This is a genomic window from Streptomyces sp. NPDC031474 (assembly GCF_055581185.1).
The window spans coordinates 1-56,402 of the sequence record NZ_JBVIJX010000031.1; the positions used below are offsets into that span (position 1 = coordinate 1).

General features: G+C 72.2%; 49 protein-coding genes, 1 rRNA gene and 2 pseudogenes (1 of these 52 running past the window's edge). 38 read left to right on the top strand and 14 right to left on the bottom strand.

Annotated features, from left to right (window positions below):
- Positions 1 to 174: 174 nt before the first annotated feature.
- From rrf to ACZ5SK_RS43160, 3 genes and pseudogenes are all read left to right on the top strand, one after another.
- Positions 175 to 291: ribosomal RNA gene (gene rrf / locus ACZ5SK_RS43150) — 5S ribosomal RNA — on the top strand.
- 97 nt (positions 292 to 388) lie between these two features.
- A pseudogene (locus ACZ5SK_RS43155) lies at positions 389 to 1,585 on the top strand (hypothetical protein); the annotation flags it as partial.
- A gap of 21 nt (positions 1,586 to 1,606) precedes the next feature.
- Positions 1,607 to 2,404 carry a hypothetical protein gene (locus ACZ5SK_RS43160; RefSeq protein ID WP_334583848.1) on the top strand — a complete coding sequence of 266 codons (798 nt, stop codon included), beginning with the start codon at positions 1,607 to 1,609 and terminating at the stop codon, positions 2,402 to 2,404.
- A gap of 115 nt (positions 2,405 to 2,519) precedes the next feature.
- Here ACZ5SK_RS43160 and ACZ5SK_RS43165 read toward each other — a convergent pair whose 3' ends face one another.
- Positions 2,520 to 3,803 carry a DUF1015 domain-containing protein gene (locus tag ACZ5SK_RS43165; RefSeq protein WP_334583545.1) on the bottom strand — a complete coding sequence of 428 codons (1,284 nt, stop codon included), beginning with the start codon at positions 3,801 to 3,803 and terminating at the stop codon, positions 2,520 to 2,522.
- A 73-nt stretch (positions 3,804 to 3,876) separates the two neighbouring features.
- Between ACZ5SK_RS43165 and ACZ5SK_RS43170 the strand changes: the two genes are divergently transcribed.
- The 4 genes from ACZ5SK_RS43170 to ACZ5SK_RS43185 all read left to right on the top strand — a co-directional run bounded on the left by ACZ5SK_RS43170 (position 3,877) and on the right by ACZ5SK_RS43185 (position 7,991).
- Positions 3,877 to 4,905, top strand: a complete 1,029-nt coding sequence (locus ACZ5SK_RS43170) for an HAD hydrolase-like protein (protein ID WP_361709315.1) — start codon at positions 3,877 to 3,879, stop codon at positions 4,903 to 4,905.
- A 124-nt stretch (positions 4,906 to 5,029) separates the two neighbouring features.
- Positions 5,030 to 6,073, top strand: a complete 1,044-nt coding sequence (locus tag ACZ5SK_RS43175; protein ID WP_334583543.1) for a FecCD family ABC transporter permease — start codon at positions 5,030 to 5,032, stop codon at positions 6,071 to 6,073.
- Positions 6,070 to 7,128, top strand: coding sequence for a FecCD family ABC transporter permease (locus tag ACZ5SK_RS43180; protein WP_334583542.1), 1,059 nt, complete (start codon positions 6,070 to 6,072; stop codon positions 7,126 to 7,128). Before ACZ5SK_RS43175 ends, ACZ5SK_RS43180 begins: the two co-directional genes overlap by 4 nt.
- Positions 7,125 to 7,991: an ABC transporter ATP-binding protein gene (locus tag ACZ5SK_RS43185; RefSeq protein WP_334583541.1), complete on the top strand. Its 867-nt coding sequence runs from the start codon at positions 7,125 to 7,127 to the stop codon at positions 7,989 to 7,991. The genes ACZ5SK_RS43180 and ACZ5SK_RS43185 overlap by 4 nt, the downstream gene beginning before the upstream one ends.
- Here ACZ5SK_RS43185 and ACZ5SK_RS43190 read toward each other — a convergent pair.
- Positions 7,975 to 8,322, bottom strand: a complete 348-nt coding sequence (locus ACZ5SK_RS43190; protein ID WP_334583540.1) for an SCP2 sterol-binding domain-containing protein — start codon at positions 8,320 to 8,322, stop codon at positions 7,975 to 7,977. The genes ACZ5SK_RS43185 and ACZ5SK_RS43190 overlap by 17 nt on opposite strands.
- Before the next feature lie 42 nt (positions 8,323 to 8,364).
- Between ACZ5SK_RS43190 and ACZ5SK_RS43195 the strand changes: the two genes are divergently transcribed.
- From ACZ5SK_RS43195 to recN, 4 genes are all read left to right on the top strand, one after another.
- Positions 8,365 to 8,721 (top strand): hypothetical protein, encoded by a 357-nt coding sequence (locus ACZ5SK_RS43195; protein ID WP_334583539.1) that lies wholly within the window; start codon positions 8,365 to 8,367, stop codon positions 8,719 to 8,721.
- A 7-nt stretch (positions 8,722 to 8,728) separates the two neighbouring features.
- On the top strand, positions 8,729 to 9,544 hold the full coding sequence (locus tag ACZ5SK_RS43200) for a TlyA family RNA methyltransferase (RefSeq protein ID WP_334583538.1): 816 nt from the start codon (positions 8,729 to 8,731) through the stop codon (positions 9,542 to 9,544).
- Positions 9,541 to 10,446, top strand: coding sequence for an NAD kinase (locus ACZ5SK_RS43205; RefSeq protein ID WP_334583537.1), 906 nt, complete (start codon positions 9,541 to 9,543; stop codon positions 10,444 to 10,446). Before ACZ5SK_RS43200 ends, ACZ5SK_RS43205 begins: the two co-directional genes overlap by 4 nt.
- A 104-nt stretch (positions 10,447 to 10,550) precedes the next feature.
- Positions 10,551 to 12,269, top strand: coding sequence for a DNA repair protein RecN (recN, locus tag ACZ5SK_RS43210; protein ID WP_334583847.1), 1,719 nt, complete (start codon positions 10,551 to 10,553; stop codon positions 12,267 to 12,269).
- A 39-nt stretch (positions 12,270 to 12,308) separates the two neighbouring features.
- Here the strand turns inward: recN and ACZ5SK_RS43215 are convergent, their stop codons facing one another.
- Positions 12,309 to 13,205, bottom strand: coding sequence for an RNA polymerase sigma-70 factor (locus tag ACZ5SK_RS43215; RefSeq protein WP_334583536.1), 897 nt, complete (start codon positions 13,203 to 13,205; stop codon positions 12,309 to 12,311).
- Positions 13,206 to 13,235: 30 nt separating this feature from the next.
- Positions 13,236 to 14,456 (bottom strand): NAD(P)/FAD-dependent oxidoreductase, encoded by a 1,221-nt coding sequence (locus tag ACZ5SK_RS43220; protein WP_334583535.1) that lies wholly within the window; start codon positions 14,454 to 14,456, stop codon positions 13,236 to 13,238.
- Positions 14,457 to 14,576: 120 nt separating this feature from the next.
- On the opposite strand from ACZ5SK_RS43220, the gene ACZ5SK_RS43225 reads away from it, so the two are divergent.
- Both ACZ5SK_RS43225 and ACZ5SK_RS43230 read left to right on the top strand, forming a co-directional pair.
- Positions 14,577 to 15,338, top strand: coding sequence for a hypothetical protein (locus ACZ5SK_RS43225; RefSeq protein WP_334583534.1), 762 nt, complete (start codon positions 14,577 to 14,579; stop codon positions 15,336 to 15,338).
- 208 nt (positions 15,339 to 15,546) lie between these two features.
- Positions 15,547 to 16,674, top strand: a complete 1,128-nt coding sequence (locus ACZ5SK_RS43230; protein ID WP_334583533.1) for a glycosyltransferase family 4 protein — start codon at positions 15,547 to 15,549, stop codon at positions 16,672 to 16,674.
- A 92-nt stretch (positions 16,675 to 16,766) separates the two neighbouring features.
- Here the strand turns inward: ACZ5SK_RS43230 and ACZ5SK_RS43235 are convergent, their stop codons facing one another.
- Positions 16,767 to 18,410: a PucR family transcriptional regulator gene (locus ACZ5SK_RS43235; RefSeq protein WP_334583532.1), complete on the bottom strand. Its 1,644-nt coding sequence runs from the start codon at positions 18,408 to 18,410 to the stop codon at positions 16,767 to 16,769.
- An 81-nt stretch (positions 18,411 to 18,491) separates the two neighbouring features.
- On the opposite strand from ACZ5SK_RS43235, the gene ACZ5SK_RS43240 reads away from it, so the two are divergent.
- Positions 18,492 to 19,451, top strand: coding sequence for an LLM class F420-dependent oxidoreductase (locus ACZ5SK_RS43240; protein WP_334583531.1), 960 nt, complete (start codon positions 18,492 to 18,494; stop codon positions 19,449 to 19,451).
- Here the strand turns inward: ACZ5SK_RS43240 and ACZ5SK_RS43245 are convergent.
- Both ACZ5SK_RS43245 and ACZ5SK_RS43250 read right to left on the bottom strand, forming a co-directional pair.
- A complete protein-coding gene (locus tag ACZ5SK_RS43245; protein ID WP_361709296.1) occupies positions 19,438 to 20,820 on the bottom strand; it encodes an FAD-binding oxidoreductase in 1,383 nt (460 codons plus the stop codon). The two genes, ACZ5SK_RS43240 and ACZ5SK_RS43245, sit on opposite strands and share 14 nt — an antisense overlap.
- A 65-nt stretch (positions 20,821 to 20,885) precedes the next feature.
- Complete coding sequence (locus ACZ5SK_RS43250; protein WP_334583846.1) at positions 20,886 to 22,688, bottom strand: glycoside hydrolase family 15 protein; 1,803 nt, start codon at positions 22,686 to 22,688, stop codon at positions 20,886 to 20,888.
- Positions 22,689 to 23,158: 470 nt separating this feature from the next.
- On the opposite strand from ACZ5SK_RS43250, the gene ACZ5SK_RS43255 reads away from it, so the two are divergent.
- The 11 genes from ACZ5SK_RS43255 (at position 23,159) to ACZ5SK_RS43305 (ending at position 35,973) form a co-directional block, all read left to right on the top strand.
- On the top strand, positions 23,159 to 24,841 hold the full coding sequence (locus ACZ5SK_RS43255; RefSeq protein WP_334583845.1) for a CTP synthase: 1,683 nt from the start codon (positions 23,159 to 23,161) through the stop codon (positions 24,839 to 24,841).
- A 91-nt stretch (positions 24,842 to 24,932) separates the two neighbouring features.
- Positions 24,933 to 25,559 carry an NUDIX hydrolase gene (locus tag ACZ5SK_RS43260; RefSeq protein WP_334583529.1) on the top strand — a complete coding sequence of 209 codons (627 nt, stop codon included), beginning with the start codon at positions 24,933 to 24,935 and terminating at the stop codon, positions 25,557 to 25,559.
- Positions 25,560 to 25,745: 186 nt separating this feature from the next.
- Complete coding sequence (locus ACZ5SK_RS43265) at positions 25,746 to 27,869, top strand: tetratricopeptide repeat protein (RefSeq protein ID WP_334583528.1); 2,124 nt, start codon at positions 25,746 to 25,748, stop codon at positions 27,867 to 27,869.
- Between the two features lie 145 nt (positions 27,870 to 28,014).
- Complete coding sequence (gene ald / locus ACZ5SK_RS43270) at positions 28,015 to 29,130, top strand: alanine dehydrogenase (protein WP_334583844.1); 1,116 nt, start codon at positions 28,015 to 28,017, stop codon at positions 29,128 to 29,130.
- Positions 29,131 to 29,543: 413 nt separating this feature from the next.
- On the top strand, positions 29,544 to 30,683 hold the full coding sequence (locus ACZ5SK_RS43275) for a ParA family protein (protein WP_334583527.1): 1,140 nt from the start codon (positions 29,544 to 29,546) through the stop codon (positions 30,681 to 30,683).
- Positions 30,684 to 30,724: 41 nt separating this feature from the next.
- Positions 30,725 to 31,258 (top strand): hypothetical protein, encoded by a 534-nt coding sequence (locus tag ACZ5SK_RS43280; protein WP_334583526.1) that lies wholly within the window; start codon positions 30,725 to 30,727, stop codon positions 31,256 to 31,258.
- An 18-nt stretch (positions 31,259 to 31,276) separates the two neighbouring features.
- Entirely contained in the window at positions 31,277 to 32,344 is a 1,068-nt protein-coding gene (locus ACZ5SK_RS43285; protein ID WP_334583525.1) for a segregation and condensation protein A, read from the top strand.
- A 53-nt stretch (positions 32,345 to 32,397) separates the two neighbouring features.
- A complete protein-coding gene (scpB, locus tag ACZ5SK_RS43290) occupies positions 32,398 to 32,967 on the top strand; it encodes an SMC-Scp complex subunit ScpB (RefSeq protein WP_231976495.1) in 570 nt (189 codons plus the stop codon).
- Positions 32,967 to 34,154, top strand: a complete 1,188-nt coding sequence (locus ACZ5SK_RS43295; RefSeq protein ID WP_334583524.1) for a pseudouridine synthase — start codon at positions 32,967 to 32,969, stop codon at positions 34,152 to 34,154. The genes scpB and ACZ5SK_RS43295 overlap by 1 nt, the downstream gene beginning before the upstream one ends.
- An 83-nt stretch (positions 34,155 to 34,237) precedes the next feature.
- A complete protein-coding gene (locus ACZ5SK_RS43300) occupies positions 34,238 to 34,957 on the top strand; it encodes an NUDIX hydrolase (RefSeq protein ID WP_079665169.1) in 720 nt (239 codons plus the stop codon).
- Complete coding sequence (locus ACZ5SK_RS43305) at positions 34,954 to 35,973, top strand: ADP-ribosylglycohydrolase family protein (RefSeq protein ID WP_334583522.1); 1,020 nt, start codon at positions 34,954 to 34,956, stop codon at positions 35,971 to 35,973. Before ACZ5SK_RS43300 ends, ACZ5SK_RS43305 begins: the two co-directional genes overlap by 4 nt.
- Here ACZ5SK_RS43305 and ACZ5SK_RS43310 read toward each other — a convergent pair whose 3' ends face one another.
- Both ACZ5SK_RS43310 and ACZ5SK_RS43315 read right to left on the bottom strand, forming a co-directional pair.
- Positions 35,974 to 36,390 (bottom strand): Rieske (2Fe-2S) protein, encoded by a 417-nt coding sequence (locus ACZ5SK_RS43310; protein ID WP_334583521.1) that lies wholly within the window; start codon positions 36,388 to 36,390, stop codon positions 35,974 to 35,976.
- Positions 36,387 to 36,524, bottom strand: a pseudogene (locus ACZ5SK_RS43315) (DUF6529 family protein); the annotation flags it as partial. The gene ACZ5SK_RS43310 and the pseudogene ACZ5SK_RS43315, both read right to left, overlap by 4 nt.
- A 110-nt stretch (positions 36,525 to 36,634) precedes the next feature.
- Between ACZ5SK_RS43315 and aroH the strand changes: the two are divergent.
- The 5 genes from aroH to der all read left to right on the top strand — a co-directional run bounded on the left by aroH (position 36,635) and on the right by der (position 41,141).
- A complete protein-coding gene (gene aroH, locus ACZ5SK_RS43320) occupies positions 36,635 to 36,997 on the top strand; it encodes a chorismate mutase (RefSeq protein ID WP_079663241.1) in 363 nt (120 codons plus the stop codon).
- The gene (locus ACZ5SK_RS43325) at positions 36,994 to 38,079 is read left to right on the top strand and encodes a prephenate dehydrogenase (RefSeq protein WP_334583520.1); all 1,086 of its coding nucleotides are present in this window, start codon (positions 36,994 to 36,996) and stop codon (positions 38,077 to 38,079) included. The genes aroH and ACZ5SK_RS43325 overlap by 4 nt, the downstream gene beginning before the upstream one ends.
- Positions 38,080 to 38,238: 159 nt before the next feature.
- Positions 38,239 to 38,925 (top strand): (d)CMP kinase, encoded by a 687-nt coding sequence (cmk, locus tag ACZ5SK_RS43330; protein WP_334583519.1) that lies wholly within the window; start codon positions 38,239 to 38,241, stop codon positions 38,923 to 38,925.
- Positions 38,926 to 38,981: 56 nt separating this feature from the next.
- Positions 38,982 to 39,569, top strand: a complete 588-nt coding sequence (locus tag ACZ5SK_RS43335) for a lysophospholipid acyltransferase family protein (RefSeq protein ID WP_443041413.1) — start codon at positions 38,982 to 38,984, stop codon at positions 39,567 to 39,569.
- A gap of 87 nt (positions 39,570 to 39,656) precedes the next feature.
- Positions 39,657 to 41,141 carry a ribosome biogenesis GTPase Der gene (der, locus tag ACZ5SK_RS43340; RefSeq protein ID WP_334583517.1) on the top strand — a complete coding sequence of 495 codons (1,485 nt, stop codon included), beginning with the start codon at positions 39,657 to 39,659 and terminating at the stop codon, positions 41,139 to 41,141.
- Positions 41,142 to 41,255: 114 nt separating this feature from the next.
- Here the strand turns inward: der and ACZ5SK_RS43345 are convergent, their stop codons facing one another.
- Together ACZ5SK_RS43345 and ACZ5SK_RS43350 are read right to left on the bottom strand one after the other, a co-directional pair.
- Complete coding sequence (locus ACZ5SK_RS43345) at positions 41,256 to 41,663, bottom strand: hypothetical protein (protein ID WP_334583516.1); 408 nt, start codon at positions 41,661 to 41,663, stop codon at positions 41,256 to 41,258.
- Positions 41,664 to 41,809: 146 nt separating this feature from the next.
- Positions 41,810 to 42,592, bottom strand: a complete 783-nt coding sequence (locus ACZ5SK_RS43350; protein ID WP_334583515.1) for a hypothetical protein — start codon at positions 42,590 to 42,592, stop codon at positions 41,810 to 41,812.
- 541 nt (positions 42,593 to 43,133) lie between these two features.
- Here ACZ5SK_RS43350 and ACZ5SK_RS43355 point away from each other — a divergent pair.
- Both ACZ5SK_RS43355 and ACZ5SK_RS43360 read left to right on the top strand, forming a co-directional pair.
- Positions 43,134 to 43,844, top strand: a complete 711-nt coding sequence (locus tag ACZ5SK_RS43355) for a LysM peptidoglycan-binding domain-containing protein (protein ID WP_334583514.1) — start codon at positions 43,134 to 43,136, stop codon at positions 43,842 to 43,844.
- 435 nt (positions 43,845 to 44,279) lie between these two features.
- On the top strand, positions 44,280 to 44,495 hold the full coding sequence (locus ACZ5SK_RS43360) for an I78 family peptidase inhibitor (protein ID WP_099937628.1): 216 nt from the start codon (positions 44,280 to 44,282) through the stop codon (positions 44,493 to 44,495).
- A 142-nt stretch (positions 44,496 to 44,637) separates the two neighbouring features.
- Here ACZ5SK_RS43360 and ACZ5SK_RS43365 read toward each other — a convergent pair whose 3' ends face one another.
- Together ACZ5SK_RS43365 and ACZ5SK_RS43370 are read right to left on the bottom strand one after the other, a co-directional pair.
- Positions 44,638 to 45,702 (bottom strand): phosphatase PAP2 family protein, encoded by a 1,065-nt coding sequence (locus ACZ5SK_RS43365; protein ID WP_468577705.1) that lies wholly within the window; start codon positions 45,700 to 45,702, stop codon positions 44,638 to 44,640.
- A 234-nt stretch (positions 45,703 to 45,936) separates the two neighbouring features.
- Positions 45,937 to 47,103: a mannosyltransferase family protein gene (locus ACZ5SK_RS43370; protein WP_334583512.1), complete on the bottom strand. Its 1,167-nt coding sequence runs from the start codon at positions 47,101 to 47,103 to the stop codon at positions 45,937 to 45,939.
- A 361-nt stretch (positions 47,104 to 47,464) separates the two neighbouring features.
- Between ACZ5SK_RS43370 and ACZ5SK_RS43375 the strand changes: the two genes are divergently transcribed.
- The gene (locus ACZ5SK_RS43375; protein ID WP_457495724.1) at positions 47,465 to 49,060 is read left to right on the top strand and encodes an MFS transporter; all 1,596 of its coding nucleotides are present in this window, start codon (positions 47,465 to 47,467) and stop codon (positions 49,058 to 49,060) included.
- A 165-nt stretch (positions 49,061 to 49,225) separates the two neighbouring features.
- Positions 49,226 to 50,416, top strand: coding sequence for an acyl-CoA dehydrogenase family protein (locus ACZ5SK_RS43380; protein WP_457495725.1), 1,191 nt, complete (start codon positions 49,226 to 49,228; stop codon positions 50,414 to 50,416).
- Between the two features lie 43 nt (positions 50,417 to 50,459).
- Here ACZ5SK_RS43380 and ACZ5SK_RS43385 read toward each other — a convergent pair whose 3' ends face one another.
- Positions 50,460 to 50,897 (bottom strand): cell division protein SepF, encoded by a 438-nt coding sequence (locus ACZ5SK_RS43385; RefSeq protein WP_319335491.1) that lies wholly within the window; start codon positions 50,895 to 50,897, stop codon positions 50,460 to 50,462.
- A gap of 323 nt (positions 50,898 to 51,220) precedes the next feature.
- Between ACZ5SK_RS43385 and ACZ5SK_RS43390 the strand changes: the two genes are divergently transcribed.
- The 4 genes from ACZ5SK_RS43390 to ACZ5SK_RS43405 form a co-directional block, all read left to right on the top strand.
- A complete protein-coding gene (locus ACZ5SK_RS43390) occupies positions 51,221 to 52,429 on the top strand; it encodes a DUF5685 family protein (RefSeq protein ID WP_334583843.1) in 1,209 nt (402 codons plus the stop codon).
- A gap of 123 nt (positions 52,430 to 52,552) precedes the next feature.
- On the top strand, positions 52,553 to 53,152 hold the full coding sequence (locus ACZ5SK_RS43395) for a GTP-binding protein (protein WP_334583509.1): 600 nt from the start codon (positions 52,553 to 52,555) through the stop codon (positions 53,150 to 53,152).
- Positions 53,153 to 53,627: 475 nt separating this feature from the next.
- A complete protein-coding gene (locus ACZ5SK_RS43400; RefSeq protein WP_334583508.1) occupies positions 53,628 to 55,388 on the top strand; it encodes an FAD/NAD(P)-binding protein in 1,761 nt (586 codons plus the stop codon).
- A 71-nt stretch (positions 55,389 to 55,459) separates the two neighbouring features.
- On the top strand, positions 55,460 to 56,402 hold the 5' portion of the coding sequence (locus ACZ5SK_RS43405; RefSeq protein ID WP_361709269.1) for an LLM class flavin-dependent oxidoreductase. It continues 86 nt past the right edge of the window; 943 of the gene's 1,029 nt are visible here — the first part of the coding sequence; the start codon lies at positions 55,460 to 55,462; its stop codon lies off the right edge, out of view.

Consider the following 56,402-nt stretch of genomic DNA (forward strand, 5'->3'; position numbering starts at 1 on the left):
GTTGATAGGCCGGATGTGGAAGCCCAGTAATGGGTGAAGCTGACTGGTACTAATAGGCCGAGGGCTTGTCCTCAGTTGCTCGCGTCCACTGTGTTAGTTCTGAGGCAACGACTGTTGCCGGCTAGAGCTGAAAACAAGTAAAAAGTGTGCTTGTTCGCTCGAAACCATTAGGGTTTCGGTGGCCATAGCGTGAGGGAAACGCCCGGTTACATTTCGAACCCGGAAGCTAAGCCTTACAGCGCCGATGGTACTGCAGGGGGGACCCTGTGGGAGAGTAGGACGCCGCCGAACAATCTTTGGAAGGACCCTTGGTCCCAGCGTTCAGCTGGGACCAAGGGTCCTTTTTGTTTTTCTGGAGCGCGCCGGGTACCCGGGTGCGCGAGAATATATGCGGTACCGAAGACAGGAGTCACCGATGTCCACCAACTCTCCCGACGACCGACCGGAGCGCGACCAGCGGCGACGGGACAGTGGGGACCGCGGCGAACGCAGCGGCAACCGCGGGGACCGTGGCGGCGACCGGCCCGCCTTCCGCCGCGACAACGACCGTGCTGGTTACGTCCGTCGAGACGACCGCCGTGATGACCGCGGTCGTGACGACCGGAGCCGCGGTGAGCGTGGTGACAATCGTGGTGGCTTCCGTCGGGATGACCGTGGCGGTGACCGGCCGGCCTTCCGACGCGATGAGCGCCGTGATGACCGGCGTGATGACAACCGTGGTGGGTTCCGTCGCGATGACAGTCGTGGTGGCGGCTTCGGTGATCGGGACCGTGGTGGCTACGGGCGTCGTGATGACCGGCGTGATGACCGGCGTGAGGGTGATCGTGGGTCTCGTCCGGCGTTCCAGCGCGACGACCGTGACCGTGGGCCCCGTCGCGACGACCGTGGGGACCGGCCGGCCTTCCGGCGCGACGACCGCGGCGAGCGTCCCCCCTTCCGCCGGGACGACGACCGTGGTGGATCCCCCCGGCGTGACGACAACCGTGGCGGCGGTGGCTACGCCCGTCGCGACGACCGCCGGGACGATCGTGACCGTGGTGACCGTGGTGGCTTCCGTCGGGATGACCGTGGCGGTGACCGGCCGGCCTTCCGACGCGATGAGCGCCGTGATGACCGCCGTGATGAGCGCCGTGATGACAACCGTGGTGGGTTCCGTCGCGATAACAGTCGTGGTGGCGGCTTCGGTGACCGTGACCGTGATCGGGACCGTGGTGGCTACGGGCGTCGTGACGATCGTCGTGATGACCGGCGTGAGGGTGATCGTGGGTCTCGTCCGGCGTTCCAGCGCGACGACCGTGACCGTGGGCCCCGTCGCGACGACCGTGGGGACCGGCCCGCCTTCCGGCGCGACGACCGCGGCGAGCGTCCCCCCTTCCGCCGGGACGATCGGCATGACGAGCGCAGGGATGACCGCCGGAGCGACGACCGTGGTGGTTTCCGTGGGCGGGACGACCGGGGTGCCCGTGGCCCCCGTCGGGACGATCGCGGTGGGCGGCCCGGTGGTTTCCGCGGCCGTGACGGGCGCGACGACCGTCGGGACGACAGGCGTGGCGGCGGCAGCCGATTCCGCGACGAGCGGGACCGGGACCGTGAGCCGATCAAGCGGCTGCCGATCCCGGAGGACGTCACCGGCGACGAGATCGACAAGGACGTACGGCAGGAGTTGCACAGCCTGCCCAAGACGCTTGCCGACGACGTGGCCAAGAACCTGGTGATGGTCGCCCGGCTGATCGACGAGGACCCCGAGAGGGCGTACGCCTACTCCAAGGTGGCCCTGCGGCTGGCCTCGCGCGTCGCCGCCGTGCGGGAGGCGGGCGGATTCGCCGCGTACGCCAACCAGAAGTACAGCGAGGCGCTCGCCGAGTTCCGGGCCGCGCGGCGTATGACCGGCAGCGTCGAGCTGTGGCCCGTCATGGCCGACTGCGAGCGTGGGCTCGGGCGGCCGGAGAAGGCGCTGGACATGGCCGGCGCTCCCGAGGTGAACAAGCTCGACAAGGCCGGTCAGGTGGAGATGCGGCTCGTCGCGGCCGGCGCCCGGCGGGACATGGGGCAGCTGGACGCGGCGATCGTGACCTTGCAGAGCCCCGAGCTGGCCTCCAACTCCGTCCAGCCGTGGACCGCGCGACTGCGGTACGCGTATGCCGACGCACTGCTTGCCGCCGGGCGAGAGGGTGAGGCCCGGGAGTGGTTCGCGAAGGCCGTGGAGGCCGACCGGGACGGCAGCACGGACGCCTCCGACCGGCTCGCCGAGCTGGACGGTGTCGACTTCGTCGACGCCCTCGACGAGAGCGAGACCGAGGGCGAGGGCGACGGCGAGAACGAGAGCGACAGCGAGCCCAAGAGTGAGGCTGAGGGAGTCGTCGTGGAGAAGGCCGAGGACGAGGCCGACCGCGACGAGGACTGAGGCACTGAAGGCAGTGAAGTGAAGGGGCGGGATCCGGTGCACGGCACCGGATCCCGCCCCTTCGTGCGTTCAGGGCCTGCCGCCTGCCGCCTGCCGCCCGCCGCCTGCCGCGTGCTCAGAGGTCCAGTGCTCGCAGGACCAGGCCCGAGGCCGGCTTCGGGCCGAACGACGTCGACTTGCGGGGCATCGTGATGCCCTGGCGGGCGAGGTCGCGGACGACCTCCTCGCGGACGGGGTGGAGCAGGACCGCGGTACCGCCGTCGCGTTCCGCCTTCCTCACCGTCGCGGCGGTGTCGTGGATGTAGGCGATGCGGGTCGGGTCGTCCTCGGGGATGTGCCATATGTGGTCGAGGAGCGTGGCGTGCAGGACCGTCGCGTCCAGGGTGCGCCAGGCCGTCGGACGGTCGGCGGGGATCGTGCGGTCGAGGAGCGCCGGGTCCGGCCGGTCGAGGAGGTGGAAGGCGCCGTCGCCCGCCAGGAGGAAAGCGTTGCCGGAACCGGCCGCGTCCGCCAGGGCGTCCAGGGCCTCCGAGAGGGGGACCGGCAGGCGACGGACGCGGAACCGGCCGTCGAGCGCGGTCACGGCCTGCGCGACCGGCAGACCGTGCAGGAGGCGGTGGATGGCGCGGACGCGCAGGGGATAGCGGGCGGTGTCGACCAGGAGGACCAGGCCGTGGTCCCAGGGGCTGGGGGAGGGGTGCTCGGCGCGGAGCCGGAGGTAGGTGGCCCAGCGGTGGTGGCCATCGGCGATGAGAGCCTGGTGGCGGGCGAGGTCCGCCTGGACGAGGGCCGTCTCGGCGGGGTCGGTGAGCGCCCAGAGGCGATGGCTGTAGCCGTCCTCCGTCGTGGTGGACAGAAGCGGGGGGCGCTCCGCCGCGCGGTCCACGATCTCGGCCGCCGTGCCGTCGCCGCGGTAGGTGAGCAGCAGGGGTTCGAGGTTCGCGTGCGTGGCGCGCATCAGGGCCGCGCGGTCGGCGACGATGTGCGGCATGACGTCCTCGTGCGGGAGGACGACCCCCTCCGACGGCTCCGAGACGCGCAGGGCCCCGATGAGGCCGCGCTGCAGCATGCCGTCCGCGTGCCGTTGCTCGTAGACGTACAGGGCGGGCTCGGGGTCGGCCGTCAGGATGCCCTCGGACAGCCAGCGGCGCAGGGCGTCGGCGGCCAGTTCGGTGCGCGCCGTGGGGGTGGTGGCCTGAGGGAGAATCAGCCGGACGATGTTGTACGGGTCCGCGTCCTGGAGGTGGTGCAGGCCGTCTGGGCGGACGACGACGTCGTACGGCGGGGAGGTGACGGCGGCGAGGCTGCCGACCCGGTCGGGGTCGTAGCGCAGGCCTCGGAACGGGGTGAGTTCCAGGCCTCGGGGCGCCGTTGCCTCAGGGTGACCTGCTGAGTTCATCCCGGCATCGTACGTGTGTCAGTGGCATGCGGGATGATCGGGGGAAAGCGGACCGAACGAGGAGCGATGTGGAATGAGCCGGAGCGTCAGGACGAGGCCCGAGGGCAGTGGGCAGGCCCTGAGCGAGGCGTACGACACGGCGCTGCTCGACCTCGACGGGGTGGTGTACGCGGGTGGGAACGCGATCGCGTACGCCGTCGAGTCGCTGGCCGTCGCACGGGCGGGCGGGATGCATCTCGCGTACGTCACCAACAACGCGCTGCGGACGCCGGACACGGTCGCCGGGCATCTCACCGAGCTGGGGATACCGACGGGCGCCGAGGACGTCATCACCTCGGCGCAGGCGGTCGCACGGCTGATCAGCGAGCAGGTGCCGGCGCGGTCGCGGGTGCTGGTGATCGGCGGGGAGGGGCTGCGGGTCGCGCTGCGCGAGCGCGGGCTGGTCCCGGTGGAGTCGGCGGACGACGATCCGGCGGCCGTCGTGCAGGGGTTCGGCGGGCCGGACCTGCCGTGGGGGCGGTTCGCGGAAGCGTCCTACGCCGTCGCGCGCGGGGTGCCCTGGTTCGCGTCCAACACCGACCTGACGATTCCGAGTGGGCGGGGGATCGCGCCGGGCAACGGGGCGGCGGTGGAGGTCGTGCGGATCGCGACCGGCGCCGAGCCGCAGGTCGCGGGCAAGCCGCTGCCTCCCATGCACCGGGAGACGATCCTGCGCACGGGCGCCGAGCGGCCGTTGGTCGTCGGGGACCGGCTGGACACGGACATCGAGGGGGCGTTCAACGGGAACGTCGACTCGCTGCTCGTCCTGACCGGTGTCACCGACGGGGCGCAGCTGCTGGCCGCGCCGCCGCAGCACCGGCCGACGTATGTCGACAACGATCTGCGCGGGCTGCTCACCGGGCAGCCGGAGGTCGGTGTGGCGGGCGAGGGCTTCCGGTGCGGTGGCTGGACGGCGACCGCGCGGGCGGACCGCCTGGAGCTGGAGGGGGAGGGCGACGCCCTGGACGGGCTGCGAGCGCTGTGCGCGGCGGCCTGGACGGCGGCGGGGGACGGGAGTTGCGGGTCGGACGGGGGGAAGGCGCTGGCGCGGCTGGGGTTGTGAGTCCGTGTGAGTCTGCTCGAATCGCCTTGAGCCGGGGGTGGTTGAGAGGTCCGAAGCTGTGAACCCGGCAACGGTCATCGCCAGAGGATCGAAGCCGGAGGGGAGGGTAGGCTAACCTAACTGGGTGTTGGTCGACAGTGTTCCCGAACAGCGCGCGGAGACGGCTCCCGCGCCCCCGAATCACCGGGCGTTGCGGCCCGTCGGGCTGCTTGCCGCCGTGGCGGTCCTGGTGCTGGTGGCGGTGGCGAGCATCGCCGTCGGGGCCAAGGAGCTGTCCGTCGCGCAGGTCTGGCACGGCGTTTTCGAGGATTCGGGGACGTACGCGGACGTCGTCGTCGACGAGCGGCTGGCGCGGACCGTGCTCGGGCTGCTCGTGGGGGCCGCGCTCGGGCTGTCCGGGGCGGTGCTCCAGGCGCTGACGCGCAATCCGCTGGCCGACCCGGGGCTGCTGGGCATCAACGCGGGAGCCTCGGCCGCCGTCGTCACCGCCATCACCTACTTCGGTGTCACGAGCCTGAGCGGCTATGTGTGGTTCGCCTTCTTCGGGGCGGCCGCGGTCGGTGCGCTGGTCTGGTTCCTCGGTGGCAGCCGGGGGGCCACGCCGGTGCGGCTCGCGCTTGCCGGCACCGCGATCAGCGCCGCGCTCTACGGCTACCTCCAGGCCGTGATGATCATGGATGACGCGGCGCTGGCCCGGATGCGTTTCTGGACGGTCGGGTCGCTGTCCTCGGCGACCGACGAGACCATCTGGCAGGTGCTGCCCTTCCTGGCCGTCGGCACGCTTCTCGCGTTCGCTCTCGCCCGGCCACTGAACGCCGTGGCCATGGGCGACGACACGGCCAAGGCGCTCGGCGCCCAGCTGAACCGGACCCGGGCGCTGTCGATGCTCACGGCGACCGTGCTGTGCGGCGCCGCGACGGCTGCCTGCGGGCCGATCGTGTTCGTCGGGCTGATGGTCCCGCACGCCGTGCGCTCGTTCACCGGCCCCGACCTGCGCTGGATCATGCCGTACGCGGCGATCCTGTCGCCGGTGCTGCTGCTCGGCTCCGACGTCATCGGCCGGGTCGTCGCGCGGCCGTCCGAGGTGCAGGTCGGCATCATCACGGCGATCATCGGCGGCCCGGTCTTCATCTTTCTCGTACGACGGCGGAGGACGGCCCAGCTGTGAAGACCGCGCAGAAGACCCCCCGCGGCCCGCGTGCGCTGCGCACGCGTGGCGGGCTGTCCGTCCGGCTGGATCTGCGGGCGCTGATCGTGGTCGTGCTGCTGGTGGCCGCCGCGCTCGCCGCGAGCGTGGCGCTGATCGGCACCGGCGACTTCCCGATCTCGTCCGGTGACGTCGTCAGGACGCTGCTCGGCAACGGCACCGCAGGGCAGGAGTTCATCGTCAACGAGCTGCGGCTGCCGCGGGTCCTGGTGGGGCTGCTCGTCGGCGCCTCGCTGGGGCTCGGCGGTGCGCTGTTCCAGGCCGTGTCGCGCAACCCACTGGGCAGTCCGGACGTGCTGGGCCTCGGGCAGGGGGCGACGGCCGGGGCGCTCGTGATGATCGTGCTGTTCTCCGGGAGCACCACCCAGGTGACCGTCGGCGCGCTGATCGGCGGGCTGGTGACCGGCGCCCTGATCTACCTGCTGGCGTGGAAGCGGGGCGTCCACGGGTACCGGCTGGTGCTCGTCGGCATCGGCGTCTCCGCCGTCGCGACCGCGGTCAACGGATACCTGCTCACCAAGGCCGACTTCGTCGACGCGGCGCGCGCGGTCGTCTGGATGACCGGCACCCTCGACGGCCGGGACTGGAAGCAGGTCTGGCCGCTGCTCGCCCTGGCCTGCGTGCTCGTGCCGCTCGTCCTCGCCAACGCGCGGGGGCTGCGGATGATGGAGATGGGCGACGACGTCTCCCACGCGTTGGGCGTGCGCGTGGAGCGGGTACGGCTGCTGCTGATGGTGGCCGCCGTGCTGCTCACCGCGGCCGCCACCGCCGCCGCGGGCCCGGTCGGCTTCGTGGCGCTCACCGCGCCGCAGCTCGCCCGGCGGCTGACCCGTTCGCCCGGGCCGAATCTCGTGCCGTCCCTGTGCATGGGCGCCGCCCTGCTGGTCACCGCCGACTGGGCGGCACAGCGGCTGTTCGGCGACGGGCAGTTGCCCGTGGGCGTGGTCACCGGCGTGCTGGGCGGGCTCTACCTGCTGTGGCTGCTGGTCACCGAGCGCAAGGCCGGCCGGATATGAGCATCCCCGCCCTCGAAAACCGGGGCACGAACCACCGAAGGAGCACCGTGAACCGCCTTGCCGCCGAGAACGTGACCCTCGCCTACGACCAGCGGGTCATCGCCGAACGGCTGTCGGTGGAGATTCCCGACAACTCCTTCACCGTGATCGTCGGCCCGAACGCCTGCGGCAAGTCGACGCTGCTGCGGGCGCTGTCGCGGATGCTGAAGCCGTCCGAGGGCCGGGTGCTGCTCGACGGGCAGGCCATCCAGTCGCTGCCGGCGAAGAAGGTCGCACGGACGCTGGGGCTGCTGCCGCAGTCGTCGATCGCGCCCGACGGGATCACCGTCGCCGACCTCGTCGGCCGCGGTCGCTACCCGCACCAGGGCATCCTGCGGCAGTGGTCGGCCGAGGACGAGCGGGTCGTGCAGGAGTCCATGGCGCAGACCGGGGTCGCCGAGCTCGCCGGCCGGTACGTCGACGAGCTGTCCGGCGGTCAGCGCCAGCGCGTGTGGATCGCGATGGCCCTCGCCCAGCAGACCCCGCTGCTACTGCTCGACGAGCCGACGACCTACCTCGACATCCAGCACCAGATCGACGTCCTGGACCTGTGCGCGGAGCTGCACGAGGAGCAGGGGCGCACCCTCGTCGCCGTCCTGCACGACCTCAACCACGCGGCCCGCTACGCCACGCACCTGATCGCGCTCAAGGGCGGCGAGGTCATCGCCCAGGGCGCGCCGGACGACGTCGTCACGGCCCGTCTGGTGCAGGAGGTCTTCGGGCTGCGCTGTCAGGTCATCGAGGACCCGGAGACGGGCACGCCGCTGGTGGTGCCGGCGGCCCGGAAGACACGCGCGCGCGAGTCGGTCACAGCAGTTTCCTGAGCTGGAACAGGTCCCGCAGACCCGCCTCCAGCTTCACCCGGCCCGAGCCCCACGCCTTCGCGAAGTTCAGCTCGCCGGCGACCAGCGCGACCAGGTCGTCGCCGGTCATGGTCAGCCTGATCTCGGCCTTCTCCCGGGGAGGGCCGTGCAGGGTGTCCCGCACCACGATCCGGCCGCCCGTCATGCGGCCGACGAACGTGACGTCCAGGTCGGTGATCCGGCAGCTCACCGAACGGTCCAGGGCCGCGGCCGCCCGGACGTCCCCTTCGGCGCTGCCCATGCTGTCGGAGAGCTTTTCGAGTGCGGCGCGGCACTCCTCGATCGTGGCCATCGCGATCGACGGTACCCCAGCGGTTCGAGGTAGCGTCTGGGCATGAGCGACACAGTGCCGGAGGCGGAGCCGCAGGCGGGCGCGGAAACGCTGCCGGAAATGTTTCCGGAGACATCGACGGAGACATCGCCGGAGACGTCTTGGGAGACGGTGCCGGCGGAGGCCGCGCCGGAGGACGACCCCGCCGCCCCCGCCCCGCTGAACGTGCCCCGCACCCCCACCGGTGACGCCGAGGTCGACGCCCGTCTGGACCGCCTCGCCGACGCCGACCACCTCGCCACCGACGGCCACGTCGAGGTGTACGAGGATGTACACCGGGGGCTGCGCGACGCGCTCACCGCGCTCGACGCCCGCCCGGGTCCTCCGGCGCCCCTCTCGTCGTACGGCAGTAGGAGCTGAACCGAACGTGGCAGGAGTCGCACGTCGCCGTCTGGACGCGGAGTTGGTCCGCCGCAAGCTCGCACGTTCGCGTGAGCATGCCGGGCAGTTGATCGCCGCCGGGCGGGTCACCGTCGGCAAGAGTGTCGCGACCAAGCCCGCCACGCAGGTGGAGACCGCCGCCGCGATCGTCGTCGCCGTAGACGAGGACAACCCCGACTACGTGTCCCGGGGCGGGCACAAGCTCGCCGGCGCGCTGGCCGCGTTCGTGCCGCAGGGGCTCGTGGTGGAGGGGCGGCGGGCGCTGGACGCCGGGGCCTCCACCGGCGGGTTCACCGATGTGCTGCTGCGGGCGGGGGCCGCGCAGGTCGTGGCCGTGGACGTCGGATACGGACAACTCGCGTGGTCTCTTCGCAGCGATGAACGCGTCACCGTCAAGGACCGTACGAACGTACGCGAGTTGACGCTTGAAGCGATCGATGGGGAGCCTGTGGATCTTGTCGTGGGGGACTTGTCCTTCATCCCGCTCGGGTTGGTCCTGCCCGCCCTGGCGCGGTGCGCCAAGCCGGACGCGGACCTGGTGATGATGGTCAAGCCGCAGTTCGAGGTGGGGAAGGACCGGCTCGGCAGCGGGGGTGTCGTACGCAGTCCGCAGTTGCGGGCGGAAGCCGTGCGGGGCGTGGCCGCGAAGGCGTGGGACCTGGGGCTCGGGGTGAAGGGTGTCACCGCCAGTCCGCTGCCCGGGCCCTCGGGCAATGTCGAGTACTTTCTGTGGCTCCGGGCCGGGGCGCCTGCCCTCGACCCGGCCGATGTTGACCGTGCAGTTGCGGAGGGGCCGCGTTGACTCAGAACCGAGCTCGTACTGTTTTCCTGCTTGCCCACACCGGGCGGCCCGCGGCCATTCGCAGCGCCGAGCTGGTGGTCAAGGGGCTGCTTCGCGAGGGCATCGGGGTGCGCGTCCTGGAGTACGAGGCCGCCGACCTGCCGCTGCCCGACGAGGTGGAGCTGGTCTCCGAGGCCACCCCGCAGTGCCTGGAGGGGTGCGAGCTGCTCATCGTCCTCGGCGGTGACGGCACGCTGCTGCGCGGCGCGGAGTTCGCGCGGGCGTCGGGGGTGCCGATGCTCGGCGTCAACCTGGGCAGTGTCGGCTTCCTCGCCGAGGCCGAGCGCGACGACCTCGACAAGGTCGTGGACCGGGTGGTGACGAAGGCGTACGAGGTCGAGGAGCGGATGACCGTCGACGTCGTCGTGCACCGCAACGGGGACATCGTGCACACCGACTGGGCGCTGAACGAGGCGGCCGTGCAGAAGGCCGGCGCGGAGAAGCTGCTCGAGGTCGTGCTGGAGATCGACGGGCGGCCGGTCACCGGGTTCGGGTGCGACGGGATCGTCCTGTCGACGCCGACCGGGTCCACCGCGTACGCGTTCTCCGCCGGGGGGCCTGTGGTGTGGCCCGAGGTCGAGGCGCTGCTGATGGTGCCGATCAGCGCCCATGCGCTGTTCGCGAAGCCGTTGGTGACCTCGCCGGATTCGGTGCTCGCCGTGGAGGTGCTGCCTCATATTCCGCCGGGCGTCCTGTGGTGTGACGGGCGGCGGACCGTCGAGTTGCCCGCGGGGGCCCGGGTGGAGGTGCGGCGGGGCGCCGTGCCGGTGCGGCTGGCCCGGCTGCACCACGCCTCGTTCACCGACCGGCTGGTGGCGAAGTTCGCGCTGCCCGTTTCGGGGTGGCGGGGCGCCCGGAATTAGCGCTCGGCTCACCGCGTCCCCCGGGGAGGTCCACTCGCCCGGGTGACGGGGTGCCTCGCACTTCCTGCCCCCGACCTCGTAAGGTCTTCCCCGTGTTGGAGGAGATGCGGATACGGTCGCTCGGAGTCATCGACGACGCGGTCGTCGAGCTGTCGCCAGGCTTCACCGCCGTCACGGGTGAGACGGGCGCGGGCAAGACCATGGTGGTCACCAGCCTCGGGCTGCTGCTCGGCGGACGTGCCGACCCGGCGCTGGTGCGGATCGGCGCCGAGAAGGCGGTCGTGGAGGGGCGGATCGCCCTGCCCGCGGGCGCCTCGGTGGTCCTGCGGGCCGAGGAGGCCGGGGCCGAGCTCGACGACGGGGCGCTGCTCATCAGCCGTACCGTTTCGGCCGAGGGGCGCTCGCGGGCGCACGTCGGCGGGCGGAGCGTGCCCATGGGTGTGCTCGCCGAGCTCGCGGACGAACTGGTGGCCGTGCACGGGCAGACCGACCAGCAGGGGCTGCTGAAGCTGTCCCGGCAGCGGCAGGCCCTCGACCGGTACGCGGGGGACGCGGTGACCGTGCCGCTCGCCAAGTACACCGAGGCCTACCGGCGGCTGCGCGCCGTGGCCGTCGAGCTGGAGGAGATCGTCACGCGCGCGCGTGAACGGGCTCAGGAAGCCGACCTGCTGCGCTTCGGGCTCGACGAGATCGCCGGCGTCGAACCGCGCGCCGGGGAGGACGTGGAGCTGGCGGAGGAGGCCGAGCGGCTCGGGCACGCGGAGGCGCTGTCGTCCGCCGCCACGGCCGCTCACGCCGCCCTCGCGGGCAACCCGGAGGATCCTGAGGGCATCGACGCCGCCACGCTCGTCGCGGGCGCACAGCGGGCCCTGGAGGCCGTCAGGTCGCACGATCCGGCGCTGTCCGCACTCGCCGACCGACTCGGCGAGATCGGGATCCTGCTGGGCGATGTGGCGGGCGAGCTCGCGGGGTACGCCGACGACCTCGACGCCGATCCGCTGCGGCTGTCGGCCGTCGAGGAGCGGCGGGCCTCGCTCACCGCGCTCACCCGCAAGTACGGGCAGGACGTGAACTCCGTGCTCGCCTGGGCCGAGCAGAGCGCGGCCCGGCTCACCGAGCTGGACGGCGACGACGAGCGCATCGAGGAGCTGACCGCCGAACGCGACGCCCTGCGGGCCGAACTCGGCGGGCTGGCGCAGGCGCTGACGGACGCGCGCACGGAGGCCGCCGAGCGGTTCGCCGCAGCCGTGACCGCCGAGCTGGCATCCCTGGCGATGCCGCACGCGCGCGTGTCGTTCGACATCCGGCAGACCGAGGACCCCGAGGGCGTCGAGGTCGGCGGGCGTGCCGTGGCCTACGGGCCGGCCGGTGTGGACGAGGTCGAGCTGCTGCTCGCCCCGCACCCGGGTGCGCCGCCGCGGCCCATCGCCAAGGGCGCGTCCGGCGGTGAGCTCTCGCGGGTGATGCTCGCCGTCGAGGTCGTGTTCGCGGGGACGGACCCCGTGCCGACGTACCTCTTCGACGAGGTCGACGCCGGCGTCGGCGGCAAGGCGGCGGTGGAGATCGGGCGGCGCCTCGCGCGGCTCGCGAAGACCGCGCAGGTCGTGGTCGTCACCCACCTTCCGCAGGTCGCAGCCTTCGCCGACCGGCAGTTGCTGGTGGAGAAGACCAACGACGGGTCGGTGACCCGCTCCGGCGTGAAGGTCCTGGAGGGCGAGGAGCGGATCCGGGAGCTGTCGCGGATGCTCGCCGGGCAGGAGGACTCCGAGACGGCCCGGGCCCACGCGGAGGAGCTGCTGGCCACCGCTCGCGCGGACGCGTAGCGGTGGCTCGGCGGACCGGGGGACCGTGGGCCCGGGGGATCAGCTCAGGGTGAGCGGGGTCTCGGCGGCGACGCGGGACAGCTTGGCCGGGTTGCGGACGTAGTAGAGGCCGGTGATGCGGCCGTCCTCGACCCGGATCGCCATGACGCCGTCGAGCTCGCCGCCCAGCCGGGCGACGAGGGCGGGGCTGCCGTTGACCACGGTGGGAGCGAGGGTGAGCGGGCCGCCGTTCTTGGCGAGAGCGCCGATGACGAAGCGGGCCACCTTGTCGGCGCCGGTGATGGGCCGTGGCGCGGCCTGCTTGACGCCGCCGCCGTCGCTCACCAGGACGACGTCCGGGGCGAGCACGTCGAGGAGGCTCTGCGGGTCGCCGGTGTCGAGTGCCTGCCGGAACGACTCCAGAGCCGCCCGGGTCTCGTCGGCGGAGACCGCCTGGCGGGGGCGGCGGGCGTCGACGTGCCGGCGGGCGCGGTGGGCGATCTGACGGACGGCCGCAGGGCTCTTGCCGACGGCGGCCGCGATCTCGTCGTAGCCGACGTCGAAGACCTCGCGCAGGACGAAGACGGCGCGTTCGGTCGGCGACAGCGTTTCGAGGACGAGCATCAGCGCCATCGACACACTCTCGGCGAGCAGCGCGTCCTCGGCCACGTCCGGGGCGGTGAGCAGCGGCTCGGGCAGCCACGGGCCGACGTAGGCCTCCTTGCGGCGGCTCATCGCGCGCAGCCGGTTGAGCGACTGCCGGGTCGTGATCCGGACCAGGTAGGCGCGCTGGTCGCGCACCTGCCCGAGGTCGACCCCGACCCACCGCAGCCAGGTCTCCTGGAGGACGTCCTCGGCGTCGGCCGCCGAGCCGAGCATCTCGTAGGCGACGGTGAAGAGCAGGTTGCGGTGGGCGACGAAGGACTCGGTCGCCGGGTCGGTGGCATGCTCGCTCATGTCCGGATCTCTCCCCTGTCCGTGCGCGGCCTAGGCTCTCTGGTCGGCGGTGGCCCGGTTCTCGCCGCGTCGGTTCTCGCCGCGCCGGCTCTCCAGCAGCAGTCGGCGCCGGGCGCCTCCTGAGACGCGGTGCAGGCGGTAGGAACCGGGCTTGCGTGCCTCGCCGGCCAGATGCCCGACGATGCCGTTGCAGATGAACTCCTTCAGCCTCGCGCCAGGGCGACCGGCGATGTGGAACCACACCGCGACGTCGTACCGGTGGGCGAACTGGAAGATGCCGGCGCGTCGGCCCAGGCTGATGCACTGGCCGGCGAACACCTGGTTGAGGGGCGAGGGCCGCTCACCCGCGATCCGGCTGAGCACCGTGTCGGCGGCCCGGGCACCCAGCGGCATCGCGGCCTGGCAGCTCATCCGCAGCGGCAGGTCCGACGGCGCCGCCGAGTCCCCGGCCGCGACGATGCGCGGGTCGTCCACGCTGGTCAGCGTCTCGTCCGTGAGCAGGCGGCCCAGCGCGTCGGTGCTCAGCCCGCTGCGGGCGGCCAGGTCCGGCACGCCGAAACCGGCGGTCCAGATGGTCACCCCGTTCGGCAACTCGCGGCCGTCACCGAGCCGCACGGCGTCGCGCGTCACGGCGGTCACCCTCGCGTCGGGGCCTTCGAGTACGTTCACCCCGAGTGCGGCCAGCCGCCCGGCGACCGAGCGTCGGCCCCGCGGGTGCAGGTACGGGCCGAGTGTCCCGCCGCACACCAGGGTCACGGGGCGGCCCGTCTCCGCCAGCTCGGCGGCGGTCTCGATGCCGGTGGGACCGGCGCCGACGACGGTCACCGGGGCCGTCGAGGGCGCCGCGTCGACGACCGGCCGCAGCCGCTGAGCGTCCTCCAGGGTGGCGATCGGGTGGGCGAACTCGGCCGCTCCGGGCACGCGCGGGTCGGCGCTGCCGCTGCCGACCGCGTAGACCAGGTAGTCGTAGCGGAGTGTGCCGCCGCTCGCCAGGGTCACGCCGCGCTCGGCCGCGTCGATCCCGGTCACGGTGTCGGCCACCCGCCGGACGCCCGCGGCCAGGACCTTGTCGTAGGCGACGACCGCGTCATGCGTCCCGCCCACCAACTGGTGCAGGCGGATCCGCTCGACGAACGCCGGGCGCGGGTTGATCAGGGTCACGCTCACGTCGGCGCGCTGCGTCAGACGGTTGGCGGCCATGACGCCGGCGTATCCGCCGCCGATCACGATCACATCGGTGTTCTCGCTCATGGTGTCTCCTCCGTTTCCAGGGGTTCGGCCTCAAGACACCGCAGGGTCCGCCGTTGTGACAGCGCGCTCGATCTTTTTTCTCCGTCCTGGTCGCCCAGGGCTTTTCCCTAGGGTGAGGGCATGGTCATACGAAGGGGACGGGTCGCGGCCTTCGCGGCGGCGGCCGCGCTGACGCGGGCGACGACGGCGGTGCTGCGCGCGGCGGCGCCGGGCGGGCGGACGCTGTGGGAGCGCGAGAACCACGCGGGGCGCACGGTCGGGCTGTACTCCGGCCCCGCCGTCGCCCTGGCCGCCTCGGTCGCGGCCGCCCGGGTGGCTCCGGCCGCCGCGCTCGCCGTGGCCGCCGCCGGGACCTGCGGGGCGTACGACGACGTCGCCGGCGTCGGCGATCCACGGCGCGGCTTCCGGGCGCATCTGGGCGCGCTGCGGCAGGGCGAGGTCACCAGCGGGGCCGTGAAACTGGTCGGGATCTCGACGGCCGGGCTGGTCGCGGGGGCGCTGCTGAAGGAGCGGCCCCTGGACAAGGTGCTCGCGGGCGTGGTGATCGCCGGCGCCGCACACTTCGTCAACCTCGTGGACGTGCGCCCCGCAAGGGCCGCCGGCGTCGTGCTCGCCCTGGGCGCGCCGGGGGCGCTGCGCGCGGGGGCGGCCGGGGAGCTGGCGGCCGTGGCGGTCGGGGCCGCGGCGGCGGTGCTGCCCGAGGATCTGGGCGGGCGGGAGATGCTCGGCGACAGCGGGGCGCACGCGCTGGGCGCGCTGCTCGGGGCGGCGGTGGCGGCCGGCAACGGGCGAGCGGGCCTGCTCGCGCACGCCGCCGCCGTGGTGGCCGCAGCGGTCTACGGGGAGCAGGTGAGCGAGGCGGCGAGGTGCACACTCGGGTAATCGAACGGAACCCCGGTTTCTCTCACTCGTGTGGGTGATGAAGGGGGCCCTGTGGCCGGGTGCCGGGGGGCTCGACGGCACGGAACACCCGTACGTGCTGGCATCCTTGGGCGTAGTACGTGGAGGAACGTCAGCGGTCCACCCCTCCGCCGGTCCTTCAGTACGTTTCTTCGTGACCGTCCGACGCCGAATCAGGAGCCCCGGCCACGTGAGCAGCCACTCACCGCACGGCCAGTCGCCGCTGCGTACCGTGCAGGTGCTGGGCGGCGGCAACGCCGGCAGCAGCGCGCACGTGCGCTCCCTGGCCGCGGGGCTTGTCGCGCGGGGCGTGCGAGTGACCGTGTGCGCCCCGGCCGAGGCCGATCGCGCCCATGACTTCACGGGTGCCGGAGCCGAACACGTGCACGTGCCGCGCAGCAGCGACCCGGGGTCCGTGGCAGCGCTGCGGGCGGCCTGCACCGACGCCGACCTCGTCCACGCGCACGGCCTGCACGCCTCGTTCCGGGCCGTCCTCGCGCTGAGCGGCCGGCGCACCCCGCTCGTCGTCACGTGGCACAACCGGGCGCACGCCGAAGGGGCCCGCGCCCACCTGCTGCGGCTGCTGGAACGGCGGGTCGCGAGGACGGCCGCCGTGGTCCTCGGCACCACCTCCGACCTCGTGGACCGGGCGCGCCGGACGGGCGCCCGCGACGCGCGGCTCGCGGCCGTGGCGCTGCCCCGGCCCCGCCGGGTCGAGGGCCCCGACGAGCCCGAGCTGCCCGCCTCCAAGCTGCGCGCCGAACTCGGCGCCATCGGACGCCCGCTGCTCATGGCGGTCGGGTCCCTGGAGCGCCACCGTGGGCACGACCTCCTGCTGGACGCCTCCCGCACCTGGCGCCGACTGGACGCCGGACCGCTGGTGGTGATCGCGGGGGAGGGGCCGCAACGGGCGGAGCTCCAGAGCCGTATCGAGGACGAGGACCTGCCGGTCCGGCTGCTCGGGCGGCGCGACGACGTGAGCGAGCTGCTCGCCGCCGCCGACCTCGCGCTGCTGCCGGGCGGCGGGGAGTCACGGTCGGTCCTGGCGCAGGAGGCCCTGCACGCGCGCGTGCCGCTCGTCGCGGCTCTGACCGGCGGCATCCGCGAACTCGTCGGCGACGCGGCCGAACTGGTACCGCCGGACGACGCCGAGGCCTTCGCCGCCGCCGTGGCACGACTCCTCGGCGACCCCGAACGCTGCGCACTCCTGCGGGACATGGGCGCTCGGCAGGCGGCCACCTGGCCCACGGAGGACGAGACCGTCGCCCAAGTGCTCAGCGTCTACGACGAGTTGACACAGCCCCGGCCGATGATCTGAGCGACGGCCGCCCGCCTCCCGCCTCACGCCCCTGTGCCTTGACGCCTCACGCCCCTGCGCCTCCATGCCTCACGCCCCTGTGCCCCCATGCCTTACGGCACGTGCCGCCGGGCCCGGAGTGCCAGGCTCAACGCCAGGACCGTCTGCGGGTCGTCCAGGTCGGTGCCGAGCAACTCGCCGATACGGGCCAGGCGGTTGTACAGGGTCTGGCGGTTCAGGTGCAGCTCACGGGCCGTCTCCGCCTTGCGGCCCGCGTGCGCCAAGTACGTCTCCAGGGTGGGCAGCAGAGGCGGCTTGGAGCGGTGGTCGTGGTCGCGGACCGGACCGATCGCGCGGTCCACGAAGGCCGCCAGGTCGGGGTGGTCGCGCAGCCGCCACAGCAGCAGGTCGATGTCGAGGCGACGGGCGTCGTACCAGGGGCGATCCGGCAGGCCCTGCGCGGCGGTCGCCGTCTCCGCCGCGTGTCTGAGGCCCGCCGACGCGGCCGCCCAGCCGCCCGCGACCCCGACCACCACCACCGGCGGCTGGGCCCCCGGCCGCTGCATCCCGGCCCGTTCCACCCCGGCCCGCAGCGCCGCCGCCACCCGGTCCGCGACCGCGGACCGCTCCGACTCCGACCGCAGACCCAGCAGCACCGGCACCCGGCCCTCCACCGGACGCACGCCCAGCAGCACCGGCACGCCCACCGACGCGAGCTCCTCCGCGACCGCCCGGGCCAGCACCGCCCAGCCCCCGCCGGGGGAGATGCCGTCGCCCAGCCGCATCACGACCGGGAGCAACGGACCGGCGCCCGGCCGGAAGCCGAGGACGCGCGCCTGCGCCGGGGCGTCCTCCGCGGCGATCCGGCCCTCGGCGAGGTCGGTCAGGAAGTCGCCCCGGCCGCGCGCCGCGAGCTCCTCCTCCTGGCGGGCCTGCATCAGCACCACGGCCAGGATCCCGGCCGCCCGCTCGGCGGCGATCCGGTGCACGGGAGCGAGCGGCGCGCACACGGGCAGCAGCACGAGCCGGGCGCGCACCGACCCCGTCCCCGGCCCGCCGCCGGGCACGTCCACCAGCACCGAACCGGCGGGCGGCGACGCGTCCTTGTGCGGGTCGCGCAGCCCCTCCCAGACCTGGAGCGGATCCGCGCCCTGAGGTCCCTCGCCGGCCGCGTACAGGAGTTGCACGTCGGTCGTCTCCAGGAACACCGGGTTGTCGCTGAAGTCCGCCAGGATGCCCAGCACCTGCGGGATGCCGCCCCCGCCGAGCAGGGCCTGCGTACAGCGGCGGTGCACCTCCTCGGCCCGCTGGAGCAGCGCGTAGTGGCCGTTGACGATCTCGGTGTGGATCTCCTCGGTGACCGTCACGAACGGCACCTCGCGGTGCAGTTGGACCAGGGGCAGACCGGTCGTGCGGGCCGTCTCGACCAGGGCGGCGGGCAGCCGGGTGAAGCGCGGGCCCAGCTCGATCACCAGGGCCGCGATGCCCCGCTCGGCCAGCGTGCGCACGAACGCCCGCTGGTCGGCCGGACGGGTGCCGAGGCCGTAGCCCGTGGTCAGCAGCAGTTCGCCGCCCTTGAGCAGCGAGGCGATGTTCGGGACCTCGCCCGCGTGCACCCAGCGCACCGTGCGCTCCAGCCGGTCGGCGCCCGCGAGGATCTCGGGCAGGCCGCTGCGCAGGCCGGGCAGCTCCAGCGCGCGCTGCACGGTGATGCCGGCGCCCCGGCTGTCGTAACGGTGGTCCGTGCGGCTGTCCATGCAGCGGACGCTACCTGGGCAGACGTCGCGGCAACATCCGCGGACAGGATTGGACGGCGCGCGGCCGGGCAGCGGCGGCCCATGGACTTCAGTGTGGTTGCCGTGGCCCGTGAGGACGACAGCCCGGTCGAGGAGCCGCTGCGGGTCGCGGCGCTCGCCGACCGGCTCGGCTACCGGGAGGTGTGGGCGGGCGAGGGGCCGACCTGGGACGCGTTCGTGCTGGCCGCCGCCCTCGGCCGGGTCACCGAGCGGGCGGTGCTGACGGCGGGACCGGTGCCGGTGTCCGTGCGCGACCCGTACACCCTCGCCCGGGGCGCCGCGTCGGTCGCCGCCGTCACCGGCGGACGGGCCGTCGGCGTGGCGCTGGGCACGTCCAGCAAGCGGGTGGTGGAGGGCGTGCACGGGCGGCCCCGGACGCGTCCCGCCGCCGTCCTCGCCGAGAGTGCGGCAGCCCTGCGGGCGCTGCTGCACGCCGTGCCCGGTGAGCCGGTGGTGCCCGGCAGCCCCTTCCGGCGCCGGCTCCCGCCGCCGGGCGGACCGCTCACCGTGGCCGCGTTCGGGGACCGTGCGATCGCCGCGGCCGCCGCGCACGCCGACCGGATGCTGCTGGACGTCGTCTCCCCGCAGCAGGTGCGCGAGCTGCGCGGCAAGCTGGACGCGGCGGCCCACGAGGCGGGCCGTACGCCGCCCGTGCTCGCCGCCTGGCTGCCCGCGGCCGTCGACCCGGAACCCGCCTCGCTCGCCCAGGTCCTGGGCAGCATCGCCGGATACCTGACCGTGCCCGGGTACCGCGAGGTGTTCGCCGAGGCCGGTTTCGCCGAGGCCGTCGAACGCGCCGCGGCCGGCGCCGACCGCGCCGTCCTGGTCCGCGCCCTGCCCCCGGCGGCCGCGGCCACCGTCGGCCTGGTGGGCGACCTGGCCGCCGTACGCGCCCGTATCGACGCCTATGCCGAGGCGGGGCTCGACGAGATCGCGCTGGTCCCGGCGACGGCCGGTGATCCGGCGGGAGAGCGGACGCTGACGGCGCTCAGGCCGGCCTGATGTTGTGGTTGAAGCGGAACACGTTGTCGGGGTCGTAGCGCCGCTTCAGGTCCGCGAGGCGCCGGGTGTTCTCGGCGCCCAGGCCCGCCACGACCCGGTCGGCGCCCTCGTCGCCGATGAAGTTCAGATACACGTCCCCGGTGCTCCACGGGCGGACGTCGGCGCGGACGTCGCGCACCCAGCGGACGCAGGCCTCGTCGTCCGCGGGGTCCTCCCAGATGCCGAACGGGTGGACCGCCCACGGGGCGCCGCGGAAGGGCACCGGGTACTCGGCCGGGCCGGCGGCGATCGCGCCGCCCTGCGGCCACAGCACGTGCTGGGTGCCCGTCCCCACGGGCAGGGTGTCCGCGCGGGCGCAGAAGACGTCCACCAGGGCGTCGGGGACGCCCGTCAGATACTCGGCCGACCAGTAGTTCCGCATCCCCGGCGGATCGTCGAGCATGCACTGCACATCGGCGTACGGCATCGCCCCGACGATCTCCGTCTCGTGCGGCAGCGCCAGCAGTGGTTCGGCGAGCTTGCGCATGTCCTCCTCGGCGCCCGCGTACGTCAGCAGCGCACCGCACACCAGCGTGCCGACCAGGTGCGGCGGGACGAACTCCTCGGGCGGGCCGGTGAAGAACAGGACGCCCCCGGCCGCCTCGTCGGGGCCCGACTCGATGACGTCGCGGTAGGTGCGGACGACCTCGCGGCCGTGCTCGGGCCGGTACAGGACCAACGCGATGGAGAACTGGGGCAGCTCGTACAGCTTCAGGGTGAGGGAGGTGGCGACGCCGAAGTTTCCGCCGCCGCCGTGCAGGGCCCAGAACAGGTCGGGGTTCTCGTCGGCGCTGGCGTGCACCCGGCGGGCGTCGGCGGTGACGAGTTCCACGCCGAGGAGGTTTTCGGCGGCGAGCCCGCAGCACCGGTCCAGCCAGCCGGTGCCACCGCCCAGGACGAAGCCGCCGACGCCGGTGGTGGAGGCCCGTCCGCCGGTCGTGGCCAGGCCGTGGGGTTGGCAGGCGCGGTCCAGGTCGGTCATCAGGGCGCCGCCCGCGACCCGTACCGCCTCGTCCGCGGGATCGACCATGACCGCGCGCATGTGCCGCAGGTCGACCACCACGGCACCGTCGCCCAGCGCCTGGCCCGCGACGCTGTGCCCGCCGCCGCGCACCGCGATGTGCAGGTCCAGGTCACGGGCGAAACGCACGGCCCGCACGACGTCGGACTCGTCGACGCACTGGGCGATCACGGCCGGACGGCGGTCGATCATCGCGTTGAACACCGCGCGGGTCTCGTCGTAGCCCGTGTCCCCCGGGGCGAACACGTCGCCGACCAGATCCTCGCGCAGCGCGGCGAGGGCCGCGCCCGCCTTCGATGAGGAGGCCATGGGCGCCCCCTTTCGTGCAGGGGCTGGTCCCCCCAGCGTAGGCGGGCGCGCATCGTCGGTCCTGTTCAGCCGCCGTAGGCGCCCGAGGCCGTCAGCCGCAGGGCCGTGTCGATCAGCGGGACGTGGCTGAAGGCCTGCGGGAAGTTGCCGACCTGGCGCTTCAGGCGCGGGTCCCACTCCTCGGCGAGCAGCCCGAGGTCGTTGCGCAGGGACAGCAGCTTCTCGAACAGCTTGCGGGCCTCGTCCACCCGGCCGATCATCGCGAGGTCGTCCGCCATCCAGAACGAGCAGGCGAGGAAGGCTCCCTCGTCGCCGGGCAGGCCGTCGACGCCCTCGTCGCCGCCCGAGGTCGGGTAGCGCAGGATGAAGCCGTCCGCGGTGGACAGCTCGCGCTGGATCGCCTCGATGGTGCCGATCACCCGCTTGTCGTCCGGCGGCAGGAAGCCCATCTGCGGGATGAGCAGCAGCGACGCGTCCAGCTCCTTCGAGCCGTAGGACTGCGTGAACGTGTTGCGTTCCTTGTCGTAGCCCTTCTCGCACACGTCCCGGTGGATGTCGTCGCGCAGCTCGCGCCACTTCTCCAGCGGGCCGTCCGCGTCACCGGACTCGATCAGCTTGATCGTGCGGTCGACGGCGACCCAGGCCATGACCTTGGAGTGCACGAAGTGACGGCGCGGGCCGCGCACCTCCCAGATGCCCTCGTCCGGCTCGTCCCAGTGCTGCTCCAGGTAGCGGATCAGCTTGAGCTGGAGCAGGGAGGCGTAGTCGTTGCGGGCCAGGCCCGTCATGTGGCCCAGGTGCAGGGCCTCGGTGACCTCGCCGTACACGTCCAGCTGGAGCTGGTGCGCGGCGCCGTTGCCGACCCGGACCGGGCCGGAGCGCTCGTAGCCGGGCAGCCAGTCGAGCTCGGCCTCGCCCAGCTCGCGCTCGCCCGCGATGCCGTACATGATCTGCAGGTTCTCGGGGTCGCCGGCCACCGCGCGCAGCAGCCACTCGCGCCAGGCGCGGGCCTCCTCGCGGTAGCCGGTGCGCAGCAGCGAGGACAGGGTGATCGCCGCGTCGCGCAGCCAGGTGTAGCGATAGTCCCAGTTGCGGACGCCGCCGATGTCCTCGGGCAGCGAGGTGGTCGGCGCGGCGACGATGCCGCCGGTCGGCGCGTACGTCAGGGCCTTCAGCGTGATCAGCGAGCGGATCACGGCCTCGCGGTAGGGGCCGTGGTACGTGCAGTGCTCGACCCACTCGCGCCAGAAGTCCTCCGTGGCCTGAAGCGACTGCTCCGGCTCCGGCAGTGCGGGCGGCTGCTTGTGCGAGGGCTCCCAGGAGATGGTGAACGCGACCCGGTCGCCGGGGGCGACCGTGAAGTCGGCGTACGTCGTCAGCGCCTTGCCGTAGGTCTCGCAGTCGGTGTCGAACCACACCGAGTCCGGGCCCGCGACGGCCACCGTACGGCCCTCGTGCTTGTGCACCCACGGGACGATCCGGCCGTAGGAGAACCGCATCCGCAGGGTCGAGCGCATGGGGACGCGGCCCGAGACGCCCTCGACGATGCGGATCAGCTGGGGCGCGCCGTCACGTGGGGGCATGAAGTCGGTCACCCGGACCGTGCCGCGCGGGGTGTCCCACTCGGACTCCAGGATCAGCGAGTCGCCCCGGTAGGTGCGCCGGGCCGCGCGCGGCGGCGGCGCGTCGGAGGCGTGCGCGGGGCCGAGCCGCCAGAATCCGTGTTCCTCCGTGCCGAGCAGACCGGCGAAGATCGCGTGCGAGTCGAAGCGGGGCAGGCACAGCCAGTCCACTGTCCCGTCACGGCAGACCAGGGCAGCGGTCTGCATGTCTCCGATGAGTGCGTAGTCTTCGATGCGCCCGGCCACGTGCAACTCCAGTCGAACGGCCACGTCACCCCCCACGAACACGGGGGGCTGTCGCTTATTGCGGTCAAGGGGTCGTTGTAATGCGTCGTTGAGCGGTGAAGCAAAGCAGTCGCTCACCCGTACAGGCAAAACGCCAATTACTGCTCAACGAACTGACGAGCTCTCGTTGTTCCGGGGGATACGGGCGGGGGTGTGCCGTCTTGTCCGGCCCGGCTCGTCAGCGAGTGTCCGAGCAGGATACGACGCACGTAGATGATCTGCGTGCCGCTCCGGACAACGCGGGTGGGCCGAACGGGTGAGCAACGGGTGAGGAGCCGGTGCGGAAGCGTCCGTGCGTGTCGGTCCGTGCGCGGAGCGTGGCCGGAAGCCAGGTCTCCGAGGCGCTGATACCCTGGTAGCCCGTGGACCGGTGGTCTCGAAGCCCCCGAACCGCACCCACACATCGCGACCACGGGAGCCCCCTCTTGGCCATGCCGCCCGCTGCTTTTCGAAACAGCAAAGCCACGACGACCAAGCACATCTTCGTCACCGGGGGTGTCGCCTCCTCTCTCGGGAAGGGCCTGACGGCCTCCAGCCTCGGCATGCTGCTCAAGGCCCGGGGTCTGCGCGTCGTGATGCAGAAGCTCGACCCGTATCTGAACGTCGACCCGGGCACGATGAACCCCTTCCAGCACGGTGAGGTGTTCGTCACGAACGACGGGGCCGAGACCGACCTGGACATCGGCCACTATGAGCGCTTCCTCGACCGCGATCTCGACGGCTCGGCCAACGTCACGACCGGCCAGGTCTACAACACGGTGATCGCCAAGGAGCGGCGCGGCGAGTACCTGGGCGACACCGTGCAGGTCATCCCGCACATCACCAACGAGATCAAGCACCGCATCCGCCGCATGGCGACGGACGAGGTGGACGTCGTCATCACCGAGGTCGGCGGCACGGTCGGCGACATCGAGTCGCTGCCGTTCCTGGAGACCGTCCGCCAGGTCCGGCACGAGGTCGGCCGGGACAACGTGTTCGTGGTCCATATCTCTCTCCTTCCCTACATCGGCCCGTCCGGTGAGCTGAAGACGAAGCCGACCCAGCACTCGGTGGCGGCCCTCAGGAACATCGGTATCCAGCCGGACGCGATCGTGCTGCGCTGCGACCGCGAGGTGCCGACCGCGATCAAGCGCAAGATCTCGCTGATGTGCGACGTCGACGAGGCCGCCGTGGTCGCCTGCCCCGACGCCCGCTCGATCTACGACATCCCCAAGACCGTGCACGGCGAGGGTCTGGACGCCTATGTCGTCCGCAAGCTGGACCTGCCGTTCCGTGATGTGGACTGGACGACCTGGGACGACCTGCTCGACCGCGTCCACAACCCGGACCACGAGATCACCCTCGCGCTGGTCGGCAAGTACATCGACCTGCCCGACGCCTACCTCTCGGTCACCGAGGCGCTGCGCGCCGGCGGCTTCGCCAACAAGGCCCGCGTGAAGATCAAGTGGGTCACGTCGGACGACTGCAAGACCCCGGCGGGCGCCAAGGCGCAGCTCGAGGACGTCGACGGGATCTGCATCCCGGGCGGCTTCGGCGACCGCGGTGTGCTCGGCAAGGTCGGCGCGATCAGGTACGCCCGCGAGAACAAGATCCCGCTGCTCGGCCTCTGCCTGGGCCTGCAGTGCATCGTGATCGAGGCCGCGCGCAACCTGGCCGACATCCCCGACGCCAACTCCACCGAGTTCGACTCGGCCACCGGCCACCCGGTCATCTCCACGATGGCCGAGCAGCTCGACATCGTCGCCGGCGAGGGCGACATGGGCGGAACGATGCGCCTGGGCATGTATCCGGCCAAGCTGGCCGAGGGCTCCATCGTGCGTGAGGTGTACGACGGCAAGGAGTACGTCGAGGAGCGGCACCGGCACCGTTACGAGGTGAACAACGCCTACCGCGCCGAGCTGGAGAAGAAGGCGGGCATCCTGTTCTCCGGCACCTCGCCGGACGGCAAGCTCGTCGAGTACGTCGAGTACCCGCGCGACGTCCACCCCTACCTGGTGGCCACGCAGGCGCACCCCGAGCTGCGCTCGCGGCCCACGCGTCCGCACCCGCTGTTCGCCGGCCTGGTGAAGGCGGCGGTCCAGCGGACGGTCGAGGCGGGGAAGGCTTCGAAGTAACACACCGGTTGTACGGTGGCCGGGGTGCAAACCTTCAAGGGTTGCGCCCCGGTTTTTGTTTGCGCAGGTGGCACGTGGAAGGACGCACGGCATGACGATCAAGGACACCCCCGAGGCGTGGGAGATCCGGGCCACCCAGACCCCCTTCGTGGGCAACAAGACCTCCGTCCGCACCGACGAGGTGGTCATGCCCGACGGCTCGGTGGTCCGCCGGGACTACCAGGTCCACCCCGGCTCGGTGGCCGTCCTCGCCCTCGACGACGAGGACCGGGTGCTGCTCATCAAGCAGTACCGCCACCCCGTGCGGCAGAAGCTGTGGGAGATCCCGGCGGGTCTGCTCGACGTGCCCGGCGAGAACCCGCTGCACGCGGCCCAGCGCGAGCTGTACGAGGAGGCGCACGTCAAGGCCGAGGACTGGCGGGTGCTCACCGACGTGTACACGACTCCCGGCGGCTGTGACGAGTCCGTGCGGATCTTTCTCGCCCGGGGCCTGTCCGAGGCGGACGGGGAGCGTTTCGCGGTGGAGGACGAGGAGGCCGACATGGAGCACGCGCGGGTGCCGGTCGGCGAGCTCGTCAGGGCGGCCCTCGCGGGCGACGTGCACAACAACTGCCTCGTGGTGGGCGTGCTGTCGCTGGCGGCCGCCCGCGCCGGGGAGGGCGCGGACGCGCTGCGCCCGGCGGAGGCGCCCTGGCCGGCGCGTCCGTTCGAGGCCTGAACGCAGCCGGGCCGAAACCCGCCCGGATCGTCGACAGTGTGACGATCGGCTGATCCGATCGGGGGACGTCCCCGTCGTGCCCGCCGTGCTCCTCCCGGCACGTCGCAGAGCGTGAACTAGGCTCTGGAATCGCCCGATCCGGAGTCCCGGCGGGCTTGCGTGTGCGGTGGGACGGGAGTGTGGCCCGTGACGGATCAGGCAGTGGACACAGGCGGCGCGCAGCTGTCGGGACACGCTGCGCCAGAGGGCCATTTCCTGGGCCGCACCCGGGAGTTGAAGGAACTGCGCGCCGACATCGAGCGCGCCGGGCTGGACACCATCTCCGGGAAGAAGGCTCCGCGCGCGCGGGTCCTGCTCATCGCCGGCCGGCCCGGCTCCGGGCGTACGGCGCTCGCCGAGGAGCTCGTCCGGCAGGTCGCCGGCCGCTACCGGGACGGCGTGCTGCGCGCCCGTCTCGCCGAGCCCGACGGCACGCCCGTGCCCGTCGAGCGCGCCGCCCGTGAACTGCTCGCCGCGCTGGACGTGCCGGCCCCGCCCGGCGCCGACGAGGACGACCTCGCGGCCCTGCTGCGCGAGGCCCTCGCCGAGCGGCGCGCGCTGCTCCTGCTCGACGACGCGACCGGCGCCGAACAGGTCGACGCACTGCTTCCGGACACTCCTCAGTGCCTGCTGGTCGCCGTCTCCGCCGGACCGCTCACCGGCATCGCGGACGTCCGCCCCTGCACCCTGGGCGGCCTGGACACCAAGTCCGCCCTCGACCTGCTCACCGGATACACCGGCTCCGTACGCATCACCGTCGACCCGCGCTCCGCCGAGCACCTCGTGGAGGCCTGCCAGGGCCAGCCCGCCGCGCTGATCCTGGCAGGCGGCTGGCTCGCCGCCCGCCCCCAGGCCGCTGTCGCCGACCTCGCCAAGCAGCTCAACGCCGAGGGCGACGAGGGCACCCCGCTCAGCCGGGTCTTCCGGCTCGTGCACGCCGCGCTGCCCGCCCCCGCCGCCCGGATACTGCGCCTGCTCTGCCTCGCCCCGGCCGGCCTGGCCGACCCGCACACCGCCTCCGCGCTCGCCGGCTGCTCGGTGGGCGCCGCCCACACCGCCCTAGACGACCTCACCGCGCTCGGCCTGCTGCGGGCCGTGGACTCCCCACTGCCCCAGTACGAGGTCCCCGGCTGCCTGCACCCCCTGCTGCGCGCCGCCGCCGAGACCCATGACCGCCCGGCCGAGCTCCAGCTGGCCCGCGCCCGCATGCTGGAGCGGACGGTGCGGCTGCTGCAGTCCTGCCGGGCGGTCACCGAGACCGACAACCCCCAGGCCCGCGAGAAGCTCCAGGGCACGCCCCGCGCCCTGCGCTTCCCCACCCCGCGCGCGGCCGCCGACTGGCTGCGGGCCCGCCGCCCGGCCCTGCTCGCCTCGGCCCGTCTGGCGGTCGCCGACGGGGAGCTGGACACCCTTGCCCGCCGCTTGATGTCCCAGCTGGTCAGGGCGATGGTCGCGCACTTCGGCACCCAGGGCGCCGCACCCGACCTGTACGGCATCCACCAGCTCGTCCTGGACGTCGCCGAGCGGCGCGACCTGCCCCGGGAGCGGGCGGCCGCCCTGCTGAACCTGGCCGACGTCGACGCCAGGACCGGCCGCACCGCGGAGGCCCTGGTGCGCTACCGGGCCGCGCTGGACGCCGGACGCGAGGCGAACGACCCGTACGCGATCGGGCGCGCGATGGAATCCGTAGGCGGCGCGCACCTGGAGCTCGGGGACTACGACCGGGCCGCCGACTGGTTCGGCCGGGCCCTCGCCCAGCGCCTGGCGCGCGACGAGCGCGCGGACGCCGCCCGCCTCTACGGCCGTATCGCCACCGCGCACACCTACGCAGGCCGCTACGGCGAGGCACAGCGGGCCTGGCGGGCCGCGGCGGCCGGGCACCGCAAGAACGGCGACGTCGGCGCGCACGCCAGGGCGCTGAGCGAGCTGGCGAGGGTCCAGGAGTACGCCGGCCGCCCCGAGGAGTCGCTGCGGACCTGCCAGGAGGCCGTGGAGTGGGCATGGCGGGCCGAGGACACGCGGCTACAGGCCGCCGTGCAGCTGAGGCTGGCCGACACCCTGGAGCGCCTCGGCGACCCGGTGGCGGCCCGCCTGCACCGGGGCGCGGCCGAGCGCATCCTGGGAGAGGAGCTCCCGGACCGCGAGCCGGAGCCCGAGCCGGGGCTGGAGCGGCCGGAGCTGCCGGCAGGGCCGGAGCGGCCAGGACAGCCGGAACGGCTGGAACATGGCGCTAACACCTGCGAAATCCGTAGTACACCCGCTGGAGATTGATGCAATGAAAGGCTAGACAGCGGGAACACCTTCATTAGACTGGCTCTGCCGCACGTTCTCCTGCGGTGCATCCCGGTGTGCCCTATACCTCCGGGTATGTCTTCGCTGTACCCCCACACCCTCTGAGCCAAGGACCGTGATCGACGTGAAGGTCGGCATCCCCCGCGAGGTCAAGAACAACGAGTTCCGGGTGGCCATCACCCCCGCCGGTGTGCACGAGCTCGTGCGCCACGGCCACCAGGTCGTCATCGAGCGGGGCGCCGGCCTCGGCTCGTCGATCCCGGACGAGGAGTACATCGCCGAGGGCGCCCGGATCCTGGACACCGCCGACGAGGTCTGGGCCGACGCCGACCTGCTGCTCAAGGTCAAGGAGCCCATCGCCGAGGAGTACCACCGCCTGCGCAAGGACCAGACGCTCTTCACGTACCTGCACCTGGCCGCCTCCAAGGAGTGCACCGACGCGCTCATCCAGTCCGGCGCCACGGCGATCGCCTACGAGACCGTCGAGCTCCCCAGCCGCGCCCTGCCGCTGCTCGCGCCGATGTCCGAGGTCGCGGGCCGGCTCGCCCCGCAGGTCGGCGCCTACCACCTGATGCGCTCGGTCGGCGGCCGTGGTGTGCTCCCCGGCGGCGTCCCCGGCACCCAGCCGGCGCGGGCCGTCGTCATCGGCGGCGGCGTCTCCGGCTGGAACGCCACGCAGATCGCCGTCGGCATGGGCTTCCATGTCACGCTGCTCGACCGCGACATCAACAAGCTGCGCGAGGCCGACAAGGTCTTCGGCACCAGGGTCCGGGCGATCATGTCCAACGCCTTCGAGCTCGAGAAGGCGGTCCTGGACGCCGACCTCGTCATCGGCGCCGTCCTCATCCCGGGCGCCAAGGCGCCGAAGCTGGTCACCAACGAGCTCGTGTCCCGGATGAAGCCGGGAAGTGTCCTTGTCGACATCGCGATCGATCAGGGCGGTTGCTTCGAGGACTCCCGTCCGACCACTCACGCCGAGCCGACCTTCCCGGTCCACAACTCGGTCTTCTACTGCGTCGCCAACATGCCCGGCGCGGTCCCCAACACCTCCACCTACGCCCTCACCAACGCCACGCTGCCCTACATCGTCGAACTCGCCGACCGGGGCTGGGTGGAGGCGCTGCGCCGTGATCCCGCGCTGGCCAAGGGCCTCAACACCCATGACGGCAAGGTCGTTTACCGCGAGGTCGCAGAGGCGCACGGACTGGAGCACGTGGAGCTGGAGACCCTGCTCGGCTGAGCCGCCCACCCCATCGAACGGCCAAGTCGACGCTGGAAAAAAGCGATACGTCAACAGAGTCCGTCAACCTCGCGCACCCGGCCGGACCTTGCCCGACAAGGTCCGGCCGGATGTGTGTATGGTCACTTTGCGGCTCTCGGTCAACTCGCCTCGAACGTAACCCTTCGACCGATTCGCACACCGGTGAAACCTGCCGTGCGACGGCCGTACGCCCTTGACAGCGGGATGTTTCATTGCCGACACATCGGGCCGGGTCCGGCGGATTGTGTTGCTGCGGACGCCCGACACGCCATAGAGTCGCCAACCGTCGGCATGGTGCCACGCTGACCTTGTCTAGAAGTTTCCTGGTCACCAAGGAGGTAAGACGACTTGTGAATGAGTCGACATTTTCTCCCGGGGGTGGTCATCCAGGAATGCCTACGCGGGGCCAGGGTTCCGCGGGGCTCGAGGCTGTCGGCTCCGTCGCTGTCCGAACCTTCGCAGCCCATCAGAGCCAGACCAGCCCCCTATTGGCTCAGCCAGCACTTTCCCAGAGCATGGATGGCCATCACGTGAACGCCATGGCCGGCGACGGAAGTGGCGCGCCCCACAACCACTTCGCCGACTACGACGAACTGCCCGACGGGCACTTCTACGATCCCGATGCCGAGTACGAGCCGGACCCGGAGTACGCGGCCACGCTCGCGCCCGACGCGGCCCGACAGCGCCGTGAGCGCGTCGGTCCGACCGGACGCCCGCTGCCGTACTTCCCGATCCCGGGCCCGCTGACCCAGCACGGTCCCGCGACGATCATCGCGATGTGCAACCAGAAGGGCGGCGTGGGCAAGACGACGTCGACCATCAACCTGGGTGCCGCGCTCGCCGAGTACGGCCGTCGCGTGCTGCTCGTGGACTTCGACCCGCAGGGCGCGCTGTCGGTCGGTCTCGGCGTCAATCCGATGGAGCTCGACCTCACCGTCTACAACCTGCTCATGGAGCGGGGCATGGCGGCGGACGAGGTGCTCCTGAAGACGGCGGTCCCCAACATGGACCTGCTGCCCAGCAACATCGACCTGTCGGCCGCCGAGGTGCAGCTGGTCTCCGAGGTCGCGCGCGAGTCCACGCTCCAGCGTGCGCTCAAGCCGCTGATGGACGACTACGACTACATCGTCATCGACTGTCAGCCCTCGCTCGGCCTGCTCACCGTCAACGCCCTCACGGCGGCGCACAAGGTGATCGTGCCGCTGGAGTGCGAGTTCTTCGCCCTCCGAGGCGTGGCGCTGCTCACCGAGACCATCGAGAAGGTCCAGGAGCGGCTCAACCCGGAGCTGGAGCTCGACGGGATCCTCGCCACGATGTACGACTCGCGCACCGTGCACAGCCGTGAGGTGCTGGCACGGGTCGTCGAGGCGTTCGACGACCACGTCTACCACACGGTCATCGGGCGCACGGTCCGCTTCCCGGAGACCACGGTCGCCGGTGAGCCGATCACCACGTACGCCTCCAACTCCGTCGGCGCCGCCGCCTACCGTCAGCTCGCCAGGGAGGTGCTCGCCCGGTGTCACGCCGAGTGAGTCTGCCGGGGGCCGACGAACTCTTCCGTACGACAGGGGGAATGGCACTCCAGCCGTCCGCGCCCCGGCGCTCCGTCAACGGTGAGGCGCGGGTGCCCGCGCCGGCCGGCGAGAGCGACGGGGTGGCGGCCGGCGGTGCGCAGGACGCGCCGCAGGCCGTGCCGGCGCAGGGCGGTGACGGCGAGGGCGCCGAGCACGCGCCGGCCGAGGCGGGCCAGAGCGACGCCGGGGAGTCCCGTACCCGGGGCACCGCCGGGGAGCGCTCGGAGCGCCGTCAGGGCGCGCAGGAAGGTTCTGCCGCGGACGCCTCCGGCGAGGGGCAGCCGCGCAAGCGCGGGGGCCGGGCGGCCTCCCGGCGGCCCAGCGGCCGGGAGCGGCACGACGAGAAGATCACCGTCTATGTCTCCGCCGAGGAGCTCATGGACCTGGAGCACGCCCGGCTGGTGCTCCGCGGCGAGCACGGGCTGGCCGTGGACCGGGGGCGCATCGTCCGCGAGGCGGTCGCCGTGGTCCTCGCCGACCTGGAGAGCCGCGGGGACGCGAGCATCCTCGTACGACGACTGCGCGGGCGCTAGCGGTAGCCTGCGGGGGCCATGACCTCGAACGACGTCCCAGCCCCCGGCCCCGGCGCAGCAGCCGGCCGTCGGCGTGCGCTGGGGCGGGGACCGGGGGCGGCGCCTGATCCGACTCCGGTTCCAGCCCCGACTCCACTTTCGGTTCCGGTGCCAGTTCCGGTTCCGGTGGAGGAGCCGGTGGAGGAGCCGGTACCCGATGCTGCGGAAACGGTTGCTCCGCCACCCCTTTCCGAGCCCCGGGAGGCTCCCGGGCCCCAGGAAGCCCCCGACGGTGTCTTCAAGGTCCGGCTCGCCAACTTCGAGGGGCCCTTCGACCTGCTCCTCCAGCTGATCTCCAAGCACAAGCTGGACGTCACCGAGGTCGCGCTGTCCAAGGTCACCGACGAGTTCATGGCGCACATCCGGGCCATGGGGCCGGACTGGGACCTCGACCAGACGACCGAGTTCCTGGTCGTGGCCGCCACTCTGCTCGATCTGAAGGCGGCCCGGCTGCTACCTGCCGCGGAGGTCGAGGACGAGGCCGACCTGGCGCTGCTGGAGGCCAGGGACCTGCTGTTCGCCCGCCTGCTGCAGTACCGGGCCTACAAGCAGGTCGCCGACATCTTCACGCACCGGCTGGAGCACGAGGCCCGCCGCTACCCCCGTACCGTCGGCCTCGAACCGCACCACGCCGAGCTGCTGCCCGAGGTGGTCATCAGCATCGGCGCGGAGGGGTTCGCCAAGCTCGCGGTCAAGGCGATGCAGCCCAGGGCCAAGCCGCAGGTGTACGTCGACCACATCCACGCGCCGCTGGTGAGCGTGCAGGAGCAGGCCCAGATCGTCGTCGCCCGGCTGCGGGAGCTCGGCGAGGCCAGCTTCCGGGTGCTCGTCGAGGACACCGACGACACCCTCACCGTCGTGGCCCGCTTCCTGGCGCTGCTGGAGCTGTACCGGGAGAAGGCCGTCGCCCTGGACCAGGAGACCGCGCTCGGGGAGCTGCTGGTGCGCTGGACCGGCGGGGACGACGACGTGCAGCCGAGGGTCACCGACGAGTTCGACCGGCCGCCCGAGGAGCCCGAGGAGCCCGAGAAGGAGACGAAGACGTGAGCGAGGAGACCGTCGCCGCACTGGACCTCAAGCCGGCCCTGGAGGCCGTCCTGATGGTCGTCGACGAGCCCGCGACCGAGGAGCACCTCGCGAAGATCCTCCAGCGGCCCCGGCGGCAGATCGCCGACGCGCTGCGCGAGCTGGCCGACGAGTACACCGTGCAGGGGCGTGGCTTCGAGCTCAGGCTCATCGCGGGCGGCTGGCGGTTCTACACCCGGCCCGAGTACGCGGCGGCCGTCGAGGGCTTCGTCCTGGACGGGCAGCAGGCCCGGCTCACGCAGGCCGCGCTGGAGACCCTGGCGGTCGTCGCGTACCGCCAGCCGGTCAGCCGCAGCAGGGTCTCCGCGGTGCGCGGAGTCAACTGCGACGGCGTCATGCGCACGCTGCTCCAGCGCGGTCTCGTCGAGGAGGCGGGCGCGGAACCCGAAACAGGTGCGATCCTGTACGTGACGACGAACTACTTCCTGGAGCGGATGGGCCTGCGCGGTCTGGACGAGCTCCCGGAGCTCGCGCCCTTCCTCCCGGAGGCGGAGGCGATCGAGGCCGAGACCCAGGAAGGCGTGCCGTCGTTCGATCCGGACGCTCCGGATTCCGAGGACGCAGACGACAAGACGGAACTTTGATGCGAAGCAGCAGCGGCAGGAACAGCAGCGGAAACAACGGCGGGAGCCGTGGTGGCAACAGCGGCGGCCGCGGCGGGAGCAGCGGTGGCAACAGCGGTGGCCGCGGCGGGAGCAGCGGTGGCAACAGCGGTGGCCGCGGCGGGAGCAGCGGTGGCCGCGGTAACTACCGCGGCGCCGGGAACGGCCGCGACGACCAGCAGGGCGGCCGGCCGAAGAAGCCGCGCCCCGAAGAGCGGCGCTACGACGTAGGCCCGGGCGGCACCCACGAGGGGCCGAAGTCCGGGCGCGGCGCCTCCGCGCGCGGCGGCGCCAAGGGCGGGCCCAAGCAGGGCCAGGGCACCGGGCGCGGCCGTTCGGTCCCGGCGACTTCGCGCGAGTACGAGGCGCGGGCCGAGGAGCGCAACCGCGAGCGGTACGCGAACAAGAAGGACGTCAAGCTCCCCAAGACCTTCCCGGGCGCCGAGCAGGAGGGCGAGCGGCTGCAGAAGATCCTCGCGCGCGCGGGCTACGGCTCCCGGCGGGCCTGCGAGGAGCTGATCGAGCAGGCGCGCGTCGAGGTCAACGGCGAGATCGTGCTCGAGCAGGGCAAGCGGGTCGACCCGGAGAACGACGAGGTCAAGGTCGACGGCCTGACGGTCGCGACGCAGTCGTACCAGTTCTTCTCGCTGAACAAGCCGGCCGGCGTCGTCTCCACGATGGAGGACAACGAGGGCCGTCAATGCCTCGGCGACTACGTGACCAACCGCGAGACGCGGCTGTTCCACGTGGGCCGGCTCGACACCGAGACCGAGGGCGTCATCCTGCTCACCAACCACGGCGAGCTGGCGCACCGGCTGACCCACCCCAAGTACGGCGTGAAGAAGGTCTACCTCGCGCACATCGTGGGCCCGATCCCGCGTGACCTCGGCAAGAAGCTCAAGGACGGCATCCAGCTGGACGACGGGTACGCCAAGGCGGACCACTTCCGGGTCGTCGAGCAGACCGGCAAGAACTACCTGGTCGAGGTGACCCTGCACGAGGGCCGCAAGCACATCGTGCGCCGGATGCTGGCGGAGGCCGGCTTCCCGGTCGACAAGCTGGTGCGCGTCGCCTTCGGCCCGATCACCCTGGGCGACCAGAAGTCGGGCTGGCTGCGCCGGCTGTCCAACACCGAGGTCGGCATGCTCATGAAGGAAGTCGACCTTTAGGGACTCCTGAAGCTTCAAGGGCTTGTGCGTGACCGCACCCTCTTTTTATAGTCGTGCTGACTATTAAAAAGGGGGTGTTGGTCATGCCGGGCTACGACAAGCACGCCCACGAGCCCTTCGCCGTCACCGTCGACCTCGCCGTCCTGACCCTGCGCGCAGGCCTCCTGCACGTCCTGCTCGTCGAGCGCGGCCAGGAGCCGTACGCCGGCCGGTGGGCGCTGCCCGGGGGCTTCGTGCTGCCCGACGAGTCCGCGGAGACGGCCGCCCGGCGCGAGCTCGCCGAGGAGACCGGCCTGAAGGACGTCTCCGGGCTCCACCTGGAGCAGCTGCGCACCTACAGCGAACCCGACCGTGACCCTCGGATGCGGGTCGTCTCCGTCGCCTTCGCGGCCCTGCTGCCCGACGCCCCCGAGCCGACCGGCGGCGGCGACGCGGCCCAGGCGCGCTGGCTGCCGTACGACGCCGTCGAACCGCTCGCCTTCGACCACGACCGGATCCTGGCCGACGCCCACGACCGGGTCGGCGCCAAGTTCGAGTACACCTGCCTCGCGACCGCCTTCTGCCCGCCCGAGTTCACCCTCGGCGAGCTCCAGCAGGTCTACGAGACGGTGTGGGGGACCGGGCTCGACCGGCCCAACTTCCGGCGCAAGGTGCTCGCCACCCCGGGCTTCGTCGAAGCCGTGCCCGGCGCCGCACGTCTGACCGGCGGACGCGGCAAGCCCGCCGCCCTCTACCGCGCGGGCACCGCCACCGCGCTCCATCCGCCCCTGCTGCGACCGCCCCGGGAAGGACGTTCCGCATGACCACCTCCACCACCGTCAGGAAGCGCGCCACGGGGTCCCTGCTGGGACTCGCCCTGGGGGACGCGCTCGGGTTTCCGACCGAGTTCATCGGCGTGCAGAAGATCCAGGAGTGGTACGGGCCCTGGCGCTCGCTGGACCTGCCCAAGCCCGCGCGTGTGTCCGACGACACCCAGATGACGCTGGCGCTGGGCCGCGGACTGCGTGCGGCCATGGACCGCGGGCTGCTCACCCCCGAGGGCCTGGCGCAGCCGCTGCGGAAGGAGTTCGTCGACTGGTACCGCTCGCCCGACAACAACCGCGCGCCCGGACGCACCTGCCTGGAGGCGTGCGGTCTCCTGCAGAGCGGCATGCCCTGGCAGGACGCCAGCCGGATCGGCTCCAAGGGCTGCGGCGCCAACATGCGCGTCGCCCCCCTCGGGCTCGCCCCCGGGCTCAGCGACGAGCAGCGGGCCGGGGCCGCCCAGCTCCAGTCCGCCCTCACCCACGGGCACCCCACCGCGCTCGCCGCCTCCGACCTCACCGCCCACGCCGTGCGGCTGCTCGCACACGGCGCCGACCCGGCCGCCCTGCTCGGGCTGCTGCGCGCCTACGCCCTCGACAACCGCTCCCACTACCACCACCGCTGGCTCGCCGACCTGTGGACCCGCAGCCAGGACCCGACCCCTGAGCACTTCATCGCGCGCGGCTGGGACGACTGCCTGGGCGTGCTGGAGCGCCTTGAGCAGACGCTGCGCGATCCGTCACCCGAGACCGATCCGTGCCTGGTCGCGGGGGAGGGGTGGATCGCCGAGGAGGCCATGGCCGCCGGCCTGCTGTGCTTCCTGCTGTTCCCCGACGAACCGGTGACCGCGTTGCGCCGGGCCGCCTGCTCGTCCGGGGACTCCGACTCCATCGCCTGTCTGGCGGGCGCCTTCGCGGGCGCGTACGCCGGGGCCGACGCCTGGCCGACGGAGTGGGCGGACCGGATCGAGTACCACGGGGAGCTGATGACGCTCGGGGCCCTCTGGGACCAGTGATCACGCCAGCTTGATCGTGCCGCCCGTGACCGTGATCTGCTCCGTGGGCAGCGGCTTCGGCGCCGGACCGCCGGCCACCGAACCGTCGGCGATGTGATATTTGCTGCCGTGGCACGGGCAGTCGATGGTGCCGTCCGCGACCGTGCTCACCGTGCAGCCCATGTGGGTGCAGATCGCGGAGAAGGCCTTGAAGTCGTCCTTCGTCGGCTGGGTGACGACGACCTTCTCGTCCGCGAAGATCTTGCCGCCGCCCACGGGGATGTCGGTCGTCTTCGCCAGTTCCTGGCCGGCGGTGGCCGACGGCCTTCCGGACGAGGACGACGAGCCGCTGTCACCGCAGCCCGCCGTGAGCGCTGCTGCCGCTGTCGCGCCTCCCGTCGCCAGGAGGACCGTGCGCCGTGTCGCGGGGAGAGTCATGTCGTCACTCCGAAGGTGCGGAAGAGCCAGAGGGTTGAGGTCGGCGGGAGTCGCTCCGAACGGAGCAGCAGCATCCTGGCACCGAAGGCGCCGAAGATGAAGCAACCCGGGAGGGAGCGCCACATAACGCGCGTTCCATTGCGGAGTGTCTCAGCGATCGGGCGACGCGCACCGGTCCCGCGTGGGCTGACTAGGCTGGACGTGCCAAGAGCCGTACATCAGCACTTCAGCGAGGAGCAGCGCCGTGGCGGTACGAGCGGTCCGGGGAGCCGTCCAACTTCAGCGCGACGAGGCCGGGCACATGGACGAGCAGGTCGCGGCCCTGCTCACCGCCGTCCTGGAGCGGAACTCCCTCAGCGCCGACGACCTGATCAGCATCTGGTTCACGGCCACACCCGACCTGCACAGCGACTTCCCGGCGGCCGCGGCCCGGGGGCTCGGCATCGTCGACGTGCCGCTGATCTGCGCCCAGGAACTCGACATCGAGGGCGCCATGCCGCGGGTCGTCCGCATCCTCGCGCACATCGAGTCCGACCGGCCGCGCGCCGACATCCACCACGTCTACCTCGGCGCCGCGGGCGCCCTGCGCAAGGACATCGCCCAGTGAGGACCGCGCTCGTCCTCGGTACGGGGCTGATCGGCACGTCCGCCGCGCTGGCTCTCGCCCAGCGGGGCGTCGTCGTCCACCTCGCCGACCACGACCCCGAGCAGGCCCGTACGGCCGCCGCGCTCGGCGCCGGCACCGACGAGGAACCCGAGGGCCCGGTCGACCTCGCGATCGTCGCCGCCCCGCCCGCCCATGTCGCCGGTGTCCTCGCCGACGCGATGCGCCGCGGGGTGGCCCGCGGCTACCTGGACGTGGCCAGCGTCAAGGGCGGGCCGCGCCGTGAGCTGGAGGCGCTCGGCCTCGACCTGTCGGCGTACATCGGCACGCACCCCATGTCGGGGCGGGAGAAGTCCGGGCCGCTGGCCGCGACCGGCGACCTCTTCGAGGGCCGGCCCTGGGTGCTGACCCCGACCCGGGACACCGACACCGAGGTGCTGAACCTCGCCCTGGAGCTCGTCTCGCACTGCCGGGCCGTGCCGGTGGTCATGGACGCGGACGCCCACGACCGCGCGGTGGCCCTCGTCTCCCACATGCCCCACCTGGTCTCCAGCATGGTCGCCGCGCGCCTGGAGCACGCCGAGGAGGCCGCCGTACGGCTGTGCGGGCAGGGCATCAGGGACGTCACCCGGATCGCCGCCTCCGAACCCGGGATGTGGATCGACATCCTGTCCGCGAACCCCGGGCCGGTCGCCGATCTGCTCACCGACGTCGCCGCCGACCTGGAGGAGACGGTGCAGGCCCTGCGCGCCCTGCAGTCCTCCGACGACGCCAAGCGCCGCGAGGGCGCCGGCGGCATCGAGGACGTCCTGCGCCGCGGCAACGCGGGCCAGGTCCGGGTCCCCGGCAAGCACGGGGCCGCTCCGCGGGTGTACGAGGTGGTCGCGGTGCTGATCGACGACCAGCCGGGGCAGCTGGCCCGTATCTTCGCGGACGCGGGGCAGGCGGGCGTCAACATCGAGGACGTACGTATCGAGCACGCGACCGGGCAGCAGGCGGGCCTGGTGCAGCTGATGGTCGAGCCGAGGTCGGCGCCGGTTCTCACGGCGGCGTTGCGGGACAGGGGCTGGGCGATCCGGCAGTAGGCACCCGGTGTTGGTGTGGGCCCTGCCGGGGACTGCCGCCCCCAGACCCCCGCGTGCTGAACAGGGGCGGCCGGACGAGTGACGAGTGCCCGGTAACCTTGTGCGGGGCACAGTCGCGCCCCGTACCTCCACCGCCTCGCACCAGGAAGGTGTCCACCCGTGGAAAACGGCGCCGCCCAGCCCGTGATTGTCGCCATCGACGGTCCCTCCGGCACGGGCAAGTCGAGCACGTCCAAGGCCGTGGCCGCCCGGCTCGGGCTGAGCTACCTGGACACCGGCGCCCAGTACCGGGCCATCACGTGGTGGATGGTGAACAACGGGATCGACATCGAGGACCCCACGGCGATCGCCGCCGTCGCCGGCAAGCCCGAGATCGTCTCCGGGACCGACCCGGCCGCCCCGACCATCACGGTCGACGGCACGGACGTGGCCGCGCCCATCCGCACCCAGGACGTCACCGCCAAGGTCAGCGCGGTGAGCGCCGTACCGGAGGTGCGGGCCCGGATCACCGAGCTGCAGCGCTCGCTGGCGGCCTCCGCCGAGCGCGGGATAGTCGTCGAGGGCCGGGACATCGGTACGACCGTGTTGCCCGACGCCGACCTGAAGATCTTCCTCACCGCCTCGCCGGAGGCCCGCGCCGCCCGCCGCAGCGGCGAGCTGAAGGGCGCGGACGTCCACAGCACCCGCGAGGCGCTGATCCGGCGGGACGCGGCAGACTCCTCCCGCAAGACCTCCCCGCTCGCCAAGGCGGACGACGCCGTCGAGGTGGACACCACCGAGCTGACGCTCACCCAGGTCATCGAGTGCGTTGTCACCCTCGTCGAGGAGAAGCGAGCCGCGAAGTGAGCGAACTGCCCACCGAGAGGGGCGCCGAGATCGGGCGGCGGATCGGCGTCGGCCTGATGTACGGGCTGTGGAAGCCGCGCGTGCTGGGCGCCTGGAAGGTGCCCGCGAGCGGCCCGGTGATCTTCGCGGTCAACCACTCCCACATGGTCGACGGCCCGATGGTCATCGGCGTGGCGCCCCGGGCGTCGCACTTCCTGGTCAAGAAGGAAGCGTTCGTCGGCCCGCTCGGCCCGTTCATGACCCGCGTCGGCCAGATCAAGGTCGACCGCGACACCACCGACCGCACGGCGATCACCCACGCGCTGGGTGTGCTGGAGAACGGCGGGGTCCTCGGGATCTTCCCGGAGGGCACCCGGGGCGAGGGCGACTTCGCCGCCCTGCGCGCCGGGCTCGCCTACTTCGCCGTCCGCAGCGGCGCGCCGATCGTGCCCGTCGCCGTGCTGGGAAGTTCCGAGCGGCGCGGACGGTTGATAAAGGCGCTGCCCCCGCTGCGCTCCCGCGTCGATGTCGTCTTCGGCGACCCGTTCGACGCGGGCGACGGCAGCGGACGGCGTACCCGCAAGGCGCTGGACGAGGCGACCGAACGCATCCAGAAGCAGCTGGCCGCCCACCTGGAAAACGCCAGGCGCCTCACCGGGCGCTGAGCGACACTGAATACCGAGTAGTGGATCAACCCGAACGAAACGGGTGCTCCACCGATCACCACGAATGAACGACGAGGTACGGACTTCATGAACGACCACACCCAGCCCGACGGCTCGGACGGCTTCGAGCACGATCACGGGGCGCTCGGCGACGCCGAGTACGCGGAGTTCATGGAGCTCGCCGCGATCGAGGGCTTCGACCCGGAGGACGTCGAGGGGGCGATCGAGGCCGCCGGCCACGGGCCGCTGCCGGTCCTCGCCGTCGTCGGCCGCCCGAATGTCGGCAAGTCGACCCTCGTCAACCGGATCATCGGGCGGCGCGAGGCGGTCGTCGAGGACAAGCCGGGCGTCACCCGTGACCGGGTCACGTACGAGGCCGAGTGGGCGGGCCGTCGCTTCAAGGTCGTCGACACCGGCGGCTGGGAGCAGGACGTCCTCGGCATCGACGCCTCCGTGGCCGCACAGGCCGAGTACGCGATCGAGGCGGCCGACGCCGTCGTCTTCGTCGTGGACGCCAAGGTCGGCGCCACCGACACCGACGAGGCGGTGGTCCGGCTGCTGCGCAAGGCCGGCAAGCCCGTCGTGCTCGCCGCCAACAAGGTCGACGGCCCGAGCGGCGAGGCCGACGCGGCCTACCTGTGGTCGCTGGGTCTCGGCGAGCCGCACCCCGTGTCCGCGCTGCACGGCCGCGGCACCGGCGACATGCTGGACGCCGTCCTGGAGGCGCTGCCCGAGGCGCCCGAGCAGAGCTTCGGCGCCGCGGTCGGCGGGCCGCGCCGCATCGCGCTCATCGGCCGTCCGAACGTCGGCAAGTCCTCGCTGCTGAACAAGGTGGCCGGCGAGGAGCGGGTCGTCGTCAACGAGATCGCGGGCACCACTCGGGACCCGGTCGACGAGCTGATCGAACTCGGCGGCGTCATCTGGAAGTTCGTCGACACGGCGGGCATCCGCAAGCGCGTCCACCTCCAGCAGGGCGCCGACTACTATGCCTCGCTGCGTACCGCGGCCGCCGTCGAGAAGGCCGAGGTGGCGGTCATCCTGATCGACGGCTCCGAGTCCATCTCGGTCCAGGACCAGCGGATCGTCACCATGGCCGTCGACGCGGGCCGCGCGATCGTCATCGCCTACAACAAGTGGGACACCCTCGACGAGGAGCGCCGCTACTACCTGGAGCGCGAGATCGAGACCGAGTTCGGCCAGGTGGCGTGGGCGCCCCGGGTGAACGTCTCGGCGCGCACCGGGCGGCACATGGAGAAGCTGGTCCCGGCGATCGAGACCGCTCTGGCCGGTTGGGAGACCCGCGTCCCGACGGGCCGGCTCAACGCCTTCCTCGGCGAGCTGGTCGCCGCCCACCCGCACCCGATCCGGGGCGGCAAGCAGCCGCGCATCCTCTTCGGCACCCAGGCCGGCACCAAGCCGCCGCGGTTCGTGCTCTTCGCCTCCGGCTTCATCGAGGCGGGCTACCGGCGCTTCATCGAGCGCCGGCTGCGCGAGGAATTCGGCTTCGAGGGGACGCCGATCCATATCTCGGTGCGGGTGCGCGAGAAGCGCGGCGGCAACAAGAAGAAGTAGCGGTGACATGACTGGAGGGCGGCACCCGCGACGGGTGCCGCCCTCCAGCCACGTCCGGACCGCACGGACCCGCAACGGCCTCGAACGGCTCTGGCCGACCCTGGTAGGGCCGGGTCAGAAGGTCCTTCTCGGGGCCGGCGGGAGTGCCGCCGGGACGTGGTGCATCGCGGTGGGCGTGGGCTGCTGGCCGATCTGCCCGACCCGCTGCCACTGGGACTGCTGCCCGATGCCGTGCCGCGCGCTCTGCGCCCCCGCGCTGTAGGCGCTGTACGAGCTGCTGAACGAGCCCGGGCGGGGCGGCGCGTACGAGCCCGTGCCGTGCGGGATGTTCCCGAAGGCGGTGAACCCCAGATCGTCCTCGCCGCTGCGGTCACCCGGCAGCGAGCGGAACGTCTTGACGTACTCGGAGTAGAGAGCGTCGTAGATCGGCGTGGCCGATGGGCCGCCCTGGGAGTCCTGAGCCGGTCGCGCGGACGGGATCGACTGGTAGGACGGGCGGCGGGGAACGTCGTAGGTGTGCACGTATGTCCAAACGACACGTGACGTGAAGAGATGCGGTTGTGCGGTGCACCCGAAGGGGTGCGGGGCCGCGGTTCGGACGGCCTTTCAGCCGCCGTGCGCCCGCAGTCCCCGCCCGGTCCTCGCCCGGCCTCGCCCCGTGGGCGGACTCAGGTACCGGCGAGAGGAAGAGCCGCTCCCACCAACTGCCCGTTCGCCGCGGCCTTGTCGAGCGCGTCCCGCAGCAGGTCCTCCCTGGGCTGGCGCCCGATCGAGCCGACCGGCGCCGCGAACATCAGCACCTGCTGGTGCTTGTTGGCGGCGGCCCGCCACCCCTCCGTCACCTGCAGCGGCTGGTGCGCCTGCCACCAGGCGACCGGCTGCCCGCCGGTCGACGAGGGCTGGAGGACGGCGTGCAGCTGCCCCATCGCCAGCAGCACGGACCAGCCGTGCTGCACCGGCGGCACCTCGGTCAGCTCGCTCAGCGGCATGAAACCCTGCTCGATGAGGAGGGGCAGGAAGTCGTCGCCGGCGCCGGTCGTGCCGGGCCGCACGATGGGCGCGGTCGGCTCGACGACCAGGGCGGGGTGCAACTCCCCGGCGATCAGGACGAGTCCGCTGGTCACGCCGAGCACGGCCTGCTCGGGTACGACCTTGTCCGGGTCCAGGTCGACGGTGTCGCCGCTGATGGAACGGACCGCGCCCTGGAGCTGCTCCTCAGTGACCTGGACGACCTGCGAGGGCAGGCAGGTCGCGTGGGCGAAGGCGAGGACGGCGGTCTCGTCCCCGATGAACAGGACGGTGCTGGTGCGCTCGTTCTCGGAGTCGCCCGGGGTGCGGCAGGACGTGCAGTCGTAACTGCCCGGGGCGTTGTCTCCGGCGAGCAGCCGGTCGGCTTCTTCGTCGCCGATCTCGGCGCGTACCTCGTCGCTGACGTCGAGCATGCGCGGCACGGGTGGCTCCCTCGGATGCGGTGCGTGGGCGAGGCCGGGTGGCTCCGGCTCGTGGTCCGGGTCGATCCCCGGCTCATGAAGGAGACAACGGGCGATCTGTGGCGGGAGTCACGCTGCACGGCGAACGGAATCGAACCATCTTGCACGAGTGGTCACACTGTGTGCAGACCCCATTACTCCATGTCAAGTAACGGGGAGGTTACGGAACTTGGCCCGGTGAACTGACTCACAGTTTGTTCGAGTACCTGGTCGACAAAACGCGAAATGAGCGAATGAAGTAGGTGGCCGGAATTGGCCGCTACCTGCGGTAACTGCCAACTGGCCTGGGACAACAGGGAGTTGGTTGATAACGGGTCGTCAGGGTCCCTAGATTGCTCCGCCGTGTGCAGCGAGCACCGCTCGGGTACGTCCGCCGGCCGCGCAGAGCCAGACAACGCGCAGCACGACCGTCGGCGGACGGGACGGAGCGCGACGACCGCGTCCTTGCGCGGCCGATGCGCTCCGGTCAGGGGGAAGCCCGGGTCCGTAGAGAGGGATCTACATGTCCGAATGTGCCGATAACCACACCCGCAAGTCGTCGCTCAAGACGGCGGTCCTCGCAGGGGCGGTCCTGCTCGCCCCCCTCGGACTGCTGTCCGCGACCGGCAACGCCGCGGCGGCCGACAGCGGGGTGTGGGACCGCATCGCCCAGTGCGAGAGCGGCGGCAACTGGCACATCAACACCGGCAACGGGTACTACGGCGGGCTGCAGTTCTCCGCCTCCACCTGGGCCGCGTACGGCGGAACCGCCTACGCGTCCACCGCCGACAAGGCCGGCAAGGCACAGCAGATCTCCGTCGCGGCCAAGGTGCAGAAGGCACAGGGCTGGGGCGCATGGCCGACGTGTTCGGCGCGCGCCGGAGCGTCCGGCAGCGCTCCGTCCAACGGTTCGTCCTCCGGTACGTCGGGTTCCGCCGAGTCGAGCTCCTCCAGGTCCGGTTCCTCGAAGTCGTCGGGTTCCTCGAAGTCCTACTCCGGCTCCTCGAAGTCCGGTTCGTCAAAGTCGCCGAGTTCCTCGGCGGCGGCGGAGCGCTCGACGAGCCAGACCTCGCGCGGTACGTCCCGTGGCGACTACACCGTCCGCCAGGGCGACACCCTCAGCACCATCGCGGCCCGGCACGGGCTCACCTGGCAGCGGGTCTACGCCGCCAACCAGGCCGTCGTCGGCGGCGACCCCGACCTGATCGTGCCCGGCCAGCGCCTCGTGCTCTGACCCTCCCCCGCCGGGACCAGGTGGCCCCCTCCGGTTCGACGACCGGATGGGGCCACTACGGCTCTACGGCCGCGCCGCGCGCGGGTCCGGAGCGGCGGCGACGGGGTGCGGAGGCGGTGTGGGCAGGCCGTGTATTTCCTATGAGCAGTCAGCTCCGGGACCCGCCCGGAATCGAAATGCGACGGGGTCCGAAGACAGTTCTCCGCGCGCTTTCCTCCGGGATATTCGCGGCGGCAGCCCGACACGCGGGAATTGCGTTCGAATACACGCGGAAGGCCTAGGGAACCGCCCGTACGTGTGAGGGACCGCCGCGCAGGAACTCATGTTCCGGCGGTCGAAACGCGTGTCGTGATCCTGTGACAGAAGTGTGACCGGAGTGATCCACGGCACCGGTTTGGGGTTCCCGGAGCGCGGCTCGCGGCCTAGCGTGGCGGTATGGCACCGAATCCCACTCCGCCAGCGGAGCCCCAGGACAATCCGGACGGGTACGTCGGCCTTGAGGCCGCACGCGCCGAGCGGCTCGCGCGTGAACGGGGGTGGTCGACGGTGCGTTCCCTGGCGCCCGGCACGATCGTCACCATGGAGTACCGCTTCGGGCGGCTGAACTTCGAGGTGAGCGACGGCCACGTGACCCGCGCCTGGAAGGGCTGAGAGAGGTACGGCGAAGCGCTGAGAGAGACACGGCGAAGGCCCCGGTTCCTGGCTTGGGAACCGGGGCCTTCGTATGGGGGACCGGGTTGTGCGTACCGGGGTTCCGCCGTCGTGGGGTGGCGTGGGGCGGTGTTCGCGGAGGTCAGCCGCCCGTCAGGGGGCGGGTGGCCGTCGCCGAGGCCGCCGTGCCGCGCGGGAGACGGTCGGCGTGCGGGGGGCGGCGGCTGCCGGCCGGCGTGACCGGGGTGCGCTCCGAGCGGGTCGTGTGCGGGCCGGGGGCCAGGTAGACCGGCGCGCGGGGCGAACGCGCCGGAGCGACCGGCTCGTGCGCCGCGGGCGGCTCGTCCGGGACCGTGGTGCGCGGCTTGAGCGGCACGGACACGGCGACGGGGGCGGGGGCGGGGGTGGGGGCCGCCGGAACCGGAAGGGGGACCGGGAGCGTGCCCGCGCGGCGCGCACGTCGGCGATCGCGCAGGGCGAAGATCGAGACCTCGGCGCGGGCGATCAGCGGCTCGCACCAGGGCAGCGCCAGCAGGACCAGCAGACCCGCGGCCCAGCCCAGCACCACGTCGCTCAGCCAGTGCGTACCGAGGTAGACGGTGGTGAGGCCGACGCCCAGCGAGACCACCGCGGACGCGGCGGACAGCCAGCGGCGAGCCCTCGGCGTGGAGGCCAGATACGCCAGGATTCCCCAGGTCACCACGGCGTTGGCGGTGTGGCCGCTGGGAAATATATCGCCGCCCAGGCCCATCTCGTTCGAGCCGATGGTGGTCGCGTAGTGCGGTCCGAGCCGCCCCATGCCGAGTTTCGCGGTGCCGACGGTGATGTTCAGCAGCAGCAGCGAGGCGCCCAGCGTGAGCATCGGGCGCAGGGTGTGCTGACGCCAGGATCTCCAGCCGAGCCAGGCGGCGACCATGACGGCGGTCGGGCCGCGCTGGCCCAGGACCACGTAGTAGTCGAGGAACGCGTGGATCTCCGGCCACTGCTGGTACGGCCGGAAGAACATGACCTGCCAGTCGAGGCGGACCAGCCACGAGGTGATCACCACGAGCCACACGATCGCCAGATAGAACGCCAGGGTCGCGACGAGCAGGGCGACCCGGTGCCTGCTCATCTTCGGCACATCGATGTGGGCCGGTCGTTCCGGCTCACGATCGAGCCTCGCGAACACCCGGTCCAGACGGGTGAGGTTTTGTTCGGTACGCACCTAAACGACGTTACAGCGAGTGAGCTCGCGACCCGGCCGATTCCGTCGGTTTGTGATGACGATGTGATGTGGGATTGCTCTCAAAGGGGTGTTAATTCCTCTGGAATCACTAATCGCCCGGTCGTCGTTCCCCGTAATTCCTTTGATCATTCCACGGGATGGCTTTAGGGAACTCACGAAAGGATTCACCGAAAAGCAGGAGTCCTCTTACTTCTCTTACGGAGGGCCCGAGTCCTACGGAGGGCCCGAGCCGTTCAGCCACCACGCGCCGTACACGGCCGAAGCCGCCGCGACGCACCCCACCACCAGCGCCGACCTGGACGTCCGCAGCCGGGCGAGAGCCAGGGCGAGCGGCAACAGCAGCGGGAAGGCGGGCAGCAGCAGGCGCGGCTTGGAGCCGAAGTAGCTCGACGCGCACAGGGCGAGCGCGAGGACGACACCCGAGTACACCAGCAGCGGGAGCGGCTGAGCCTGTCTTACACAGACGACGTACAGCCACAGCAGCAGGGTGACGCCGACGATCAGTCCGAGACCGGCGAGGGCCGACGGGAACGACGTGAACTTGTCGGCGACGAAGCGGGCGAAGGCGTACCCGCCGTCGAAGCCGTTGTGCCAGCCCGCCTGCACGTCGAGGTAGCCGAGCGGGCCCTTTCCGGTGTGGTGGCCGACCCACAGGACGTACCCGGCGGCGCCGAGGGGGGCGAGCAGCATGCCGAGGGCGCGGCGGGCGGCGTGCGCGCCCGGTTCGAGCGCCGTGCTGCGGGTTCGCGCGAACGAGACCGCCGCCGAGACCCATACCGCCGCGACCACCGCGAGCCCCACCGGGCGGGTCAGTCCGGACAACGACGCGAGCGCTCCAGCGGTCACCCAGCGGCCGGTGAGTACCGCGTACAGCGACCAGGCGGCCAGCGCGGTGAAGAGCGACTCGCTGTACGCCATCGACTGCACGATCCCGACGGGCAGGACGGCCCACACCAGCACCGCGCACACCCCGGCCCGGCGGCCGTACACGTGATCGGCGACCGCGAAGATCCCCCCGGCCGCGGCGAGCGAGGCGAGCAGGGACACGACGAAACCGGCGTCGGCGTACGACAACGGGGTCACCGCGTGCAGAAGCCTTTCCAGCCAGGGCAGCAGCGGGAAGAACGCGAGGTTGGAGTGCACGTCGCCGTTCGGGAGGCGGACCTCGTAGCCGTATCCCAGCTCGGCGACCCTCGTGTACCAGAGGGCGTCCCAGCGGGCGGTCAGCAGCGTGTACGCGTTCTTGTCGCGGGCGGCGCTCCACCCGACGAGGGCCAGCAGACCCAGGGCGCGTACGGCCGCGTACCCCAGGAGGGCGGGGGCCGCCCGGCGCAGGGTCGCGGAGCCGGGGGGCGTCACGCGCGTCGCAAGATCGGTCACGGGCTCGATTATCGACGGCGTGCCCGGTGCCGGGGACCGCCGGCGGCCGCCGGGGCGCGCGGGCCGGCGCGGAAAGCGGCGCGAGGAGTGGAGCAGGGAGGGAGCGGAGAGGGAGCAGAAAGGGGGCGGAGAAGGGGGCGGAGAAGGGGGCGAAGAGGGGAGCGGAGAGTGGCGTACGCCACATGGTTGGCCGTGGACGGTGAGAGGTCCGCCACGTGGCCGTGGCGCGAACTCGCGTACGCTGCGTTCCACTCGTGTTCGTTTGCGCGGGCCGGAGACCACCGCTCCTCTCCGGCCGAGTCGCGGGGAGTCCCCACCCCGTGAGCCCGCCGGACCGAGGGATCACCTGGGAGGTACGTACATGTCCGGGACGACCACGGCCGCCGCTGCGCTGCGCCGGCGGGCGGCCGGGGCCGGTGCCAATCGCTGGGTCGTCCTGGTGGTGCTGTGCGTCAGCCTGCTCCTGGTCGCCGTCGACGCGACCGTGCTGCACGTGGCGGTGCCCGCCGTCACCGAGGACCTGCGTCCCGACGGCATCGAACTGCTCTGGATCGTCGACACGTATCCGCTGGTCTGCGCCTCGCTGCTGATCCTCTTCGGCACGCTCGGCGACAAGGTCGGCCGCAGAAGGATCCTGCTGCTCGGGTACGCCCTGTTCGGCGTCGCCTCCGCGCTGGCGGCGTTCGCCGGGAGCGCGCAGGTGCTGATCCTGGCGCGGGCGCTGCTGGGCGTGGGCGGCGCGATGATCATGCCGGCGACGCTGTCGATCCTGCGGCAGGTGTTCCCGGACCGGCGTGAGCGCGCGCTCGCGATAGGCATCTGGAGCGCGGTGGCGGCGGTGGGCGCGGCGGTGGGTCCGCTGCTCGGCGGCTTCCTGCTCGAACACTTCTGGTGGGGCTCGGTCTTCCTCGTCAACATCCCGTTGATGCTGGTCAGCCTGCCGGTGGGGAGGCTGCTGCTGCCCGAGTCGCGGGGCGCGGGGGACGGCCCGTGGGACGTCGTCGGCGCGCTGACGGCGGCTGCCGGGCTGTTCGCCGTCGTCCTGGGCGTGAAGCGGCTGGGCGCCGGCGAAGTGGGCCCGTTCACCGTGCTGCCGCTGGCGGTGGGCACGATGCTGCTCGTGTGGTTCGTACGACGTCAGCGGCGTCGCGTCCATCCGCTGGTGGACCTGAGGATGTTCGGGCGGCCGGCGTTCACTACGTCGGTGGGGTGCATCGTGCTGGCGATGCTGGCGCTGGTGGGGCTGGAGCTGATCGCGGCGCAGTACCTGCAACTGGTGCTGGGACTGTCCCCGCTTCAGACGGGGCTACGGCTGCTGCCGCTGACCTTCGCCGCGATGGCGGCGGGGCTGGCCGGGGCGCGGCTGCTGCGGCAGTTCGGGCCGCGGCGGATGGTGTGCGGGGGGTTCGCGCTCACCGCGGTCGCGGTGCTGACGCTCACCGCGATGGGCGGGTCGGACAACGCGGGGCTGCTGCTGGCCGGGTTCGTGCTGCTGGGCTTCGGGCTGGAGACGACGTTGTTCGCGGCGTACGAGTCGATGCTGAGCGAGGCTCCGTCGGAGCAGGCGGGCGGCGCGGCGGCGATCGGGGAGACGTCGTACCAGTTGGGGGCGGGGATCGGGATCGCGCTGCTCGGAAGCGTGATGAACGCGGCGTATTCGCCCGGGTTGGCGTCCGTGCCCGGGGTGCCGGCTTCCGCGTCGGCGGCGGCCGGGCATTCGCTGGGCGAGGCGTATGAGGTCGCCGGGCAGTTGGGCGGGCCGGCCGGGGTCGCGCTGCGGCGGGTCGCGAGGGACAGCTTTGTGCACGGGCTGCATGTCACGTTGTTGGTGAGTGCGGGGTTGTTGTTGCTGGGGGCTGCGATGGCGTTGCGGTTGCCGCGGGTCATGCAGTGCGAGGTCCCTGCGGTGGAGCTGCCCAAGCCCAGGGAAGTCGCGGAGTCCCGCGTCTCGGTGTAGACCTCCCGCCCACGCGCCGCCCGTGCCCCTCGGACAAGCGCTGTCGGTGGCGGCGGTGGGCCGGTGTTCTGGTGGGTGTGCGGTGGGGTGGACTTGTGGGGGACTGGGTCGTAACGTCTCGGGGGATGGTGTGACTAGCGGTGCTAGTTTTTCGGAGGCTTTCTCATGTCCGCGTCCTCGACGTTGCCGCCCTTCGACCCCGCCGACCCGCTCGGGATCGACGATCTGCTGGAGCCGGAGGATCTCGCGGTCCGTGACACCGTGCGGCGCTGGGCGGCGGACCGGGTGCTGCCGTATGTCGCCGAGTGGTACGAGCACGGGGAGCTGCCGGTCATCAGGGAGCTCGCACGCGAGCTCGGGGGGATCGGCGCGCTCGGGATGTCGCTGAAGGGGTACGGATGCGCCGGCGCCGGCGCCGTGCAGTACGGCCTCGCCTGTCTCGAACTCGAAGCCGCCGACTCCGGCATCCGGTCCCTCGTGTCCGTGCAGGGATCCCTCGCCATGTACGCCGTCCACCGGTTCGGCTCCGAGGCGCAGAAGCAGCAGTGGCTGCCCCGTATGGCCGCCGGCGAGGTCATCGGGTGCTTCGGGCTCACCGAACCCGACCACGGGTCCGACCCCGCCGCCATGCGGACGTACGCCAAGCGCGAGGGCGGGGACTGGGTGCTCAGCGGGCGCAAGATGTGGATCACCAACGGGTCCGTCGCCGGCGTCGCCGTCGTGTGGGCGCAGACGGAGGAAGGCATCCGCGGGTTCGTCGTGCCCACCGACACCCCCGGGTTCTCCGCCCCCGAGATCAAGCACAAGTGGTCCCTGCGGGCCAGTGTGACCAGCGAACTCGTCCTCGACGACGTACGGCTGCCCGCCGACGCCGTCCTGCCGGAGGTCACCGGGCTGCGCGGCCCGCTCAGCTGTCTGTCCCACGCGCGCTACGGGATCGTCTGGGGCGCGATGGGTGCGGCGCGGTCGTGTTTCGAGACCGCCGTCGAGTACGCGAAGACCCGGGAGCAGTTCGGGCGGCCCATCGGGGGGTTCCAGCTCACCCAGGCCAAGCTCGCCGACATGGCGGTCGAGCTGCACAAGGGGATTCTGCTCGCCCATCATCTGGGGCGGCGCATGGACGCAGGCCGCCTGCGTCCCGAGCAGGTCAGCTTCGGCAAGCTCAACAACGTACGGGAGGCGATCGAGATCTGCCGGACCGCCCGTACCATCCTCGGCGCCAACGGGATCTCGCTCGAATACCCCGTCATGCGGCACGCCACCAACCTCGAGTCGGTGCTCACCTACGAGGGCACCGTCGAGATGCACCAGCTCGTGCTGGGCAAGGCGCTCACCGGACTCGACGCCTTCCGCTGACCCGACCCCAGGGGCCGGGGCAGGGCCGGTGAGCGGCCCTGCCTCAGCTCTGGTTGAAGAAGCCGTCCGTCCGGTGCCCGGCCGGATCGCCGTTCACGATCTCCGTGTTGGACGGGGTCAGCAGGAACACGCGGGTGGAGACCCGCTCGATCGAACCCCGCAGGCCGAAGATCAGCCCGGCCGCGAAGTCGACGACACGCTTGGCGTCGCCGGGCTCCATGGCCGTGAGGTTCATGATGACCGGCACACCCTCGCGGAACAGCTCCCCGATCGCCCGCGCGTCCCGGAAACTGTCCGGGGTGACGGTGCCGATCCGGCGGCCCTTCTCCTCGGCCGTGTCCGTGGCCACCTTCACACGGGGGTCGGTGACCCAGGCGTCCCCGGAGTCGGTCCCCTCGGAATAGTCGTCGTCGTAGTAACGCTCGTCATCGTTGTCGTCGACGAGGCCAAGCCAGGCACTCGCCTTGCGCACCGATCCCATGGACGCCTCCTCTCACAGCGGTCTTTCTGCTTTCCGCATTCCCCATGGTCGTCCATGATGCGGATGTCGCGCCAAGTGGATAGACGCCGCGCGGGGGGTTTGTGACGGTACTGGTGCACAGCGAATCCGTCGAGAGCCCGCGTCTCCCAAGGGTCCTACCGCATACGGCTGCTGACTGTGAGTGAAATATGATTCTTCGTGGCGGATGGGTGACGCACGGTGCGTCCGGGTGAACCGAGTGCCCCCGATCCGACGTGACAATCGGTCGATAGCATGCCGATAGCATGCGGCAGCTCAATGTCCCAAAGATGACGGGGGTTGTCGTGTTCGGAATTGTCAGGCCGTGCAGTCACCGGCTCGGAGAGAGCCTCAAGACCCAGTGGATGGCGCACCTGTGCGGGCTCTGTCTCGCACTGCGCGGCGACCACGGACAGTTCGCGCGGGTGGTCACCAACTACGACGGTCTGCTCATATCGGTTCTGACGGAGGCTCAGGCCGAGCGGGTCACCGACGGTGGGTGGCGGCGGACGGCGGGACCGTGTCCGCTGCGCGGGATGCGCACCGCGTCCGTCGCGCAGGGTGAGGGCGCCCGGCTCGCGGCCGCCGTCTCGCTGGTGCTCGCCTCGGCCAAGGTGCGCGACCACGTCGCCGACGGGGACGGGCTGCTGGCGCGTCGGCCGGTCGCCGTCGCCGCGCGCCGGGTCGCCGCGAGCTGGGGGCGGGCCGGGGAACGCGGCGGGGCCGCCGTGGGGTTCGACACCGCCGTCCTCGTCGACGCGGTGGACCGGCAGGTCGGCATCGAGGCGCTCGCCGGGCCGGGCACCTCGCTGCTGGCGGTCACCGAGCCCACCGAGACCGCCACCGCCGCCGCGTTCGCGCACACCGCGGTGCTGGCGGGCCGGCCGGGCAACGCCGCGCCGCTCGCCGAGGCCGGCCGCCTCTTCGGACGGCTGGCGCATCTGCTGGACGCCGTCGAGGACCGGACAGCGGATGCGGCGGCCGGCGCCTGGAACCCGCTGACGGCCACGGCCACCCCGCTCCCCGAGGCCCGCCGGCTCGCCGACGACGCCCTGCACGGCATCCGGCTCGCCCTGCGCGATGTGGAGTTCACCGACGGCAGGCTGGCGCATCTGCTGCTCGCGCACGAGCTGGGACGGTCGGTGGACCGGGCGTTCGGCACCTCCTCCTGCGGGCACGCGCACGGCCCGCAGGGAGCCTTCGGACCGCCCACCGGCCCGTACGCCCCCCAGGGACCGGCGGATCCGAACGCCCCCGGCAACCCCTACGGCCATCCCCACGGCAACCCCTTCGGCGGTGAGCCGCCGCGTCCCGACAAGCGGGGATTCTGGGCCGGATGCGCGGTCGCGCTCGGCCTGTGCTGCACGTGCAAGGTGTGCTGCGCCGACGAGTTCGAGGGACCGTGGTCGCGGAAGAAGCACGACGGATGGTGCCGCGACGGCTGCGACTGCGACTGCGGCTGCTGTGACGCGTGCGAATGCTGTGAGTGCTGCGCCTGTGACTGCTCGTGCTGACGTGGCGTCACGTCCCGTGTGCGGGTGCTCATCGTCCGTCGCGGACGCCGTCACGGTGAGCGGTGAGCACTCCCGGGACGTATCTCCCGCCAAGGACGCGGACGCTCGAAAGGACCAGGGACCATGCCCGGGCGCTCTGACAAGACCGTTCCGCTCGCCGTGAAGATCGTGGTGAGCGGGGGCCTCGGGGTCGGCAAGACCACCTTCATCGGGGCCGTCTCCGAGATCGAGCCGCTCGACACGGAAGCGGCGATGACCCAGGTGTCGGTGGGGGTCGACTCGCTCGAGGGCGTGGAGTCCAAGACGACGACCACCGTCGCGCTGGACTTCGGGCGGATCAGACTCGATCCGACCATCGCGCTGTATCTGTTCGGGACGCCGGGCCAGGACCGCTTCTCGTTCCTGTGGGACGACCTGGTGGAGGGCGCGCTGGGAACGGTCGTCCTCGCGGACACCCGGCGCATCGAGGAGTGTTTCCCCGCGCTCGACTACTTCGAGGCCCATGACGCGCCGTTCGTCCTCGCGGTGAACCGCTTCGACGGCGCCGAACGGTTCGAACTGGAGGAGGTGCGGGAGGCGTTGGGGCTCGGAGCGGACGTTCCCGTGCTGGAGTGCGACGCGCGGGAGCGGGGGTCCGTGCGGGATGTGCTGGGGGCGTTGATGGATCGGGTGATCGGGACGCGGGCCGCGCCCCGGCGTCGGGCTGTGGTGGCACGAGGATGAGGGGAGGGTGAGGCGGGAGTGGCGCGTGGGTGAAGGCGGAACTGGCGAGGCGGGAACGCGAAGAGGCGCCCGACAACCGGGCGCGCAGTGGGTCAGCTCAACAGGAACAGGACCACACGCGACCGAAGTCGATGTGGGAGCGGGTGACCAGCCACTGCTGCGGATGCATGGGCCAAGTGGAACAGGTCTCCGGTTACCCGTCAACTGAGCTGAGACGTATGGCTCACAGTTCGGACAGCCTTGACAGTGAGGGGAAACACCCCCGTACTCTCGCTGTACGGCCCTGCTGAGGGGCTCGGCCGTATCTCCTGCCGTGTGGTGAAGGCGCCCACCCGTGTCACGGAGCCTTCGCATGCCTTCCGAGCCCCCTGCCGTACCCCCGACCCGCCCCCCGGTGACTCACCCGACCGACCTGACTCATCCGTCCCACCCGTCTCGCTCGATTCACCCGACTCACCCGACGCGGCGGTCCCTCGTGATCGTCGGGGCCGGGCCGCGGGGGACCGGTCTCATCGAGCGGATCGCCGCCAACGCGCCCGAGCTGTACGCCGGTCATGCCGGTCACGCCGGTTCGGGCCTCGACATCCATCTCGTCGACCCGCATCCGCCGGGCGCCGGGCGGATCTGGCGGGCGGCCCAGTCGCCGCTGCTGTGGATGAACTCGCACGCCGAGGACGTCACCATGTTCACCGACGAGACGGTGGAGATGGCCGGGCCCGTGCGGCCCGGACCCACGCTGCACGAATGGGCCGGCCTCGACGGGCGCACCTTCGCCGACCGGCAGATCCAGGGGTCCTATCTGCGCTGGGTGCACGAACAGGCCGTCGCCGCCCTGCCCCCGTCCGTCGCCGTCCATCACCACCCACGGCGCGCCCTGCGGGTGAGCGGCTCCCGCGAGGGACGCCAGCAGGTGTGGCTGGAAGGCCGCCCCAGACCCCTGCTCGCCGACCTCGTCGTCCTCACCCTCGGCCATCTCGACGCCGAACTCGACGAGGAACAGCGCGCGTTGGCGGCATACGCACGCGAGCACGATCTCGTCCATCTCCCGCCCGACTTCACCGCCGACAGCGACCTGTCCGCACTCCGGCCGGGCGAACCCGTCCTGGTGCGCGGCTTCGGGCTCGCCTTCGTCGACCTGATGGTGCTGCTCACCGAGGGACGCGGCGGACGCTACGAGGGGGACACATACGTGCCGTCGGGGCGGGAGCCGGTGCTGTATGCCGGCTCGCGGCGCGGAGTGCCGTACCACTCGAAGATCGGCTACGACTGGACGGGGGAGCGGCCGCCGCTGCCCCGGTTCCTGGGGCCCGCCGAGATCGACGGGCTGCTCGCGCGGCCCGGCGGGTTCGACTTCCGGCGGGACGTGTGGCCGCTGGTGGAGAAGGAGCTGGGCTTCGCCCACTACCACCGGCTGTTCACCGTGCACACCGAGCGGACCGCGATGGCCTGGACCGACTTCGAGGAGAAGTACGCGGCCGCGTCCGAGGGGGCCGAGCGCCAGGCGCTGGTGGCGTCCGCCGTGCCCGATCCGCGGGACCGGCTCGACCTGGCCGCGCTCGACCGGCCGTTGGAGGCGGTGACGTACGGGACCTTCGAGGAGTTCCAGGAGGGGCTGCGCGGATACGTCGAGGGTGACCTCGCTCGCCGTCACGATGCCGGGTACAGCCCCGACCTGGCCGTGTTCCTCGGGTTGTTGTCCGTCTACGGGCAACTGGTCCGGCTCGGCGACATCGGGTCCTGGTGGCACGGGTTCTTCAGCTACCTCGCCTCCGGGCCGCCCGGACCCCGGCTGCGGCAGCTGCTCGCGCTGTCCCGGGCAGGGGTGCTGAAGTTCGTCGGCGCCGACATGGCCGTACGCGCCGAGGACGGGGTGTTCCGGGCGTCCGGGGCGACCGTGCCCGGTTTCTCGGTCGAGGCGCGGGCGCTGGTGGAGGCCCGGCTGCCCGAGCCGACGCTCAGGCGCGCCCTCGACCCGCTGCTGCGCGCCCTGCACACCGACGGCGCCGCCGAGACCGCGGACGGGCTGCTGCGGGTGGACCGTGCCGACGGGCGGGTCCTGGACCGGGCGGGCCGGCCGCACCCACGGCGTTTCGCGCTCGGGCCGCACACCGACGGTCGTACGCCGGGAGCCTTCACCCGGCCGCGCACGGGCGGTCCGGCGTTCCGGCAGAACGACGCCACCGCACGGGCCGTCCTGGTGTTCCTGCGGGACCTGGGCGCCGACGCCGTCGGGTGAACCGGCCCCGTTCGGTCGGCTCAGGTTCGTTTCGAAGCGCCCCACACAAGCGTCACAGAAAGGGTTCTCCCATGACCTCATCGTCGACCTCATCGCGCGGCCGGGGCCTGCTGCACCTGGCCGCCGCGGTCGACCTGCCCGGGGTGCACGACATCGGCCCCCACGTCGAGCTGGCGCGGCTCGCCGAGCGCGGCGGGCTCGACTTCGTGACGCTGGACGACAGCTTCGCCCGGCCCGGCCCGCACGCGTCGGCCGTCCTCGCCCAGGTGGCGCCCGCCACGCACCGGGTCGGACTGGTGCCCACGCTCACCACCACCCCCACCGAGCCCTTCGACGTCCAGGCGACCATCGCCACCCTCGACCGGGTCAGCCGGGGCCGGGCCGGCTGGCGGATCGACGTGTCGACGACTCAGGCCGGTGAAGTCGCCGACGCGGTCGCGAAGTCGTGGGGCAGCTGGGAGGACGACGCCGAGACAGGGGAGGTGCCGACCGGCCGTCTCATCGACCGCGACAAGCCGCCCCAGGTCGGCTTCACCGCCTCGACGTTCTCGGTGCGGGGTCCCTCCTCCAGCGTGCCCAGACCTTCGCGGGGACACCCCGTGCGCGTCATCGACGCCACCGAGGGACACGCGCGGTCCACCGCCGCCCGCCACGCCGACGTGGCCCTCGTGCGCGCGACGAGCTCCGCGCAGGCCCGGGCGGTCCGCGACCAACTGCGGTCCGACGCGGCCGGGTTCGGGCGTGACCCGAACTCCCTGCGGGTCCTGGCGAGCCTGCTGATCGACCTCGGCGACGGCGAGCACGCCGCCGAACCCGGCCACGGCGGAGGCGGCCCCCGGCCGACCGCGCAGGGCCCGCTCTACCGCGGCGGCCCGGTCGACCTCGCCGACCTGATCGCCTCCTGGCACCAGGACGGCACCGTCGACGGCTTCCACCTCACCCCCGTCGAACCGCGCCGCGACCTGGAGCGTCTGGTCAACGGCACGGTGGGGCTGCTGCAACACCGTGGCCTGT

What these genes read in the sequence shown, in the direction of transcription:
- der (WP_334583517.1), top strand. Translation starts at nt 39,657, where the DNA reads ATGAACGACCACACCCAGCCCGACGGCTCGGACGGCTTCGAGCACGAT.
- ACZ5SK_RS43260 (WP_334583529.1), top strand. Translation starts at nt 24,933, where the DNA reads ATGACGATCAAGGACACCCCCGAGGCGTGGGAGATCCGGGCCACCCAG.
- ACZ5SK_RS43275 (WP_334583527.1), top strand. Translation starts at nt 29,544, where the DNA reads ATGCCTACGCGGGGCCAGGGTTCCGCGGGGCTCGAGGCTGTCGGCTCC.
- ACZ5SK_RS43225 (WP_334583534.1), top strand. Translation starts at nt 14,577, where the DNA reads ATGGTCATACGAAGGGGACGGGTCGCGGCCTTCGCGGCGGCGGCCGCG.
- scpB (WP_231976495.1), top strand. Translation starts at nt 32,398, where the DNA reads ATGGTCGTCGACGAGCCCGCGACCGAGGAGCACCTCGCGAAGATCCTC.
- ACZ5SK_RS43220 (WP_334583535.1), bottom strand. Translation starts at nt 14,456, where the DNA reads ATGAGCGAGAACACCGATGTGATCGTGATCGGCGGCGGATACGCCGGC.
- ACZ5SK_RS43255 (WP_334583845.1), top strand. Translation starts at nt 23,159, where the DNA reads ATGCCGCCCGCTGCTTTTCGAAACAGCAAAGCCACGACGACCAAGCAC.
- ACZ5SK_RS43285 (WP_334583525.1), top strand. Translation starts at nt 31,277, where the DNA reads ATGACCTCGAACGACGTCCCAGCCCCCGGCCCCGGCGCAGCAGCCGGC.
- ACZ5SK_RS43280 (WP_334583526.1), top strand. Translation starts at nt 30,725, where the DNA reads ATGGCACTCCAGCCGTCCGCGCCCCGGCGCTCCGTCAACGGTGAGGCG.
- ACZ5SK_RS43190 (WP_334583540.1), bottom strand. Translation starts at nt 8,322, where the DNA reads ATGGCCACGATCGAGGAGTGCCGCGCCGCACTCGAAAAGCTCTCCGAC.
- ACZ5SK_RS43360 (WP_099937628.1), top strand. Translation starts at nt 44,280, where the DNA reads ATGGCACCGAATCCCACTCCGCCAGCGGAGCCCCAGGACAATCCGGAC.
- ACZ5SK_RS43380 (WP_457495725.1), top strand. Translation starts at nt 49,226, where the DNA reads ATGTCCGCGTCCTCGACGTTGCCGCCCTTCGACCCCGCCGACCCGCTC.
- ACZ5SK_RS43185 (WP_334583541.1), top strand. Translation starts at nt 7,125, where the DNA reads ATGAGCATCCCCGCCCTCGAAAACCGGGGCACGAACCACCGAAGGAGC.
- ACZ5SK_RS43395 (WP_334583509.1), top strand. Translation starts at nt 52,553, where the DNA reads ATGCCCGGGCGCTCTGACAAGACCGTTCCGCTCGCCGTGAAGATCGTG.
- ACZ5SK_RS43215 (WP_334583536.1), bottom strand. Translation starts at nt 13,205, where the DNA reads ATGAGCGAGCATGCCACCGACCCGGCGACCGAGTCCTTCGTCGCCCAC.
- ACZ5SK_RS43195 (WP_334583539.1), top strand. Translation starts at nt 8,365, where the DNA reads ATGAGCGACACAGTGCCGGAGGCGGAGCCGCAGGCGGGCGCGGAAACG.
- ACZ5SK_RS43310 (WP_334583521.1), bottom strand. Translation starts at nt 36,390, where the DNA reads ATGACTCTCCCCGCGACACGGCGCACGGTCCTCCTGGCGACGGGAGGC.
- ACZ5SK_RS43240 (WP_334583531.1), top strand. Translation starts at nt 18,492, where the DNA reads ATGGACTTCAGTGTGGTTGCCGTGGCCCGTGAGGACGACAGCCCGGTC.
- ACZ5SK_RS43170 (WP_361709315.1), top strand. Translation starts at nt 3,877, where the DNA reads ATGAGCCGGAGCGTCAGGACGAGGCCCGAGGGCAGTGGGCAGGCCCTG.
- ACZ5SK_RS43235 (WP_334583532.1), bottom strand. Translation starts at nt 18,410, where the DNA reads ATGGACAGCCGCACGGACCACCGTTACGACAGCCGGGGCGCCGGCATC.
- ACZ5SK_RS43165 (WP_334583545.1), bottom strand. Translation starts at nt 3,803, where the DNA reads ATGAACTCAGCAGGTCACCCTGAGGCAACGGCGCCCCGAGGCCTGGAA.
- ACZ5SK_RS43245 (WP_361709296.1), bottom strand. Translation starts at nt 20,820, where the DNA reads ATGGCCTCCTCATCGAAGGCGGGCGCGGCCCTCGCCGCGCTGCGCGAG.
- ACZ5SK_RS43355 (WP_334583514.1), top strand. Translation starts at nt 43,134, where the DNA reads ATGTCCGAATGTGCCGATAACCACACCCGCAAGTCGTCGCTCAAGACG.
- ACZ5SK_RS43385 (WP_319335491.1), bottom strand. Translation starts at nt 50,897, where the DNA reads ATGGGATCGGTGCGCAAGGCGAGTGCCTGGCTTGGCCTCGTCGACGAC.
- ACZ5SK_RS43375 (WP_457495724.1), top strand. Translation starts at nt 47,465, where the DNA reads ATGTCCGGGACGACCACGGCCGCCGCTGCGCTGCGCCGGCGGGCGGCC.
- ACZ5SK_RS43305 (WP_334583522.1), top strand. Translation starts at nt 34,954, where the DNA reads ATGACCACCTCCACCACCGTCAGGAAGCGCGCCACGGGGTCCCTGCTG.
- ACZ5SK_RS43335 (WP_443041413.1), top strand. Translation starts at nt 38,982, where the DNA reads ATGTACGGGCTGTGGAAGCCGCGCGTGCTGGGCGCCTGGAAGGTGCCC.
- ACZ5SK_RS43295 (WP_334583524.1), top strand. Translation starts at nt 32,967, where the DNA reads ATGCGAAGCAGCAGCGGCAGGAACAGCAGCGGAAACAACGGCGGGAGC.
- ACZ5SK_RS43300 (WP_079665169.1), top strand. Translation starts at nt 34,238, where the DNA reads ATGCCGGGCTACGACAAGCACGCCCACGAGCCCTTCGCCGTCACCGTC.
- recN (WP_334583847.1), top strand. Translation starts at nt 10,551, where the DNA reads ATGCGGATACGGTCGCTCGGAGTCATCGACGACGCGGTCGTCGAGCTG.